The sequence below is a fragment of the Chryseobacterium sp. MYb328 genome (genome assembly GCF_037572595.1).
GTDB lineage: Bacteria > Bacteroidota > Bacteroidia > Flavobacteriales > Weeksellaceae > Chryseobacterium > Chryseobacterium pennae.
The window spans coordinates 1-57,671 of the sequence record NZ_JBBGZQ010000007.1 but is presented as its reverse complement, the minus strand read 5'-3'; the positions used below and the strand labels follow the sequence as shown (position 1 = coordinate 57,671).

Sequence of the window (57,671 nt, the reverse complement as noted above, 5' to 3'; positions counted from 1 at the left end):
AATCTTAAGTCAAAAAATAACAATCAATTTATACTAAGAAAAATAATACAGATGAAAATATATCGATATCCAACAAAAGAAACATGGGCAGATCTGGTACAGCGCCCCGTTTTTGAACGGGAAGAAATTAGCGGATTGATCTCAGAAATTTTTAATGAGGTTGAAAACAACGGAGATAAAGCTCTTATTGCATTTAATAAGAAATTTGATAAAGCAGAAACAAAAAGTATCTCTGTTCCTGAAAATGAGATTGATAATGCAGAAAATCAATTAAGCAACGAGTTGAAACTGGCTATTCAGGAGGCGAAAGAAAACATCTATAAATTTCACGTTTCACAAAATACTGAGGTTCAGAAGATTGAAACTACAAAAGGAGTGGTGTGCTGGAGAGAGAACCGGGCTGTAGAAAAGGTGGGGATTTATATTCCGGGAGGTACAGCACCCTTATTCTCAACCGTTTTGATGCTTGCAGTACCTGCTAATATTGCCGGGTGTAAAGAGGTCATTCTTTGTACGCCACCAGATCAAAACGGAGCTGTTAATCCTGCTATTTTGTATGCTGCCAAAGTGTGCGGAATTTCAAAGATCTTTAAAACAGGAGGTGCTCAGGCAATTGCAGCAATGGCTTTGGGTACAGAAAGTATTCCAAAAGTATATAAAATTTTTGGTCCGGGAAATCAGTTTGTAGTAGCAGCAAAAGAATATGCCCAACGGTTTGGAGTAGCCATCGATATGCCGGCAGGGCCAAGTGAGGTGCTCGTGATAGCTGATGAGCAAGCCATCCCGGAATTCTGTGCAGCAGATTTGCTTTCACAGGCAGAACACGGTAGTGATAGTCAGGTTATCTTCCTTACGACAGACCTTAAAGTTTTTAATGAGACGGTTGGGTCCGTTGAACAGCAAATTAGGGACTTACCTAGAAATGAAATGGCAGGAAATGCACTTGAAAACAGCAGTTTTATAGTATTAAACAGTCTTGAAGACGCCATTGAGTTCAGCAATTTATATGCTCCGGAACACCTTATTCTGGCGATCAGGGAATTTGAAAAATATATTCCTGATATTCAGAATGCGGGATCTGTATTCCTTGGAAATTATTCCTGCGAAAGTGCCGGAGATTATGCCAGCGGAACCAATCACACCCTTCCGACCAATGCCTATGCAAAGAACTATAGTGGAGTATCTCTGGACAGCTTTGTAAAGAAAATTACCTTTCAGTATTTATCCAGGGAAGGTCTTCAGAATTTAGGAAAAACAATAGAAGTAATGGCCGAGGCAGAAGGCCTTTTTGCCCACAAAAATGCAGTATCAATAAGATTAAAATAATAAAATGAGCACAATAAGTATCAATACACTGGTAAGAGAAAATATTTTAAAACTAAAACCGTATATAAGTTTCAGAGATCATAATGAATTTAATGCCCCAACATTTTTAGATGCTAATGAAAGCCCTTTCGGGGAATGGAACCGTTATCCGGATTCTACCCAGAGAAAGCTTAAAAACAGCTTAGCAGAACTTAAAACTCTTTCTCCTACGCAGATCGCTATAGGAAACGGAAGTGATGAACTGATCGATCTGATTATTAAAATTTTTTGTGAGCCTAAAAAAGATGCTATTCTGATGATGAATCCATCGTTTGCAATGTATGGTTTTTATGCCACTATTAATGAAAACAGGGTTTTACAACTGAATCTGGATGAGAACTTTGAGATTGTAAAAGATGACTTTTTAAAAATAGTACAACAAGAAGCTATCAAAGTTTTCTTTTTATGCTCGCCCAATAACCCAACCGGTAACAGTACTGAAGATATTGAATTTTACCTTCAGAATTTTAATGGTATTGTCGTTGTAGATGAAGCTTATATTGAGTTTTCCGGTAAAAAGTCAAGTTTGGAACTGTTGGGTCAGTATCCTAATCTTATTGTTCTTCAGACCTTTTCTAAAGCCTGGGGTATTGCAGGAGCAAGAGTAGGGGTTGCCTATGCTTCGGAAGAGATCATTCAGTTGATCAATACAGTAAAAGCGCCTTACAATGTTAATGCATTGAGCCAGGAACTGATCCTGAAAGCACTTGAAAATGAAAATCAGTTAAAAGAAAATATCCGTGATATTATCACAGAACGTGAATGGTTGCAGGATCAGTTTAACAATATTGAATGTATTACCAGAGCATTTCCAACAGATGCTAATTTCTTTCTGATCAAATTAAAAGATATAGAAAATGTTTATACACAAATGCTGGAGCAGGAAATATTGACCAGTAGGAGAGATCCTGCAATTCCCGGCTGTATCAGGATTAATATAGGCAACCGTCTGGAAAATGAAAAATTGATTAACCTTTTAAAAAACATATAAGGATGAAAAAAGTATTGTTTATCGATCGGGATGGTACCCTGATTATAGAACCCCCCATTGATTTTCAGGTTGATTCATTGGAAAAACTGGAATTCTATCCTGGTGTTTTCCAGAACCTTGCAAAAATTGCCAATGAACTGGATTATGAATTGGTGATGGTGACCAATCAGGACGGGCTGGGTACAGAAAGTTTTCCTCTGGATACCTTTACTCAGCCTCATGAAAAAATGATGAAGGCTTTTAAGAATGAAGGAATTATTTTCAGTGATATTCTTATTGATAAAAGTTTTGAACACGAAAATCTGCCCACCCGCAAACCAGGAACAGGAATGCTTGGAAAATACATCTATGGTGATTACGATCTGAAAAATTCCTATGTAATTGGTGATCGGATAACGGACATTCAACTTGCTAATAATTTGGGTTCTAAATCTATTTTATTAAACCAAAACTTTAATAATGAAGCAGATTTGGTGACAACAGAATGGAATGAGATTTACCAGTTCTTAAAGTCTGGAATGAGAAGAGCCAAAGTCTATAGAAAGACCAATGAAACGGAAATAGAAATTGAAGTGAATATCGACGGAAATGGAAAATCTGAAATTTCAACAGGGCTTCATTTCTTTGATCACATGCTGGACCAGATCGCAAGGCATGGTAATATGGATCTTCGCATCCAAGTAAACGGAGATCTTCAGGTGGATGAGCATCACACGGTTGAAGATACGGGAATAGTGCTGGGAGAAGCCATTTTAAAAGCCTTAGGAAAGAAAAAAGGAATCGAAAGATATGGTTTTCTGCTCCCTATGGATGATTGTCTTTCGCAGGTAGCTATTGATTTTGGGGGTAGGCCATGGCTGGTATGGGATGCTGAATTTAAAAGAGAAAAAATAGGGGATGTTCCCACAGAAATGTTCTTTCACTTTTTTAAATCTTTTACAGATTCTTCAAGAACCAATTTAAATATTAAAGCAGAAGGAGAGAATGAGCACCACAAGATAGAATCAATTTTCAAAGCTTTTGCTAAAGCTGTGAAAATGGCAGTCAACCAATCTGATAGTAACTATAATTTACCTTCAACCAAAGGAAGTTTATAAACACATAAAAGATTGAATTTAATTTAAAATCTACTGTCAATGTTAGTAAACTATTGTAAAAACTTATGATCGCAATAATAAAATATAACGGAGGCAATGTAAGCTCCGTACAGAATGCTTTAAACAGGCTAAATATCAGCTCAGTCATTACAGATGATCATGAGCAGATCATGAAGGCAGATAAGGTGATTTTTCCTGGTGTAGGCGAGGCTTCATCTACCATGAAACTTTTGAAAGAAAAAGGACTTGATAAGCTTATTCCTACATTGAAACAGCCTGTTTTGGGAATATGCCTGGGAATGCAGCTGATGTGTAAAGGAAATGAAGAAGGAAATACCGAAGGAATGGGGATTTTCGATATCAAAGTAAAAAGGTTTCCTCCTTTGGAACTTGTTCCTCATATGGGCTGGAATACTGTTTCGGGAGGTAATTCCTCATTATTTTCAGGAATTACCCCGGAAAATGATGTTTATTTTGTTCACAGCTACTACTGCGAGTTATCAGAATTCACCACTTCTGTGTGTGATTATATCCTTCCATTCAGTGCTTCTTTACAGAAAGATAATTTTTATGCAACACAGTTTCACCCTGAAAAATCAGGAAGCGTAGGCAGCCGGATACTCAACAACTTTATAAATTTATTATGATGAAAATTATTCCGGCTATTGATATTATTGATGGAAAATGCGTGCGTCTGTCCAAAGGAGATTACAGCACAAAGAAAATATACAATGAGAACCCTGTAGAAGTGGCCAGGGAATTTGAAGACTTTGGGATTCAGTTTCTTCATCTGGTGGATCTTGATGGGGCGAAGTCTAAACATATTGTAAATCAGAAAGTACTGGAAGAGATCGCAAAATGTACTTCGTTGCAGATTGATTTTGGAGGTGGATTAAAAAGCTTACAGGACATTGAAACAGCCTTTGATTCCGGTGCCAAACAAATCACATTAGGAAGCATTGCCGTACAGGATCCTGAGTTTTGTCTTACGATCATTGAAAAATATGGTCCTGAAAAAATTATTCTGGGCGCCGATTGTGATAACAGGAAAATCAAGACCTCCGGTTGGCAGGAAGAAAGCGATGAAGATATTATAGATTTTATTCTCGATTATCAGAAAAAGGGAATGCAAAGCACAATATGCACCGATATTTCAAAGGATGGAATGCTGGAAGGGCCTTCAACAGGTCTCTATATTGAGATTTTATATAAAACCTCATTACAGCTGATTGCCAGTGGTGGTATTTCGGGGATTAAAGATGTCTATAAAATGAAAGATATCGGATGTGCAGGAACCATTATCGGTAAGGCTATTTATGAAGGAAAAATAAGTCTCCAACAACTTCAAAATTTTATTGAAAATGCTTAAAAAAAGAATTATTCCATGTCTGGATATTAAAGACGGAAGTACAGTGAAGGGAATCAATTTTGAGGATCTTAAAAATGCTGGTGATCCGGTGGAACTTGCCAAAAAATATGAACTGGAAGGGGCTGATGAGCTTGTTTTTCTTGATATTACGGCGACCATTGAAAACAGAAAAACATTTGTGGAACTGGTAGGGAAGATCGCCAAAGAGTTGAGTATTCCCTTTACCGTTGGGGGTGGAATTGCCTCTGTGGAAGATGTAAGAAAGCTTTTGGAGGCCGGAGCAGATAAGATCAGTATCAATTCCTCTGCGGTAAAAGATCCCAAACTGATTGCTGAGCTGGCTAATGAATTTGGAAGCCAGTGTGTAGTAGTTGCAATCGATACTAAAAGAGTCAACCAAACCGATCTTGTTCACATTAAAGGCGGAAGAGAAGCTACAGAACTGGGCACTGTAGAATGGGCCAAGAGAGCAGAAGCATTAGGGGCCGGTGAAATTCTTTTAACCTCTATGGATGGTGACGGAACTAAAAATGGTTTTGATCTTCGCATCACAAAGCAGGTTTCAGAACAGGTAACAATCCCTGTAATAGCTTCCGGTGGTGCGGGAACAGTCAATGACTTTATTAAAGTTTTTAATGAAACTAAGGCTACAGGAGCATTGGCAGCCAGTATATTCCACTTTAATGAAATAGGGATTCAGGAGTTAAAACAACAGTTAAAAATTCAAAAAATAAAAGTACGATGAATATTAATTTTAAAAAAGATAATAGCCTTGTTCCGGTAGTAGTCCAGGATGACCGGACACTGCAGGTGCTGATGTTGGGATATATGAATGAGGAGGCTTTTGAGAAAACAAAAAAAGAAAAAGTGGTCACATTCTTCAGCCGTTCCAAAAACAGACTGTGGACAAAAGGAGAGGAATCCGGTAATTTTTTAACAGTGAAGAGTATAGCTATAGATTGTGATCAGGATACGATACTGATTAAAGCCGTTCCCACTAATGTGGTATGCCACACAGGAAGTTTCAGTTGTTTTGGTGATAAGGATGCAAAAGGTTTTTTATACGAGTTGGAAGAGACGATATCTCAAAGGATTGACGGTAAAGTTGATGGATCTTATACCTATTCACTTTATCAGAGAGGAATGAATAAAATGGCTCAAAAAGTGGGTGAAGAAGCAGTAGAGCTAGTTATTGAAGCTAAGGATGATAATGAATTGCTCTTTAAAAATGAAGCAGCTGATCTTTTATATCATTTACTGATTTTATTAAAAGCAAAAGGATTTTCCCTGGAAGACATTGAAGAGATTCTTAAGAAAAGAGATCAATAAAACCTTTGAATTATTTCAAAGGTTTTTTCGGTAAGACAGTAAAAATTTATTAAAGCCAAGATATCGTTGGGTAGCTTTATACATGATGATTATCAGCTACCATTGATAAAATTAACTGCATAGATAAATTGGATTGATTATTTAATTTAAATATTTTAAATTAATTTATATATAACTAGATCATAAAGTTAGCTGTTAAAATATCCAAATTTTGAAATAGGCTCAAAATTGTAATTTTGTTTTTAATTATTCTAAATAACACTTAAGTATGAAAAAAACTATTTTATTAATCGGAAGTCTTGTGGTATTTTCCCAAGCGGCTGCTCAGAAAAAAGATTCATTAGAACAGAACAGACTTGATGAAGTGATTGTTACCGCTTCAAGATCTCCTGAAATTGTAAAGAAAACAGCTTCTACAGTTAACATTATCAACAAAAAAGAAATTACAGAGCAAGCATTAATTTCTGCCGATCTGAGTAATATTCTGGCTTATAAAGTGCCCGGATTAGCATTTGGAAATAATCTGGTAAGCAACAGAGGGCAGACTTTAAGAGGAAGAAACGTACTGATTATGATAGACGGAATTCCACAATCAAGCCCTTTACGAAATAATGACAGAGAAATACGAAGTATTGATCCTTCTGTTTTAGAACGAATTGAAGTGGTAAAAGGAGCAACATCTATTTATGGGAATGGCGCAGAAGGAGGAATCATCAATTATATTACCCAAAAAAGTAACTCTGGTAAAACTTTTTCAGGAAGAACCGTATTGGGATTTACCAGCCATGATCTGTTTAATAACAAAATGTTTAAATCTGATGGTGGTGCGGGGTACAGAATTTCACAAAGTTTCTTTGGAAAAGCAGGAAAGTTCGACTATCTTGTGAATGGAACGCTTACCCAAAACGGAGTAAAAATAGATGGTGAAGGATTAGTCCAGAACCCAAGATATGGATTGGGAGAGACTGCCGTCAACAATATTTTTGCAAAAATAGGGTATGATCTTAATGATAACAACAGGCTGGAAGTGATGTATAATTACTATTCGAGTCTGCAGGATTCCAAATATATACTGGATCTAGGAAAATACGGTGAACAGCCTTCTACCGGGAAATTAGGTAATAGAGAAGGTGTGAAAGAAGGAACAAGATATAATCACAACGGATATCTTAAATATATCAATAAAAATATTTTTCGTAACACAAGTCTTAGCACCACTTTGTATTTCCAGGATTTTTATACCATTTATGATTACAGAAATGCACCCAGATGGAAAACAGGAGGACAATCTGCCATTTTAGAAAAAAAATATGGATTCAGAGCAGATTTTAATACTGAATTTGGAAAAGAAAAAGGATTAAAAGGTTCACTGACTTATGGTCTGGATCTCCTGAATGAAAAAACAAGTCAGCCTCTGGTAGATGGAAGAATATGGGTTCCGGAAATGAATATGCTGGCTGTAGCCCCTTTTCTACAGGGGAAATTATTCCTTACTGATGATTTAACGGTAAAGGCAGGTGTTCGATGGGATAAAATGTCCGTAAAAGTTCCGGATTATACTACTTTGCCTTCCAACAAAGATGTTCCGTTCAATGTAGAAGGAGGAAGATTGAATTATTCAAACCTATCTTACAATGTAGGAGTGAGTTATGTGGCATTTGATTTCTTCCAGCCTTTCACCTCTTATTCCAGAGGGTTTAACATTTACGATCTTGGCCGCGTACTTAGAGACGCCAAAAGCAATGTCTTAAATGAAATCAATACGGATCCTGTAGTTATTGACAACTATGAAATTGGTTTCAACAGTAAAATAGGACAGTACATAGATTTTTCAGCCAGTTATTTTTATAATTATTCCAAGATGGGAGCTGATCTGGTTTCTATGAATGGCTTCTGGACTCCGCTTCGTGCACCTCAATATATTAACGGAGTAGAGCTGGCATTGAATATTTATCCGACACAGGGATTAACTGTCGGAACCAATTATACATATCAGGAAGGAAAAGTAGATGTGAAAAATGACAACAGCTACGAAAAATATTTAAGCGGTTTAAGAATTGCACCCGCGAGGTTGAATTCTTTCGTTAAATGGAATGATAAGGCTCAAAAACTACAGCTGGGAGTCTATCATATGTACTCATTTAAAAGAGATCAGTTTGAACCTGCTGCTTCAGGAAAGTATGCTGAAGGAGAAGGTCCTGTAAAAAGTTTTAACCTTTTCAATGTTCAGGGAAGTTATAAAATTAATAAGCTCCTGACAGTAGGACTTGGAATAGAGAATGTTTTTAATACTTCTTACTTCACACCTACCTCAATGTATACTGCACGTGATGCAGAATATGTACGTGGAAACGGAAGATATTATACGCTTTCTCTTAATTTTAATTATTAATCTAAATCCCTTCTTATAAAAAAAACCTTTTCTTAATGGAAAAGTTTTTTTAGGGAGGACAGCAGATTATACAGAAAATGCAGCTGCTTATTATGTTTATAATAAGTATGGCCAGTTTGCATTTGTGATTTCACCTTTAGCTATAGATACAACTCTATCAGATATCCTTTGTTATCAATATAAATATGACGAAAAAGCAGCTTGTGGAAAAGAAATTTTCGATTGGGAAATAGCTGGATTATAAGCATAAGCGAAAGGATTTGCACTAAAAAATATGGAAGAAACTCTTCTGAACAGAAACAAGTAAACCTTTGAATTTTTTCAAAGGTTTTTTTGTGGAATATAAGTAATATACGACAGGTTCTGTCGTTGTGCTGTGGTAGATTTGTATAATTAGAATAGAGTATGATAATGAATCTGATATTGTAAATACTTTGTATTAAATCATGTCAACGTAATATTGTTGTATTAAAAAAAGTTAAATTTGCAAAAATTTGATAAACTAATAACTAAAACTCAAAAAACACAGGAATGAAAAAGATTTATCTCAGTGCATGTACTGTATGCACAATTCTTGGCGTATCTGCCCAGAATATTCTCTGGCAAAAAGATGTCAAGTCCTCTACTCAGGATTTCCTTAGCCAGGTCACTACCACTATCGATCAGCAGTATCTTATCACAGGAAGCTCTATACAAAGCGACAAACAGCAAACTTCAGGAAGTAAACAGAACAATGGCTACGATTTCCATCTGGTTAAACTGAACCAACAGGGAGAAGAAGCCTGGGAAAAGTATTTCTCAGGAAACAATCACGATTATTTATCTGCAACAGTCAGCACTCAGGAGGGAGGATTTCTTTTAGCAGGAACCTCATACTCCGGAAAAGGACTGGATAAGAAAGAAGATTCCAAAGGCGGTTCAGATATCTGGCTGATCCGGATCAATGAATTTGGCGATGAAATCTGGCAGAAAACATTAGGAACCTCTTCCGATGAAGAAGCTAAAGCAGTCATTCAAAGTACAGATTTAGGCTTTTTTGTAGCCGGGAATGTACAAAACTCTTTCCAAGGGTATGGCTCCAAAGATGTCTGGATCACCAGACTCGACAAAGACGGAAAAGAACTTTCCCAATTGATAGTAGGCGGAAAAGGTTTGGATGAAGTAGAGAAAATGATTCCCACAAAAGATGGTGGAGCCCTATTGGGGATTTATTCAAGGAGCTCCGAGGTGAAGAATTTTGGGGTAAGAAATCCTGAGAGTAAATCTGTCAGTTCAACAGCCATTAGCCAGACGCCAAAAGCCAGCAGCAACTTTGGTGAAGGAGATTACTGGATTATCAAACTGGATAAAAACGGAAAAGTAGAATGGGAAAAGAACTATGGTGGAAAAGGAGATGACCATATCAGAACCCTGTCTTTAACCTCAAATGGTTATATCATCGGTGGTGAATCCCGATCCGAAAGATCAGGAAACAAAACGGTAGGGATTGAAGAAGGAACCGATCTGTGGCTGATTTCTTTAAATGAAAGAGGTGATGAACAGTGGCAGAAATCCTACAATTTCAAAAACCGTGATATTCTGATGGGAGCAAGCGTAATCCGTTCAGGAGACGACAAATCCTCGAAAGGAATTCTGTTAGGCGGTTACACCCAGGCAGAAGGAAGAATAGAAAAAGATGATGAGACGTTCTGGATGCTGTATCTGGATGGAAACGGAAATGAACAGTGGCGAAAACATGTAAGCGGAGAATCCAGACAGAAAGAAGAAAGACTTTCAGATTTGAAACTCAACAGAGACGGTTCTATTATTTTAGCAGGAACCAGTGCCAAAGAATTAGGGAAAGAAAACTGGAAGATTGTAAAACTTGGCGATAAACAGGTAAATGATCTGATTGAAAAATATGATATCAAGATCTATCCCAATCCTGTATCTGATTATGCTTATATAGAAATCGGCTTTGATTTTAAAGAGGCTGATATTATGCTGTATGATATGAGCGGAAGACAGCTTCAAAATTTGAAGACTAAGAATAAAGTAACGAAGATAAATAGCCAGAATCTAATTCAGGGAGCTTATCTGGTTACCATAAAAACTGATACTAATAAAACAGCGAATGCAAAGTTGATTAAGAAATAAAAAACTAAAAATCATGAAGAAAATATATGTGTCAATAAGCATGCTTCTGGTATTTCAATTATACAGTGGGCAGGCATCACCCGAGCCCAATAACAATTACGGACTCCCTAAAATAGTGGCTCCATCACAGGAGACATTTGCCAGCAGCAGGATCAGCTTTGAACAGTCTTCCAATGGTGATTTTACCCATCAGGTTCCTGTTTATACCCAGCTCCGTACTCCCATATCCTTAAACTACTCCAGTGGAGTGAGGGCAGATGATATTGGAACCAGTACAGGAATGTCGTGGATGCTGACAGCTCCAGGCGTTATATCAAGGGTTGTAAAAGATGAAACAGACGAAAACAACACAAACTGGAAACCTGAAACGGTAAATGAAACTGCCAATCTCGCCCAAATAAGAGAAGCTGCAAGAACAGGCAATGAAATGGATACCGAATACGATTGGTTTAACTTTTCAATTGCCAATGGGCTGTCAGGAAGTTTCTATATTAACAATACCTTACAGGTTTTTACCGAATCCAAGGATAAAATCAAAATTGAGATTACTGATCTGAATCTACCTGTTTTTGGTTACGGAAAACTGTTCCGTTTTAAACTGACGGACAAAACCGGAACGGAGTATTATTTTGGGGGAGGAGTAGAAAATATTGAAAGGTCTACCACCCAGAGCGCAGGACCTGACCGTAAGGCCATCACGGGCTGGTATTTATATAAAATCATCAGCCCTGACAAACGGGAAACCAATTTTACCTACATTACAGAACCCCTTACTTATTATTCCTCTTTGAATGCGGGTTTTAGTTTACTTGGCAAATGCCCGAGTGCCTCATCCGGCTCTCAGTATACATATAATGATATCGTTAAAAGCAAAGTCATCCAGCAGTCCTACAAGCCAAGACTTACCCTTATCTCAGAAGATGACAAGAATGTTTCTTTCATGTATGGAAAAGCGAGAAATGATTTGTTTAACAGCAATGCTGAAAACAATCTTCTGACTTCCATTGAGGTAAAAAACGGGAATTTGCTTATTGAAAAATTTAACCTGGAATATCAGGATGTCACGTCGTCCGCAGCAGCTACTTATTATGGGATTCCTTCCAACGAAACATCTACACGAAACAGACATTTTTTAAAATCATTAAAAAACGTGACCAGGAATACCAGTACGGATTTCAGCTATTACAGCCCTGAAAAACTTCCTGCAAGGTTTAGCCTGGATACGGATTATTTTGGATATCCCAATAATAAGAGTAATTCTTCTCCTTTTCCTGCTCCTCGTCCTACCAACAATTTTGGTATTTTTCAAAGTTTTGGTGCTTATATGCCTTTAACGATCCTTTCTGCTAATAAAGAGGTAGAGCCATTATGGGCTTCCATTGGTAACTTAAAACAGATTACCCATCCTACCAAAGGGATTTCTGAGATTTTTTATGATCCCAATTCAAGCGCTGGTGCCACCACGAAAGAAGTCATGGAGTTAGGAGGTGTAGAAGCCCTGTATACTCCCTGTGATCCATCACATAATTTTCCTACCGGGACATTTACTTTTGTTTCTAACGGAACGGATATTCATTACTTTGCAGCGGCAGGTCCTTATCCGGCACAAGGATGTTACGAGCCGGAGCCTAAGCTAGTCAAACATACTTTGACTATTACGGATGAAACAACAGGAACGAATGTACGTACTGCTGCCGGCAATGGTACTAAAGAATTAGATTCCAAAGCACCGGGTTCTTCTGCTATAGCTACTGTAGCCGGACATACTTATAAAGCGACATATACGGTTAAAGGAGTCGCCGCCTCATCTGGCGTTGCTTCAATTTACTATAATGCCCATAACGTTACCACCTATGAACCGGTATATTTTGGAGGAAGCAGGGTTTCGTCTATTAAAGAATCTGATATAGAGGGAGATAGCTATACCCGGAAGTTTTATTATAATTCCCTGGCTAATATTAGCAGTCCCAAAACTTCAGTGGCAGACTTTAACCTGAACTATATAGGTGCAAAGGCGGGCGAAACTTCAATACCTTGTACATCAGGGTCCAATAATTTTCCATCCGTGGAAATAGTGAATATTTATACAGGCAGTCAGAATAATTTACTCCCTAATTTCAACCATAGAAAAAATAAGGTTACCTATACAGATATTACAGAAGTTATAGAAAACAAAAGTGCCATAGAGAGAAAGTTTAGCTATATTCCCAATGCAGAGTACAATATTGGAAGATGGCCAGCTATTTATAATATCCCAGGTACTAATTCCGGAGAAGAAAAATCTTATTTACTGCTGGAGGAGAACAGGTATCAATATGAAAATGTGGCTTTTAAGAAGCAGCTTGTTAAGACGTACAAATATGAATACAGCCAGCTGAAAAGCCTTAAAAGCTATGTCTTTAAAGAAAATTTCACCTATAATCCGAATCCTAATGAAGACCAACTACTCAATATATCGTACGGTTCTTATGAAAATTATTACGGGTTTTATAATCTCACGGAAGTAAAAACTACGGAATCTCTGCCTGATGGTTCTGCCATGACCAGCACCAGCTTCAGTAGTTACGGGAATCCTAATCATCACCAGGTAACCTCTTCAAAAACGGTCTATGCTGATGGTTCTGCTCGTGAAACCACGTACCAGTATGCCCATGAAAAAGGAAACCAGAAGTTGATCAATGCTAATATGATCGGTGTTCCGCTGGAAACTGCTGTAACTAAAATACAAAATGGGAATAGTCCTTCCGGAAAAATCATCTCCAAAATGGAAACCCGTTATGATGATCCTGCAACTTTATTTCCTACATCTGTCATTTCTACCGGACTTCAGGGTAATACAACTACCGAAGTTATGTATGATCAATATGATTCCAAAGGGAATATCCAGCAGTATACTACAAAAGATGGTATTCCTACTGTTATTATCTGGGGATATAATAAAACTCAGCCCATTGCGGAGATAAAAGGTGCAAAATTAACAGATATACTACAGTCACTGATTAATTTGATTGTCAATGCTTCCAATACAGATGAGCTGGCCGAAATCAATAATGATGAAGCAGTACTCTTAAAAGCATTGAGAAGTTTTAGAGAGAGGCTTCCAGAATATCAGATCTCTACATATACTTATGACCCGCTTGTAGGAATTAGAAGCATTACTCCACCGTCGGGGATTACAGAATTCTATTATTATGATTCTGCTAACCGCCTTGACAAGGTAATAGATGCTAACGGAAAGATCCTGAAGGAAATGAAATACAATTATAAAAACTAAAACCGATGAAAAAAATAATAATCCCCATAAGCATGCTGCTGATTACCCATTCAGTGCATGCCCAGCTTACCCCACTCCCTAATACAGAGAATTATATACAGACCAAAACCTATCTGGATTATAATGGATCTGTTCCTACAAAATCTTCTGAAACAGTAGGATATTTCGATGGCTTGGGAAGGCCTAAACAAGTTGTGAATGTAAAAGCTTCCCCATTAGGAAGAGATGTAGTCACTCACATCGAATATGATCAGTTTGGAAGACAGACAAAAGACTATCTTCCTGTCCCACAATCAGGAACTCAGAATGGTGCCATTATTACCAATCCTTTATCCAATGCAACCCAACCAGGGATTTATGGGTCAGAAAAGATCTATTCAGAAAAGATGCTGGAAAAATCACCTTTGGACAGAATCATGCAGCAGATTCAGCCCGGTAACGACTGGGCCAATAAACCTGTAGGATTTTCATACGAAGCCAATATGGCTAATGAAGTATATCAATATACCACGAAAACAACATGGGAGAACGGAGCTACCAAAAGCGAGCTTATTCTGGCTTCAGCTACTTCCTTCTATGCTCCCGGAACCTTGTATAAAAATGTAGTAGCTGATGAAGACGGGAACCTGACGGTGGAGTTCAAAAATGGAAGGGGTCAGACCCTGATGGTAAGAAAGATCATTACCAATGCATATATAGACACTTATTATGTGTATAATGAATATGACCAGTTGGCTTTTGTTATTTCCCCAAACGCGGCAAACCAACCAATTACAGAAACATTACTGAATGATCTCTGCTACCAATACCGCTATGACAGCAGAAACCGTCTGGTTGAAAAGAAATTACCCGGTAAAGGCTGGGAATTGATGGTGTATGATAAAGCAGACAGGTTGATTTTGACACAGGATGCTGTAATGGGCCCCAAAGGTAAATGGCTTCTCACCAAGTATGATATTTTGGGAAGAGTGATCTATACAGGAGTACTGGTATCAACAGCCAAAAGAGCAGTATTACAGGATCTTATTAAAGACCTGGTCATTACCGAACCTCGCAGTGCCCAGGGATTTATCAGAAATGGAATGACGATTTATTATGTTAATAATTATTTCATGGTGGATACAGAAAGTATTCTAAGTGTCAATTACTATGATACTTATCCAGTATATGACTTTAATCCGCCATTTCCTTCCACCATTCAGGGAGTCACTACTTTAACGGAAGAACCTTCATCGGAAGGAAGAAGTACCAAAGGGCTTCCTGTGATGAGTCTGGTAAAGAATATAGAAGATGACAGTTGGACCAAAAACCACACCTATTATGACACCAAAGCAAGGGCTATTGGAGCGTATTCTATCAATCATTTAGGGGGTTATACCCAAACAGAATCCAGGCTGGATTTTGCCGGAGTAGCTCAGGAAACATACACCTCTCATCTAAGAAAACCGGGTGAAGCAGGAATTTTTGTGAAAGAACGTTTTATCTATGACGATGGAAACAGACTCAAAGAACATTATCATCAGGTAGATAGTAACCCTGAACAATTGTTATCCAAAAATAGCTATAATGAATTATCTCAGCTAGTCAATAAAGAAGTTGGAAATAACCTTCAAAGCATCGATTATGCTTACAATATCCGTGGCTGGATGACCGGTATCAATCCCAATCAAATGGCATTGTCTGATCTGGGTGGAAAATTATTTTCATATAAAATAAAGTATACCCAAAGAGAAGGAATCGAAAATCCGGATCCGGCATTGTTTCCAGGAAAGAATGTAAAGCCAAAATATAATGGCAATATTGCAGAAGTTGATTGGAGAGCTGTGGAATCTCTTGGAGCTAATCCGTCAACGACTCCCAAAAGATATGGTTATGTCTATGATAGCCTGAACAGGTTAACGGCAGGATATTACCAGAACCCTATGAATGCTGGCAGTAAAGAAAATACAGAATCTTTGAGCTATGATTTAAATGGGAATATTACCAATCTGTATAGAACTTCCGTTATCGAGAATCTTAATACAGCTACAGTGATTGATAACCTGGAATACACTTATCTTGGAAATCAGGCCATCAGGATTAAAGATCATAGTAATAATAAATCGGGGTATGAAGGAACCAAAGGCTCTCCGATTGATTATGACCTGAATGGAAATATGACAAAAATGTTTGACAAGAATATAACAGACATTGGTTATAATTATCTTAATCTTCCTAATGGAATAATGATTGGTTCAGATCAGGTAAACACTACCATTGATACAAAATACAATGCTGAGGGAACGAAGCTGAGAAAAGAATACAAAAATACTTCTATAGGGATTAGTAACACAACATGGACCAAAGAAATTACTGATTATCTGGATGGTTTCCAGTATGTAAACAGAACAAGCTCTGATGGGGGAGGAGATATGGAGTTTTTCTCTATTCCTTTGGAAACCAACTTTGCTTATGAGCAACAGGCGTTTAGTAATGAATTGGTGGATATTACTCGGGGAGCTTTAAATCTTCAACATCCTGAATTGCAGTTTTTCCCAACCGCAGAAGGATATTATGATTATCAGAGAAAACAGTATATTTACCAGTACAAAGATCATTTAGGAAATACGAGGATAAGTTTCGGAAGAAACAGCATAGGTGCTCTTGAGATTACAGATGCCAATGACTATTATCCATTTGGAATGAACCATCTGAAGACCGGGAATGCATTCTTTGGGAAGGGGAGTTATAAAAACTATAAGTACCAAGAACAAGAATTACAGGAAACTGGCTTTTACTCCTTCAAATGGAGGAATTATATGCCGGACTTAGGGAGATTCATTACTATAGACCCGCTTGCAGAAAAATATGTTTATAATAGTCCTTATGCATTTGCAGAAAACAGAGTTATTGATGGTAGGGAATTAGAGGGATTGGAATGGGTAGCGAGTAGAAACTTGGAAAATAAAACTGTCAACTTACATCTTACATACAAACCTGTAAATAATACGGTAGGAGCTCTTTCGAATGTACAAATGTCTACACTGCTTCGAGAACGTGAGGCTCAAATTGTATCTTCTTTCGGAGGAAAAGACTCTGCTGGAAATCAGGTTAATATTACTTTTAGCCAAAGTGATAAATCAACTATGGTATGGGATTATAATATAGGTTATGACACTAATAATGTTGATGACTTTAAAGGTAAAAGTCAAGAATTTATTGATAATGCTGTAGTTCGTACTGATGGAATGACTGATACTAATAACAATACACAGACAAATAGAACTCAAATTAATGTTTATACCACAACCGGACTTGGTTCTGATGAGGCTGGATATGTAAAATTTGATAATAAAGGTAGGTCTGATGTGGCTAAAACAGGTGCTCACGAAACTGGTCACACGTTAGGAATTAAACATGATGATAAAGCAACTTTAAAATCATCTCCAGATAATTTAATGCGAAGCGGAAGTCCGGGTACAAAAATAACTCCAGAACAGAGAACTAATGCTATAAACCTAGTAGAACAACAACAACAACAACCAAAAACTAGATAATGAAAACTTTTAATAGAATAGTAATTTGTTTTTCATTTGTTTTTATAAGCTGCTCTGCTTTAAAGACAACTGAAATATATGGTACAGAGATGGAGATTGTTGATAATGTACGATCAAGAGTTATGATTAAAAAATTTAATGCTCAGGATAAAAATAAATCGTTTTTAGATTTTACATCGCAGTTTGATAATCTTATTACAGTCAAAAATGGGGATAGTATAGTTCTCAATGAAAAAAGCAAAACATTGCCAATGTTAGGATATGCAAACTCTTGTTTAATTTTTAATAATAAAGAAGTTACAATCATTATTGATAATGAGCAGACAATAAAATTAAATAAAGAACAATTGCCTAAATACAAGTTTATATATGTTGAAAGAGATAAAAATCATTATAAAATTGAATATACAAACAATGCAAAATCTTTTCAATAAATAATGTTAATAACAAATCCCCCCTCGAAATTGCGAGGGGGATTATCAGTACAAGTACAATGGCAAGGAATTGCAGGAGACTGGGATGTATGATTATGGAGCAAGATTTTATATGCCGGATATTGGTAGATGGGGTGTAATTGATGCATTTACAGAAAAGTATCCTGACTTATCTGGATACAGTCACGTTGCTAACGATCCTGTAAATGCAGTAGAAATAGATGGAAATGATTTTGTTTATGTAAATGAAGATGGAACGATTCGTAAAGTTGTTAGAAATGACTCACCTTATATAACAGTTGTTTACAGAGGCAAAGGTATTTTGTTAAGTGATTTAGATACATCAACAAATTGGTTTGGATATGGAAATGAAATAAACCAACAAATCATTGCTAATGTTGTAGGATATTACGGTAGAAATGATGCAGGGATAAAAGGAGGAACTTTAGGTTGGAAAGGATATGATGATGAAGCTTTGGCTGATACAGACGTAGATAACAATATTAAGGTTAATTCGCTAAACAGTGGTAAGATTGCCCCTCTTTTAACCAATAAACATAATTTAATTAGCACTTTAGAACATGAAAAGTTTCACAAACAAGAATCAAAACAGCTTAGAACTAAATACAATTATTCTGCACATAGTCGTGTTTATTTACAACAAATGAGATCTAAAAACTTCAAAAAAACTTCAAAAAGTTTTTCAGTGGGAATGATTAGAAATTTTATGAATTACTTACAGATGGCGAAAAACGAGAAAGAAGAGGGTTACGCAGATCTTATAAACGAATTTAATTCTTTAGGATTAGGCTACACACTAACTGATAGAGATTCTGGAGGAATTATGCTTGTAAATGATGCAACGGGAGATGAAGATTGTGCTCTAAGAAAAACCCTTGAAAGCCCACATTAAAAAATGAAAAAGATAACAATTTTACTTAGTTTGATGATTTTATCATCTTGTTTAAAAAATGAGTTAGAAAATTTTGAAAATATATTAACCAATGAAAAAAATGTTTGGGGGTTTTATACAGGAAATTATTCGGGTTATAAGAACAGTGAATTTACATCAACGTATAAATTTTCAAAAGATAATAAATATCATGACTTATATATTTCTTCCCAGCTTGGTGGAAGCGGCACCTGGGAAATTATGTATGATAAAAAAATATTGAGATTAAATAAAAAAGATGATTATAAAATTATTTCTTATAACAATGACAGTATAGTTTTAGAATCAATTACTTATAATAGTGAAGCTAGATTTTATAATATAAAAGTATTAAATAAGTTGAAAGCAAATTTTATAAAGTGAATGTTGTAATCTCTTGCTGGTTCCTTTGAAGATGAAAAAACCTCACATTTCGCGAGGTTACTTATCAATATAAGTACAATGGGAAAGAACTGCAGGAGACGGGAATGTATGATTATGGAGCAAGAATGTATATACCAGATATTGGTAGATGGGCGGTAGTTGATCCGCTGGCGGAGAAATATAGGAGATGGTCACCTTATAATTATGTAATGAATAATCCATTAAGGTTTATCGATCCAGATGGAAGAGATATTAAAATTGGCGAACATGTGTATTCCTATCAAAAAAACAGAGATTATAGTAAAATAGGAAATGATTTTGAAAGAAACGCTTATAAGGCTATTGATAAATTATATTCAAGCGGAGCAATGAAAGTTGATATAAATGGAAAAAAAGGTGATATGTTGCAAACGTTAATTTCTGATAAGAAAAATACAATTAATATCGCACAACAAAAGCCAGATACCTCTGATTATCAAAAAAAATGGAAATAATTATGACCCTAGTACAAAAACTGTAAATTGGCGTGATAAAGATGGTATTACATTTAGAAAAGATGTTACCCAGCCAAATTCAGGTACTAATCAAGGGAAAAATTCTCCGACTTTTTTATTATCTCATGAATTAATCCATGGTTATAATGACACTCAAGATAATACTAATTATAATAGTCTAAAAGCTGATAAAACAACAGCTAATGAAGGGTTAATAACACCTAATGGTGCAAACTTATCCTTTTCAAATTCAGAAGAAAAGCATACTACAGGATTAGCAAATCAGGTTAATGATAATTTAGGAGAAGACAAGAGAACTAACTATGGGAAAAATTATTATGAAACTAAAAGTCCAGAAACAACTGACCCTAAATAAATCAATATAATGAAAAAGCACTTATTATTTTTAATATTAGTAGCATGTACATCTTGTCATCCCACTAAAAATTTATTGAATGTTTATATTCATAATTCTTCAGTAGATGGTGGTGAAATATTTGGAAATCCTAAAGAAAGTTTTTTTGGTAAAAAAGCGACAGATATAAAGAAGTTAAATGTTCAAAATGCTAACAAATATATTAATGAATTAACTTTAATAAAAGAAAAGTTAATTAGTTCACCATATTCTTTTAATTCACATACTTTAATTTCTGTAAATGGGGATGATATGCTTGATAGCTATTATACTCATGCTTTTGTATGGGGAAACAATACTTTATATAGTGATGATACAATGAAATCTTGGTTATACATTGATGAGTCCAAGAATGTAATTAAAACAGTATATTATGAAAGTAAATCTTTAGCTCCACATTGGAAGTAATCCTACTTCCGCACAATTTTATCATGTGGAATAATAATAAAAAGCCTCGCAATTTGCGAGGCTTTTTATTCCATAATGATTGCAATTTAGTTTGCTTAGGGAAATGTACCAGGGAGAATGAAATTGTGTTGTCTATCATTCTTCCGCATGTGTGTAAGTGTCATCCTCATGCTTTCATCAATAAAAATAATAAAGAAAACTTTGCCTGTCTTGTAATGGTTTTTCATATTAGATTAGAAAATAATTATATTTACCAGTACAAGGATCATCTTGGAAATGCAAGGATAAGTTTCGGAAGAAACAGCATGGGTGCTCTTGAGATTACAGATGCCAATGATTATTATCCTTTTGGGATGAACCATCTGAAGACCGGGAATGCATTCTTTGGGAAGGGGAGTTATAAAAACTATAAGTATCAAGGACAAGAACTTCAAGAAACAGGTTTTTACTCATTTAAGTGGAGAAATTATATGCCGGATGTGGGACGATTTTTTAACATTGATCCTTTATCTGAAAAATATGCTTACCAATCTCATTATAATTTCTCTGAAAACAGAGTAATTGATGCAAGAGAGTTAGAAGGACTTGAAGCTGTATTGATAAATGAAAATACAATTGAATGGAGGGTAAAAGTTGATAACAAATTAGGATACGAACCTAGTAAAACTTTATTGCAAGATGCAGCCAGCGTTTTGAGTCAAAATGGTTTGACTGTAAATATTGTTGAAGATCCTGAAGCAAAATTTACTATTGAACTAGCTAAGCCTGTAGCCCAAAATACACCTGATGGCTTAGTATTAGTAAATGGTCATACTATAATGGATGGTAATATATATGATGGAACTGCAATATCAAAAGATAATCCAAGAACTTTAGCCCACGAATTAGCTCACAAGGCTAGTCTAGCTCATATATTTGAAAAAGAAAGTAAAGTTGCTAATACAGAAGAAAATAAAAAGAATTTAATGAATTCAGGAGCAAACACTACTGAAACATTGCAAGAAACTACTGGAACTGATTTAGTACCCTCTCAAACAATAGATATTAAAAATCATGTTAAAATTTATAATGATAATAGAGAACGTAAAGAAAAAGAACAGAAGGTTAATTCAAATTAGTCTAGATAAGGTAATGCTTTTAATATCAATTCTGTCACTAAGCTTTGTTTCGTGTCAGACTAAAAAAGTAATTAATTATACTCGATATGAAGAATTAACATTTGAAAAGAAACAAGAGGCTGATGACTATCTTCTTGATGCTAGAAAACTAATGAGTAATAAAGAGAGTGAGATTGCTCTAATGTTTCAATACAATTGTTTTTTAGACAAAAGTATTACTGTTAACAATATTTATTCAAAAAAATTCCCCAAGACAGATAATGTTCATTATGGGCAAAGTGTTGTTAATTTTTCAAAAAAATTAGGAAAGATAAAGGTTAAAATATCAGATGGCAATTCCTTTTCAATTTCGCAAAAAAAAGGATTTGATTATATAACAATTTGTTATAATAAATCATCTGAAACTATTTATATCCATTATTATAATTTTCCTAAATTATTAGTTGAAGAGTAAATTTAATAATTTATATATAAAAACTGCCACTACGAATCCACCGCTGACACGAGCATAATGCTCGTGTCCTCAATAATAAAAAAGCCATTGCTGATCTGCAATGGCTTTTTTACTTAGCTTAGAAAATTGTTATATTTACAAGTATTAAAAATAGGAGTATTGAAAAATAAATATTTGTACGAGCAGGATGCTCGCACCAGCTAGGGGACAATAATATTTAAAGAAATAGTTTATAGTCAAGCAACTATTTGGATGGATGGGTTTAATTCTAAAAATTTAGGAGGTGTAATGCTTTAATAAATATGAAAATTTTTCTAGACATTGATGGTGTAATGGTTCACAGTAATCCATATAAAAAAGTGGACATGGAAGAAGATGGGTTTTATAAATTTAATGCAAATGCTATTGATGTTATAAACTCAATTGATGATTTAGAAATAATTTTATCAACTTCACATAGATTTAGATTTGATATTCAAGAATGGAAAAATATTTTTCAGAGGAGGAATATTAAATTTAAAGAAATATCTATTATGAATTTAAAATTGGATTCCAAATTTTCAAGAAGAGAGGAGATAGAAAAATGGATAAATGATAATAAAATTGATCCTGATGATTTGATTATAATAGATGATGATAAGTCATTAAATGGGTTACCAGATAATTTAAAAAGAAGATTAATTTTAACAGATCCTTATATAGGTTTGAACAACGCTGCTCTCCAAAATTTGCAACTTCGGAACAGATAACAAAAAAACTTCTCTGATCTGGGTGGAAAATTATTTTCATATAAAATAAAGTATACCCAAAGAGAAGGAATCGAAAATCCGGATCCGGCATTGTTTCCAGGAAAGAATGTAAAGCCAAAATATAATGGCAATATTGCAGAAGTTGATTGGAGAGCTGTGGAATCTCTTGGAGCTAATCCGTCAACGACTCCCAAAAGATATGGTTATGTCTATGATAGCCTGAACAGGTTAACGGCAGGATATTACCAGAACCCTATGAATGCTGGCAGTAAAGAAAATACAGAATCTTTGAGCTATGATTTAAATGGGAATATTACCAATCTGTATAGAACTTCCGTTATCGAGAATCTTAATACAGCTACAGTGATTGATAACCTGGAATACACTTATCTTGGAAATCAGGCCATCAGGATTAAAGATCATAGTAATAATAAATCGGGGTATGAAGGAACCAAAGGCTCTCCGATTGATTATGACCTGAATGGAAATATGACAAAAATGTTTGACAAGAATATAACAGACATTGGTTATAATTATCTTAATCTTCCTAATGGAATAATGATTGGTTCAGATCAGGTAAACACTACCATTGATACAAAATACAATGCTGAGGGAACGAAGCTGAGAAAAGAATACAAAAATACTTCTATAGGGATTAGTAACACAACATGGACCAAAGAAATTACTGATTATCTGGATGGTTTCCAGTATGTAAACAGAACAAGCTCTGATGGGGGAGGAGATATGGAGTTTTTCTCTATTCCTTTGGAAACCAACTTTGCTTATGAGCAACAGGCGTTTAGTAATGAATTGGTGGATATTACTCGGGGAGCTTTAAATCTTCAACATCCTGAATTGCAGTTTTTCCCAACCGCAGAAGGATATTATGATTATCAGAGAAAACAGTATATTTACCAGTACAAAGATCATTTAGGAAATACGAGGATAAGTTTCGGAAGAAACAGCATAGGTGCTCTTGAGATTACAGATGCCAATGATTATTATCCTTTTGGGATGAACCATCTGAAGACCGGGAATGCATTCTTTGGGAAGGGGAGTTATAAAAACTACAAGTACAACGGCAAAGAGTTGCAAGAGACAGGTATGTATGACTACGGTGCGAGAATGTATATGCCGGATTTAGGAAGATGGGGTGTTGTGGATCCGTTGGCGGAAACGAGCAGAAGATTTTCTACTTATACGTATGCTTTTAATAATCCAATTAGATTTATAGATCCGGATGGGATGCAAAATCAAGATATTATTAAGATTTTCAATAATGGTAATATAGAAAGAACAAAGGATGACAATGCCTATGATACGATTACTAATGAAGATGGGTCTAAGTCTATCCAGATTGCCCGTACAAATGTGACAGAAGCAAATCCAACAGGAGATTCACAAGTAGGAGAAGCTAAAGATATTAATTTTAAAACACCAGGACACGAAGGCTCAAAAGGAAGTAACATTTATACGTATCTACAAATACAAAACGATGATGCAGCTAAACAATTTTTTGACTTTGCAGCAGAAAATACTAGTGTTGAATTCACAAGAGATACGTTCAGTTTTGGAGATGGGTTTTCCTCAAATGTTATAACTACGAGTCATGTTACTAATGTAAGTGTTAGTGCTTATTTTGCTATTCCCTATGTCAATCTAACAGGAGGAAATGGTAATCACTTCATTAATCAAACCAAAAGTGTTGATTTTGATCATTCTCATCCACTAGGAGAAAGTATAGCTCCTGGAGGATTTAATTTTAGATTTGATAAAAATAATAGTCCTATTTTTTACAAAATCATTACAGGAGGTTATGTAGATGCTGATGTATCAAGCAAAAATCCAATATTTAAAACTACTAATGTTTATAGTACTTGGAAATGGCCAACACCAGGAAAAGGATATGTCAACTTTAATGGTTCAACTGCAACATATACAGGTAGTAATAGAAAAATAAATTAATTATGAAAACAAAATTGATATTTATTTTAGGAAGTATATTAATTCTATTTTCTTGTAAAGCACAAGATAACAAGATTGATCCTAAAATAGTAATACCATTTATCGAAAGTTATATTGACTTCAAAAACAAAGAACACTATGTAAATGTAAGTGACAATATATTAATTGTTGGTGCAAGTAAAATACAAAATGAAAACAAATATTGGTTAAACGTATATTTTCTGAATCCAGAGCTAATGTCCGGCTTTAAGTATACAAAAGTCTATAAACTTTATAATTACAGAATAATAATTGATGAAGCACTGGATGAAACAATCATGTTGAAAAATGCATTTAAGAATATACAGGAAGTTCCCTATGAAAACTTTAATTTAGCTTCTTATCCGTTTTCTTATAACACTAGTATGTGGTTGCTTACTTTCAATTATAAAAATGAAGTTATACAAGTATCACCTCAAGAAAAAGCTGGGACTATAAAAAATATTTTAGAAAAGAAGGGTATTAAGTTTTCAAAAGACTACGAAGAATAAAATCACGTATGCAATAAATATCAATAGGCTGTCTCAAATTTAGATGGCCTATTACATATCAGTATAAGTACCAAGGACAAGAGTTACAGGAGACGGGTTTCTACAGTTTTAAGTGGAGAAATTATATGCCTGATGTGGGAAGGTTCTTTAATATAGATCCACTTTCTGAAAAATATGCTTATCAATCTCATTATAATTTTGCTGAAAATAGAGTTATAGATGGTCGAGAATTAGAGGGACTGGAATGGGTTAAGAGTACCACACTAAATGATAATGGAACAAAAACATACACATTAAGTGCTACTATCAACCTTGTGAATAGATCGCAAAATTTAACTCCAGAAGGTGTAGAAGCATTTAAAACGAATTTCGTTTCTCAAATGAAAGAATCATTTGGTGGGACTATGAATAATGGAGATAAAATAGAGGTGGGAAATATTAATTTTACAGATAAAGGTTCTTATACTATTGCGCTTACAGATCAAATTTCCACAGAACAATCAAGTAAAGAGCTTGATAATGGTTCAGAAATTAAAGGCTATACTTTTGGAGAGAATGGAAATAGTCAGGTTAATTATATGGAAGCTGTTGTATCTGGCAAGATGACTCCAGCGTATGCGACACATGAAGTTGGTCATTCTTTAGGACTTAAACATCAAAGTGATGACAGTAACAAGGCGAAAGATCAAGTAAAGACGGATAATCTAATGTTTGCTCCTCAATTTGAAATCTCTAAAAAGACAATACCAGAACAGAAACAAACTATAATAAAAAATATTCCCGATGAAAAAACTAAGTAAAATGTTTTTTTTATTATTTATTGTAATATTTACCTTTAGTTGCAGTAGCAATAAAGTGAGATATACTTTTATTCCAGAAGAGAAGGATAATAAATCTATAAATGTTAATGATTTAAAACTACTTTTACATCTGTATAATGAAAAAGATATTCTTAAGAATATTCTTATTAAAACAGATCGTGGAAATATTTTATATTCTAATGAAGGAGTATTTAAGAAGAAGACAGAATTTAAAGAATTAGAGTTACCCAAAGACACTAAATCTCTTATTATCATTTATAATAATAAAAAGAACAGAATAGAAGTTAAGAAAAATTATAAATATCTCTATATTGAATTTAGAGGGAGTGATTTATTGGAAATAGTATACACAACTGAAAAGCCAGCTTTCACTTAAAAACATAGAACCACCGCAATTGCGGTGGTTTTCTTGTTCTGTTTTGTATATGAAAACAGAACAATATAAATAAATCTTTGGGATAATGTTTAGGTATAGAATAAAAGGGTTGAATTTTTTATATTTGTAGTAATGAATAAAAAATCATGATGGAAAAGCTAAAGAGTTTACGAAAACAGCGGGGCTATACCCAGGAATATATGTCTAAGATTATATCCACGGATGTATCCAATTACAGCCGCAAAGAAAGTGGTGATGTAAGGATTTATGATGATGAATGGGAGAAGCTGGCCAAAGCTTTAGACGTTCCGGTGGAAGATATCAAAGAAGAAAAACCCCAGCTGCGCAAAGTCTCCTGACTTTGAGCAATCAAAATAAAAGAACCTTTGCAAGAGCAAAGTTTTTTTACTTATACACTGCTCATCCGGATAAAAAAATCTCATCCATCAAATATAATTACTTGAATTTGCCTCAACAGGTTATCCAAGATTCAAAAACAACTTATTATATCTACAGAGCGGATGGAACAAAGGTTAAAAAATCAGGAACGGCTGGCTTAGCTACAGATTATCTGGATGGTTTCCAATATACAGAAGCAAGCTTGAAATTTGTTCCTACTTCAGAAGGTTATTTTAATTTTGAAAATAATAAGTACATTTACAATTACGCAGACCATTTGGGAAATGTACGATTGAGTTATTTCAAAAATGGAACGGGAATAGAAGTTCTTGAGGAGAATAATTATTATCCTTTTGGGTTGAAACATGAAGGGTATAATATATTAGGAAGTAATCCAAGCTATAATTATAAGTACAATGGTAAGGAGCTCCAAGAGACGGGGATGTATGATTATGGAGCAAGGATGTATATGCCGGATCTGGGAAGATGGGGTGTGGTTGATCCTCTGGCGGAGAAAATGACAAGACATAGTCCTTATAATTATGTATTTAATAATCCATTAAGGTTTATTGATCCCGATGGAAGACAAGGAAGTGATATTTACAAATGGGACAATGCTGGAAAGCTAACTAATGTTGCTCCTTCTGATAGAGATGTTATCTATACTGAAAATCAATTTGAAAAAGATGGAAAAACTCTTAAAGAGGGTGCTCAAGGTGTAGATGTTGGAGAAAAAGGAACAATTGCTGCTAATAAGGAGGAAATTAAGTTAGAAAGTACATTAAAAGATTCGAAAGGAGGAAAATCTGATTTAATGACGACATTAAAACTTAATGATCCCAATAAAGCGACAGAATTAGCTGAATATTTATATAATAATGCTAAACCAGAATTTACAAATGGGACCTATACTTCTAAAGGAGGAAATTTAACAAAATCCGTTATCTCAACTTTTGGTTTAATTGGAAAGTCACCGGTTGATCCAAGAGCATTAGGAATGACAAACTTTTCATCTTTCGAAGGAGTTTTCACGTTAACAAAACATGATCATAACCATCCTGGAAATAGTCTTCCAAGTGGATATTTTCCTTGGGGAAATGTAGGCAAACACAAGGGATGCTTATGAAGGAACTTATGATTATGACAACACACTTAATCCAATATATAAAAATACTATTTTTAGAGTTTATAGAAATGGTTCTTACACAACATACGATAACAATGGAGCATATAAAAAATAAATTGATATTACTCTTAATTCTGGTATTCCAATTAAGTTGGTCACAAATTCCTTGTGTATCTAAAAATTATAAAATTAATAATTTTATTGATGCTTTTATTTATGTGAATGATGATGAAAATTTTGTACCGAGTTTATCATCAATTTATATATCAAGTCTATATTATGAAGATCAAGGATACATGATAACTATAACTAGGGAAAATAATAGTGATATAATGATAGACCCTAAGGCTAAAAATTTAAATTTCTTTAAGTATAAAAAATTTAATCTACTATTAAAGGGTAATAAACTCAAAGATATTGAGTTTTTAAAGAAAATTATTGACCATAAATCTATTTCAAATAATTCTGAATTAAAATTTGCCATGCCTAATAAAAATATCTCTAGTAATCCTTATCAATGGTTTTTTCTCTTTGATAAAAAAATGAATCTAATAAATTATTCTTTACCAGAAAAGGAAGAGAAGATTAAGGATGTTTTTGAAAAATTTGATATTTTAACAAATAAATTTGAGAAAAAACATTGAGTAGCTTAAGAATTTCCTGCAACCCTTCGCTGCCGCACGAATCCTTTCGTGTGGTATTTTTATTAACAATTAGTTATATTTCATTATAGGGATAACCTCGGATACCAGGATAAGTTTTGTTAAAAATAACACAGGCATTCTTGAAGTTATAGATAAGAACAATTATTATCCTTTTGGGCTAAACCGTATTGGTGAATCTAAGGTGGGTATAAGAATTACAAGTACAACGGCAAAGAGTTGCAAGAGACCGGTATGTATGATTATGGAGCGAGGATGTATATGCCGGATTTAGGAAGATGGGGTGTGGTAGATCCACTAGCGGAGAAGATGACAAGACATAGCCCTTATAATTATGTTTTTAATAATCCATTAAGGTTTATTGATCCAGATGGAAGGGCTCCATTAACTGATTATAAGCTTCTACAAGGTGGGAAAATTGAAAGAGTAGACAAAGAAGATGGAAGCGAAAAAAATAGTACAGATACTATATATGCTACTGACGAAAAAGGTAACATAAATAAAAGTAAATCAATTACAATCAATAAGGATGTTATAGGCAACAGATTAGATGGAAGGTCAACAATTCGCGAAGGAGATAAATCAAGGATTACGGATTCTTCTATATATATATCTACAGATAAGGAGTCAATGAAAAGTTTTTTTTAATTTCATTAAAGATAACGTAAGAAATGAGTTTAGTTTGGCAGGATATAAAAATGTAAAAGACGGAGTGAAAGAAGTTTTTGCAATTTCCACAGAATATAAAAAATCTCAAGAGGGTGTTGGAGGTTATTTAGCCTGGCAAATTTTAAATAATAAAAATATGAAGATGACAGAGTTTACTCATTTGCATCCTGGAGGCACACTTGTTCCATCAGGGTTCAATGGTTATGGTTTACCAAAAGAAGGAGACAGAGGAAATAAAATACTTTTTGAAAACGATTTTTACGAAAATAGAACACCTGATAATTTTAAAATAGTTGTACCAAATTCAAACGAAACAATAGTTTATGATTCCTACAAATTCGATATTAAAAAATAAGATCATCATAATTTTTTTACTAATAGTATCCTCCTGTAAATCGACAGATAATAATATTAGTAACATTGTAACCGACGAGGCTGAAAAAATGATAGAAAATTCTTCGAAAATTAAAAGTGAAGATGATGTATTATGCCTTTATAGTACAGTCAGAAATAATGATTCTATAGTAGGAATCGCTTATGGTATGCCTACTTTTGAAAAAAATAAATATTATTTAAAAAAAGTTAGTAACACACCTTTACTTATTGAAAAAAATATTTATTTAAAATATTTCAAAAGTGAAAACTTGAATATTTGTAATGAGACTAAATATTTTAGAGGGGAAAATTATTTTCCTAATATTGGAGAACCATATTTTGTCAATATATTTATAAAAAATGGCAAAGTACAAAAAGTAGAAAGGCAAAATATTCCTGAAAAATAACAATGAGTTTAATTATTAAAGCCACTAATCTTGGTGGCTTTAATAAATACAAGTATAACGGGAAGGAACTGCAAGAGACAGGGATGTATGATTATGGAGCAAGATTCTATATGCCGGATTTAGGAAGATGGGGTGTTGTGGATCCGCTTGCTGAAAAGATGACAAGACACAGTCCATACAATTATGCATTTAACAATCCGTTGAGATTTATTGATCCTGATGGAAGAGAACCCGTTAATGATTATATATTTAAGAATGGTAAATTGATTGGAGTTAATTTAAACAACAATGAGGATAGGTATTTTAATGTTGTTTCCAAAGATTCTTATTCCCACACAACCACAATAGATGGTAAAACAGAATATTTACGAGAAGATAAAAAACCTAACTATTCAGTTGTATCAGTTTATACGGAAATAGAGGGAGCTGTTGGTCACTCTGGATTAGGGTATGATGGAAAAGTATTTGGTTTTTATCCTACTGACGGAAATAATACAGGCAGTTATGAAATGAATGAATGGTGGGGAACACCTTTGGTTATGGATACCAAATCTACTACAGAATTTAGTAAGAAATATTCTAATTCTAATGCATTCTTCTTTAAAACAACTAATGAGCAAAAAGAGAGTTTAGTAGAGGCTGTTAACGATAGAGTATCCGAACTTAAAAAGAATCCTGAAAATTATAGTCTTCAATCAAATAACTGTACAACAAATGTTTGTTCTTTACTACAAAAAAGTGGAATCAGTTCTGTAGATGTTGTCAGACCAGGAAGATTAGATTCAAAAATGAAAGAATCGAATGCTGTAGGTAGTATTATTAGACAAAGGCCTTTAATTAACATTAATCGTTCTGCTCCTCTAGGTAAAAAACTTTATGGAAATGAATAGTCAGATTTGCATGTTTTATAATTATTATAGTTTTAAAAAATGAAAATAAATAAAATACTTACTTGTATCTCTTTAATATTGATATTATTCTTAATTATAGATTTAGCTATATTTAGAATTAATACTATGCCTAAACTAACTGAAATTAATCATGAAGATTTTATAAAAGAAGCTAACAATATAAAAGATTTAGATCTTGCTAAAACAGAATTAAAAAGATGGATTAATAATAAGTATGATATAGTTGAAAGACAAAATAATCTATATATGAAGTACTTATATATTGGCATTATTTTGTTATTAATAGAAGTTATTAAATTAATTTTTGGAAAAAAAAAAGTGTGAAAAATTTTCCATTGCTGGAGCAAGCGTTCCACTGAGACTCGGATAAAAGTAAAACCACTGTATTTGGCGGTGGTTTTCTTGTTCTGTTTTCTAATACAAAACAGAACAAGAAAAATAAATCTTCAGGATAATACTTAGGAATAGAACGATCTGTCTGATCTGTCGTACCGAATCTGCTTTTGAAGAACAGGCTTACGGAAATCTCGGAACAACCTTTCCTAATATAGGAGATCCCCCAGCATGGAAACTGGATTTTGTACCCACTTCAGAAGGCTTTTACAGTTTCACAGAAAGCTGTTATTTTCACCAGTATAAAGATAAAGATATGATAATATATTGCGCTACGGATATTAATGTAGTAATACCATTTGAACATTTAAATGGTATCTCATTAGAAAATTTAAATCTTCATAGAGCAAATCTAGAAGATGCCGATTTGACAGGTTCAAGTTTTAAAAACTCTAATCTTAGAGGGGCAATTTTATTCAATGCAAAAATGAACGGGTGTAATTTAGAATCAGCTAACTTAATTGTTGCTGATTTAAGAAATACGGATTTATCAAATGCAGTATTAAAGAATAGTACATCAATTTCCACTTTATTTGAAAATGCAAATCTTCAAAATGCAAATTTTGAGGGAGCAAATATTGAAGGAGCAAATTTTCGAAATGCAAATTTAAAAGGAGCAAATTTTGAATATGTTTTAGGAATTGAAAATGCAATATTTGAAAAAGCTGTATTTGATACTAAAACGAAATGGCCTGAATATTTTAATGTTAAAAATTCTAGCGACGAACAAAAGTAGTTATAGCCCCACAGATATCGTGGACTTGAAGTCCGCGATTGATAGTAAAAATAAACCTATCACAATTGCAGTGGATTTTATGTTATAAAGTACCGGCATTTTTAGCGAAAATTGGTAAGCATTTTTTATCCGAGCCTGAAAATGGTTTGCTTATCTTTCTTTTCGGGGTGCTCTATGAAACGAATCTGTTCAGGTTCAGTTTTATTTGCCAAAATTATTTCTTTAGGAATAGAACCGTAGCAATTAATAATCTGATTAATCGATATGTCAAAAGTTGTATCATTTTCTATAGCACTATGCAGATAATAAACTGAAGTTTGGGCATTATTCTGAGTCCTGGGCAACAGCTATAACAAGCACTTAAATGGCTTGTCAGATCATTTAAAAAGAAAATTTACTCACAAGAGTAAAAGTATCATATTTTCAATAATAACAAAAAAAACATTACGGGCTTTTCTATATTAACTAGGAGAAATCACCATATTACAAAAAACTGCTATATTTACCCCCAATTAATAATACTTTTAACCAAATGAATGAATTTTCCGGATATGAGAAAATGCCTGATACCTTAAAGAAGATTGGGCTTAATGAGAATGAACTATCAAAATTAGATAAATTAAAATGGGTAGTGACCGAAAAAGTTCATGGTGCTAATTTTAGTTTTTCCTATCAAGATCATAAGCTTCAATATGCCAAAAGAAGGGAATATCTTAATTGGGGAGATGATTTTTTTGGATTTCAGCTTGTTGTTAATCAGTTAGAAAGTACGATAATCAGCTTATTTGAGCATTTGAGTGCTGTAATTCCGGGGAGCAGGTATATTATCTACGGAGAATTGTTTGGAGGGAAATATCCTCACCCTGATGTTCAGGATGTTGAACATGTACAGGCGATCCAAACAGGAGTCTATTACGCTCCGGATATCCATTTTTGTGCTTTTGATATAGGAATCGTCAATGAACAGGGGACAAAGTATTATCTTGATTATGAAACTGCAGTCTCTTATTTTGAGCAATTTGGAGTTCCTTACGTAAAACCTTTGTTGATAGGGAAGTTTAATGAAGTTCTGAACTTTAATACTAGGATAAATTCTCCTATTCCCACCCAACAGTTTAGCCTTCCGGAATTGGAACAAAACCTGATAGAAGGAGTTGTGATCAAACCTTATAATTTGAAAAATATCGAATTATTATCCAATCGGCCGATTATCAAACTGAAAAATCCTGAATTTGATGAAGAAGAGAAATTCCATAAAGCTGAGAAATGGTCATTTATTCCTGATATTTCTTCGAAAGCTGAAAATCTTTCCTTTATTATTGATGAATTAAGAACGTATGTGTCACAAAATCGGCTGGAGAGTGTGCTGTCTAAAGTAGGGGCCTTGGATATCAATAATATGCTTCGTATCTCTGAAATCAAATCTGAATTTTTACAGGATATTATTACTGATTTTAATGAAAATAATGGTGATCTGCTCAAAGAACTGGATCTCGAAGATCAGAGATGGATTACTGAAAGACTTCATTCTGAAATTCAGAAAATAATTTCAATCGCGGCAGAATAAAAATAATGTAATACAGATAAATAAAAAACAGAGCAATTTGCTCTGTTTTTTTATTAATAGGTTATCTCTCAATCATAATATTTTTAACGAACGTCTGTTCCCCAACTTTTAAAATCCCTACATAAACACCTCTTTCCAAGGTAGAAACATTAATTTTAGTTTCATTATTCACTTTCAATAAAGTTCTTCCTGATATATTTGTTATTTCAAAGCTGAAATTTGCTGTTTTATCAGGCAATTCAATATTAAGAATATTGCTGGCAGGGTTAGGGTAGAGCTTTATATTTTCCAATGAGTTTTGTGGAGCTGTTTTATTTGCGCCTAAGGTTGTGGAAGCTGTTGCAAAATGCTGTAAAGCACCCACAGTAGCCTTTCCAATATTATAAACATAAACAGGATCTACATTCGCAAAAGTATCCTTGGTAGTATGAGGATAGCTGCTTCTTATTCTTTCAAAAAAACCGGTGATCACTTCACCCTTTCGTTCAAAAGGAATATAATCGGTGTCTTCAGCAGGATCTACAGCAGTCTGAAGCGGAGAATAGAGTGCTGTACAGTTTCTGAGCTGTTGGGTTACTGCAGCAGATGCAGCATTATTACTTGAAACACCGCCTTGGTCTTCATCACAGTATACGGTATTGTTGTTATTTCCTTTTACACCACCTACCTGATCCAGGTTGAAAACAAGTTTTATATCCAGTTTACGGACGCCGCCCTGGTAAGCAACATTATTAACATAATGACTGCTGCCTATCAATCCTTGTTCTTCTCCGGAAAAATGAATAAACTTAATAGAATACTCTGTAGGAACATTTTTCAATATTCTGGCAGCTTCCAGAATGATAGACGTTCCACTGCCATTATCATTTACTCCAGGTCCATAAATTGTATCGAAATGCCCACAGATAATCACATACTTGTTTGGATAAAGCGTTCCTGTTTTAGTAATGATTAAATTCTTCGAATTCGTTGAACCATAGGTAAAAGGACTTTCCTCAATCTGACTGGCAGTATATCCGTAAGACAGATATTTGTTTTTGATCCAGGTTAAAGTATTTGCATTGGCTACTGATCCTGTCTTTTTTATACCCAGATTGCCGAACTCCTGAAGATTTGTAGTAATATTAGTTTGAGTAACCATATCAGCCCGGTCTTTATAAGCCTGAATAAAAGTTTGAGCACTCATAGCTTGCATAATCAGTGAAGTGCATAAAAATGTGGTAATTCTTTTCATATAAATTTATTTATTTGGTACCACGAATGTAGTAAATAAATCACAATAAAGTGTGTAATATTTTATGAATGCCATAGTATTTTATTTGGAATATATAAAATAGAGTAGTGATTCTGTAGAATGCTTATAAATATGGTTAATTGAAAACTAAACCCTTTGAAGGGTTTCAAAGGGTTTAATGTATTTAAAATGAAAATTGTTAAGGTTGAAAAATTACTTGGCAATAATAACTTTTCTTACCACAGTCTGATCTCCAGCTTTTATAACACCAACATAAGCACCATTTTCAAGACTGGAGACATCAATTCTTTTTTTATTGGAAGTTTTAAGGAGTGAGTGTCCCTGAAAATCTGTAACTTCAAAACTGAAATTTTTAATATTAGAATCAGGAAATTCAATACTGATAAAATTTTTAGTAGGATTTGGGTAAAGCTTTATGTTTTCCAATGTGTTTTTTGGACGAACTTCATCCGTTCCTAATGTTCCTGAAGCAACAGCAAAATGTTGTAAAGCACCAACAGCCGCTTTTCCTATATTATAAATATATACGGGATCTGTATTGGCAAAAGTGTCGTTGCCTGTATGCGGAAAGTTACTTCTGTTCCATTCAAAGAAACCTGTAATGGTTTCTCCTTTGTTTTCAAAAGGGATGTAATCTGTATTTTCAGCAGGGTCTACATCTGTCTGAAGTGTAGAATAGAGTGTGGTACAGTTTCTGAGCTGTTGAGTTACTGCAGCAGAAGCTGCATTATTACTGGAAACACCACCTTTATCTTCATCACAGAATACGGTATTATTATTATTTCCTTTTACACCACCTACCTGATCCAGGTTAAAAACAAGTTTAATGTCAAGAACACGGTTATTACCCTGGTAAACAACATTATTCACATAATGGAAACTTCCCAGAAGTCCCTGTTCTTCTCCAGAGAAATGAATGAATTTAATAGAATATTCAGTAGGTATCGTTCTTAAAATTCTTGCTGCTTCTAAAATAATGGAAGTACCGCTGCCATTGTCATTCACTCCGGGGCCATTGATGGTATCAAAATGTCCACAAATGATAACGAATTTATCGGGATACACCGTTCCTGTTTTCGTAATGATTAAATTTTTGGAACTGCCACCCCCAAAAGTAAAGGGATCTTCTTCCATTTGGCTGGCAGTATATCCATAAGAAAGATATTTGTTTTTAAGCCAGTTTAATGCATTGGCATTGGCTTGAGAACCTGTTGTTTTAATTCCCCAACCCGCAAACTCCTGAAGATTGGTAATAATATCCGTTTGGGAAACAGCATCAGCCCTGTTTTTATAGGCCTGGATAAAACTTTGGGCTTCTATAGTATAGGTTGCTATGGCAGTTAATAAAAAAGCAGTAATTTTTTTCATCATACAATCTTTATTAGAATTATTATTACACTTCAAGGGAACAACTGATTCATTATTGAAGGCTGGTTATTTATCAATGATTACCTTCTTAATGATATGATTTTGACCTGTTTTTACAGATACCATATAAACTCCTTTATTTAATGAGGTAGTGTCTATGTTCCGCTGGTTTTCTGTACGGAGTAATACATTCCCTGTCATGTCAGAAAGTTCAATATTGAAAGGTAGATTACTTTGAGGGAGCTCAACCGTTAGCAGATTCTTTGCAGGATTAGGATAAATGTTGACTGTCCCCGAATCCTTTTGTGCAGCAGTTTCGTGAGTTCCCAGAATGTCATTAGATGTAGAGGCAACGGCAAAATGTTGTAATGCACCTACAGCCGCTTTTCCTACATTAAACACATATACAGGATCGATATTGGCCAAAGTATCATCCGCAGAATGCTCATTATTACTTTTGATACGCTCATAAAACCCGGTAATTGTATATCCTTTTTCCTCAAAAGGGATATAGTCTGAGCTATAGGCATTGGAAATATAAGTCTGAAGAGGAGAGTAGAGGCCGGTACATACTGCCAGTTCCTGCGTTGCAGCAGCAGATGCCGCATTGTTAGCAGATTGCCCGCTAATATCTTTTTCACAGGTAATGGTATTGTTGTTATTTCCCAATTGACCACCTACCTGATCAATATTAAAGACAAGTTTAATATCCTGTTTCCGTACATTTCCCTGATAAGCAATATTATCAGCATAATGATAGCTGCCTATCAGACCTTGTTCTTCTCCGGAAAAATGAATAAATTTAATAGAGTATTCTGTAGGAATATTTCTTAATATTCTAGCTGCCTCCAAAAGAATGGAAGTGCCACTTCCATTGTCACTTACTCCTGGTCCTACTATAGTATCATAATGTCCGCAGATAATGATATACTTATCAGGATACACCGTACCTGTTTTAGTAATCACTAAATTTTTGGAATCGCCTCCCCAGAAGGTAAACGGATCTTCCTGTATCTGGTTTGTTGTATATCCATAAGAAAGATATTTATTTTTAAGCCAGTTAAATGCATTGGTATTTTCTGATGATCCGGTCGTTTTTACCCCAAGATTAGAAAACTCAAGAAGGTTGTTATTAATATTTGCCTGAGAAACCATATCCGCTCTGGTCTTATAAGACGGTATTAGATTTTGTGCTCCAATATGGTGTAATGCTAAGGATGTAAATAAAAAAACAGCTATTTTTTTCATTTATTCAATTGAATTATTTTTCAATTGCTAATATATGAATTAATCATTATTTATTTCGCTTAATTAGCTTTATTAATCGCTATTTAATTGATTTTTCAATAATGATTTATCTTGTTGTATTATTGATCTTAAAACTAATTTAATTTTCATCAGATTACCTAATTATCATATTATTTTTTATACCATGGAGTCATTAAGCTATATAAACAAAAAATCCCGGAAAAATCCGGGACTTATATTGATAACAAAAATAGTATTCTACATTATTTTACTTGATCTACAACAGCTTTGAAAGCTTCAGGGTGATTCATTGCTAAATCTGCTAAAACTTTTCTGTTAAGCTCAATGTTGTTCTTTTTAAGAGCTCCCATAAATTGAGAGTAAGACATTCCGTGCTCTCTAGTTCCCGCGTTGATACGAGTGATCCAAAGTGCTCTGAAGTTTCTTTTCTTCTCTTTTCTACCACGGTAAGCATATTGCATTGCTTTTTCTACCGCGTTTTTAGCTACAGTCCAAACGTTCTTTCTTCTACCGAAAAAACCTTTAGCTTGCTTAAAAATTTTCTTTCTGCGAGCTCTTGAAGCTACTGCATTTACTGATCTTGGCATAATTTAAATTGTTTTTTTTGAAAAGGGCGGTAACAAATGTTACTCTTAATTGGCACCGTTTCAGGGTTAAAATTTTGAATTTGTTTTTGAATTCTTATAAACCGAATATAGATTTATAAAAACTACTTAATTGCTAATTGACGTTGAACGCTTTTCTCATCCACTTTAGCTACGTAAGAAGTAGTAGTAAGATTTCTCTTCTGCTTAGTTTCTTTCTTAGTTAAGATGTGGCTTTTGTAAGCGTTTTTTCTTTTGATCTTACCTGTTCCAGTAAGAGCAAAACGTTTCTTAGCACCTGATTTCGTTTTTAATTTTGGCATTGTTTTGCTTTTTTATTGTTTTTGTTATCAATATCTGTTTTGGCTACTCCTAAAGACGTTAGGAATAATAGTGTGCAAAAGTACGAAAAAAAAGTGATACCTGAAAGGAATTTTTAAGTTTCAGAGGAAGTCTCTTATATTGATACCCTGAATGCATGAATAAAAGAAATTTATGCATTCAGGGTACTATAAATTTTTCTGTCTGAAATTTGTCGTTACAGGTGAGTTGTGAATGAATTAAATAATGATCATTAATAAATCCATCACATTCATAACGCGGATAAGTTCCAGTTGCTTGATCTATTTCTTTGAAGAAATCAGTTAGGCTTCAGAAAAACTATAATCACATCAGGATAGCACACAGTGTATTTTTAAGATTTGATAAACTCCAAAAGATCTCTGTTGATCGTTTCTGCTTCTGTAGTGGGCATTCCATGAGGGAAACCTGGATAAGAAATCAGCTTTCCGTTTTTAAGTAAGGTAGCAGCCACTTTTCCCGTGGTTTCAAAAGGGACGATCTGATCATCTTCGCCATGCATTACCAGTACAGGTATTTCCACACTTTTAAGGTTTTCTGTAAAATCTGTTTCAGAAAAAGCTTTTACACAATCGTAATGCGCCTTAATAGAACCGCTCATTCCCTGTCTCCACCAGTTTCTCTGTATTCCTTCAGACACTTTTGCCCCTTCTCTGTTATACCCGTAAAAAGGGAAAGTTAGATCAATAAAGAATTGCTGTCTGTGGTTGGCTGTATTGTTTCGGATATCATCAAAAACAGCAATGGGAACTCCATTAGGATTATTCTCATTCTGAACCATAATGGGCGTTACCGCACTTACCAAAACTGCTTTGGAAGCCCTTCCTTTTCCATATTTGGCAACATATCGGATCACTTCACCACCACCAGTGGAATGGCCAATGTGGATAACGTCTTTCAGATCCAATGCCTCTACAATTTCTGCCACATCTGAAGCATAGGTGTCCATATCATGACCATAAGGAGTTTGTTCAGATCTTCCATGTCCTCTTCTGTCATGGGCAATAACCCTGTAACCCTGCTCCAGAAAGAAAAACATCTGTGCATCCCAATCATCACTGGATAATGGCCAGCCATGATGAAAAAATAAGGTTTCGCCTTTTCCCCAGTCTTTGTAATAGATTTCTGTTCCGTCTTTTAGTTTTAGTGTGCTCATTGTTTTTATTTTTAGATTAGTTTATTCCACTTTTTATATTCACAAATGTAGATAGGAAATCTTCAGAATACATTGATGTAAGATAATAATTGATCGGAATAAAAAAAACGGGCAAACCTATCATTAACGTTAATTTAACACCCTGAGATCAGGAAGACTATTAAAAAACGAAGTATGAAACAGAAACCGTTTTACCTGTTATAAAATATAGCTGATAATCGGGATTGTATTATGTTTTACACCTCTTTAATATTGATGAATATTTCGGAGTATGAAAACAATAGTATGTAGTATCTTTTTTATGTTGACCTCGGTTATGGCGTGTACACAGGAAAAAACAAACAAATCTTTACCAGGTCCTTCAAAAATGAAGAACATAAATAGAGTCCCATTTTTAACCAGTCAGAAACTTTTTATGTACGTAGATAAAACAAGTCTGAAACCTGTCATCAATCAAAAATTCAAAAGCGCATCCGTATTTACTTCTACAGGTTTTGCAGTTGTTGTAAATGAAAAAAATGAATATGCTGCCATCGATGAAAATGGAAAGATCGTATTAGGCTTTTCAGCTGAGGAGATCAATTTGAATGTGATCAACGGGCTTACATTCTATAAAAAAGATATTGAATATGAGAAGAAAATGCCGGTCTGGAAATGGGATTGGAATATTATGGGAAGTGGCATTAAAAAAGAACAGACCTATCACAAAATAGAAATTGGAGTAGTAGAAAGTCAGCAAGTGCTACTCAGTGAAGATGTTCCATATTTAGAAGATAATTATTATCTCAACTTCATTTCTGTGGACGAGACCCATGTATTTTGGAACGGAACTCTTTATGAAGTTAAAAAGAACCGCTTACATAAAATTGAAAACAATATTGCAGAGCTGTTAGAAAATAAACGGTGGCTCAAAGGCTCAGATGCAGAATTTTCAATGTATGGATTAAGTCAGAAAAAAGCAATTCACAGCGGATTAAAAGGCTCTGAAACCCTTTCAGTACAGTTTGAAAAAGAAATCATAACACTGAATGAAGTCAATAAAGAACGGTATGCACCGGAAGTACCTAAGCTTTTAGCAGATAACAAAACCAATGATGTTTATATTTTCCCACAATATGAAAAGGTATTTCCCAGGAAAATTACAAAAGCAACATCTTCGCAGATTGAGTTTATTAGAAAAACTTCTCTAGTGTATTCGATCACCAATTCCCCATATTTTTTATTGGGTGTTTTTAATTATGATCATGACATTTGGGCTTATAGCTGGCTTTATATCGATACCGAAGGGAATATTACGGATTCCATTGGTAGCTATGATTTTAAAGTCTTGGACCGGGTCGGAAATTTGGTGTGGCCAGATAGAAAAATGATTTTGCCCGATGAGTTCATTAACAAAGACTGGAAATTCGGAAAAATAAAATACTATAGTGGAATGGATGACTGCTACCTTATCGCAATTGAAGATGAAAAGCAACTGAGAACCATTGGATTGTGGAACAGCCGTGAAAAGATCTGGGAAATAAAACCTCAATACTATGATATTTCAGTTTTGGATACCGAGAAACAAATCTATGCACTTCAAAAAGAACAAGACGGATTGTATACACTTTTGGACAATAAGACTAAGAAGAGTATCGGATCAAAAGCTTATAAGTCTATTAATTCAGAAGGGATGGTGAGTATTAAAAATACTTTAGGAGAAACTGTGTATTATTATATTGATGTGTATTCCGGAAAAGAATATAAAGAATGATAAATATTGCCAGAAGCTGGAAGAAGGAGGCTGGAAGTTACCTTCTGTCATAATTGGCAATGATCATTTCGTAATTAAATTACTTTAAAAGATCAACAATTATTCTTTATGTTCATCATGACTTCCTTCTTCCGGCTCCCGGCTTCCAACTATTGCATTCTAACCCATTAAAAACCACCGTTATCAGGGATATTTTGAGCCAACATCTTTGATTACCTTTAATTCGAAGATTTATTAAAGAGAAGAGGGTGAAACATTTCGTGATTTTAACTTCATTTTTTGCATTGCTAGGGTGTAAAAGCAATGCTCAGAAATTGCAGGTGACTCCCATCTACACAGAACCGCAACGGGTTACCAAAGAGATTCCTGAAACAGGGAGAATCCAAACATATACAACTCGTAAGGCGGTTGTAGAGCGCCTTAACCCAATGATTTTCATGCTTTCAAAAAATGCTGAAACGCTACAGTTGCGAATACAGGGAAATATCAGTTCCGGTGGACATTCTGTTCATCAGGTGAGAAAAATTGGTTTTGAAAAAGGAGAACGAAATGGCAATACCATTACACTACGATATTACGTAGAGATCAAAAAGATTCCTGGTAAAGAAAGTGCTGATGTGAGTGGATATAATTATACAAAAGATGAAATCTACAAAATACCGGATGATGTTAAGATCATAAGAATTGAATTGTACGAAGATAAGATCAATACTCCATCAGATAGAAATCCACAGCTTGTTGCTCATCAAACCTTTAATTTCTTTGCAAAAATCTAATGACACTATATAATAGGTTCAGTCTATCTCCGGATTTTATGACAAATACGCCGAATATAAATCTCAAAAAAAAGGTTATGCTTGAAGAATTTATTAAACTGATTAAAAAAGCAGAAATACTGGATGAAGATCCTAAATTTTATGGATCCAATTCCGAAGAAAATATCAGCAGAGTAGAGAATGCTTTAAAAATAAAATTTGATGATTTTCTGAAAGCTTACCTGCTTGAATACGGCGGCGGCGGAATTCCTGACCTGTTGCATACCAATGGAATTTTACCTGAAAATCCATTGAGTGATAATCAGTACACATTTTATGGAGCCACTGTTTATGCACGGCAGGAGTTTCAGTTACCAGATCATTTTTTAGTTATAAATTCCAATTTTCCGTCCGATGTTTTGGTTTTAGATAGCCATTCCGGAACAATTTACAATTATGAGATGTACTCCCAAAACAGAAGCTCAACATTGTATCCTAATTTTGAAAATTATCTTTTAACAGAATGGGAAGCCCTTATTGAAGAATATTGAATCAAACATTAGATTATTATGATGAAAAAAAAGTTGGCAAATCCACCATCAGATAAGCGTGATCGTGAACTGTGGATGCAGCATGGAGTAGGTTATATTGTTTTTGAAAATATCCGGAAATATGCAATTGGTAACATACCGTCAGAGATAGATGAAACCCTTCGTGAAGCTCATTTGAAAGCTATTGATAATACTATTTATGGAATGATGATGCAAATGGACGGAATTTTTAATCCTTTAGAAAATGAAAACTACCACTTAGCACTACAAACCAATATTGTTTTATATAAAGATGGAAAAGTGATTGAAGAACTCAACACTCTTGATGGTGATGGAATGTGCATGGGATTTCATGGGTGGATTGATGATGATTTTGGAAATAACGAAATTGTAATTCCAATCCCTGAAAAATGAATTCTGATTAAAAGAATAGCTACAGTAGCCAATCACTAAAAAAAAGATGTAATGATAAATCTTACCTCAGAACAACAAAATTTTATCAACGATAACTTCTACGAAGGCATTCTACAAAATGAGTTGAAAGAGTCAAAATTTAAACAATTAACAATGTCTGAAGAATTGCATTATCTTGCTACTCAACATAACTGGGATGACGGGGTGAAAGTTTTACAATGGATTGCAGAAAGCCCTGTTTGCTCTGAAGCAACTGCCTTGGAGTTATTTTGGTTGGCACAGCCGAAGGATTTTCAACAGTATACATTAGATCACACACTCAAGAATGAATCTCAAAATGAGGTATTTACCCTTTTGAAAATACTTCTGAAAAATTATCCCAATCATTTTTATCAAAAAACAGCGATTGAGTTTGATCCTACATCATTTTGTGACAGTGAATTTATGATTCCTGACTGGATTTTTCAAAAAACAAATGGTGAAGAAAGTTATATATATTACGAAGAAGATGATGTAGAAGTATGGTTTGACAGGGAGTGGGAAAATAATATCAGATGGGCTAAGTCTACAATTGAACTATTCAACATTGCTTATTTTATAGAGGAACCTGAGTATGCAGCATTGGTATTACAGAATCGGTTCTGTGATAAAGGAACTGCAGTGCTTGTATTCTGGCGATTGTATACTGAGTGTTCTCTTTATACCTATACAAACACAATGCTGCAGGGAATTATTAATAAGATTGAAAACAACGATTATCCCGAAATATTGAGCTATAACCCTCAAACTGATGAGAAAGTTGATTACAAAAAGAAAAAAATAGCTTGGGAACTCCCTGAGATTTTTAGAAAACCTGTTTAAAACATATCTATGAACACTTTACAAGACTTAGAAAAAGAATATAATTTTACCTATCCCGAACTCTACAAGCAATTGTATACTGATAAAATGCTCGATTGGGGGGCAGAAGGAAACGGCTGGTATACCAATGTTTTTCCAATGCTCAAAGAAAATCCACCTTTGCTTTTATTTGGAAATGATATTGAGATCTGGGATCCTATTGCTTATCGTCACGGAATCAGAGAAATTATCAAGCATGAAGTGTATGATATTAACCCTAAATACAGGATGGTTCCCTTCGCTAAAAATGGGGCAGGGGATTTGTATGTTTTTCAGTTTGATATGGAGGTCAGTGGTGAAGTTCCCATTACGTTTTTTGGTCATGATTCAGATGCTGAAATTTTAGCTAAAAACCTTCAGGATTTTATTTTCAGACAACTTTTAGAATCTTTGACAGAAATGGATGAATATTCTATGTTTGAAGGAGATTCTGAAGAAGAAATCAAGATTAATCTGCAAAACCAATTAAACACACACCGGAAATATTTAACTCCAAAACAAGTTGAAATTTTAGAAGATATTTATAAACGTGATATGTTTGAATACACCTATAAGACTTCTAATGGTGGTGAATTTGAAGCTAAAGGCATGTTGACTTTTGATGAACTGGAAAAAATTGTTAATAAAGAAATTGCTTTTGAAAAACTGAACCAAAGATTCGATTACTTTGAATAAGTAACTATAAAGAATGATGACAATGAAAAATATTTTTGTTTTCCCATTTCTGTTTGCGGTGTTGATTACAGTATTCAGCTGCAAAGAACCTGAACGGAAAAAAACAAACTTCCCGAATTATCTGAAAAATACCGAATGGATTGTAAATGAAGGCGGACTTATCACTCCGGATGGAGTGAAAACCTATTATATGTCTCCAAGAGATACGGCATTGATTTTCAATTTTCATGCAGTACACTTTTTAGATGCAGAAAAATTCCAAAGTTATGATGCCTGGCAGTGTGGAAATGATTGCTTTACAGAAATACATGGAAGGTATTATTTCACAGAAAAGAATCAGATACAAATGGAAATCGACAGTATGAGTAAGTCTGAGTTCTGCGATGCACCAACACAGATTTTCAAACCATCAAAAAATATGACTTTTGACCTTACAAAAGAAGGGAAACAGTTAAAGCTAACAAGAAAATAAAATGACAGATTTAATAAAAATTTTTCCGGAATATGAAGATGTATTTCATGATGATATTGAAAATCATAAAAAATATTTTCTTCCGATTTGTTCAATTAACTTGAAAATTATCAATCCATCGGAAGATCAGTGGCTGCATATTATTTCTGTAAAAGAAATTTACGATGGCTGCGTTGGAGAAAATAAACCGGAATATCATACAGAATATACCAAAGCAGATATGTTTGGCTTTGATGTGATTGATGGTAAATATAAATTTGATGCAGACTGGAATTATTTTTCAGCACATACCGAGATTTCTCCCGAAGATTATGGGAAAAGTTATTCTGATCTAGAGATTGAATACAACATGAATGAGGCCATGTATCAATTAAAAAAGGAATATTATCAAAAACATAATAAGCTTTATGATAAAGATTTCAATCGGCCGGGCTTAGAGGTTTACGACATTCGCCGCTTAGAGCGTTTACGTAATCTTACAGTTGAAGATCTGGAAAAAGATAATTATTCAGAATATTTGGAGGAACGTCTTCAGAAGAAGATTTTTGGAATTTTTGAAGAACTTAATACCAATGCACTCCCCTTAGAAGAATGCAATTTCGGAGGTGAAAACCTTATTGAAAAACCCTTTAAACCTGATGGAATCCTGATGGATTATATTGCATGTTTGGAAGGCTATGATTTTCAACAAAATTCGGCAGATCAAGTATTTTTATTTTATGACAAAGAACTTAAAAAGGCCATAATTTGCTTAGAATACACTTAGGTTTGAAAGAATTATTATTGAAAATATAGATAAAGGCACTTTGGCCAGTTTAATAAAACGAAACAATGGAACAATGGCATAAGAGAAACCTTGTTCAACTAATAAGTAGAGTAGTTGAGCAATTTACATACTTGTATAAAAAATGCACAGAAAATAATGATAAAATATATGGAATGACTATTAATTCCAATTCATTTGGTACAACTTCATATATGGCAGTTGCGGCATATAATCAATTAAAAAAAGAAGATATTAAGTTAAAGTGGCAACTTGATGAATGGGTAATTACAGTTGATGATGGTGTTTATGCGGATGATTTTTTAGATCAATTTAATAAAGATATTAGAGACTATTTTGGAGAAATAATGCTGCCAAAAATTCAAAATGGAGCTGATGAAAAAGAAGAAATTGAAAAAAACATACAGTTTTATATATTAGGAATGAAGGAAGCTAAAGAGTCATTATTTAATATTTTAGGTTTAGAGATTGAGAATATTGTATTCATTTTATCGGTAAATGAGCATCCTGATGTAGCACTACGTTCGGCATTAGAGATAAATTCATACTCTGATTCCTTACAAGAATTTGTTGAATATAAAAATCAGAACAGCTAAACTATTAGGTTTTTTACATAAGTAATTTTCTTTTGCAGGTTTGAATCCTTAGATAGATTAGGCATAAAAGAAAGCTGAAAAAGGCCATTAATTACTCTTAATAGCTTCGCAAGTATTTTACTTATATTTACGTCCTTTACCACAATAAAAATTAATAGAGATAAGGTTTTGATGTACAGGTTATTATTGATATTCACTTTATGCATTTGTCCGTTTTTTGCTTATGCACAAGATGTTTTAAGCAAATTAGAGAAGGAATATAATAATGCTTCAGACAAAACAACAGAGCAGTTGAGCCTGGCTCCTAAATATGCTACGGCCTTATTTTTCCATAAATTTAAACCGGAATCCTATCAGATTTTAGCCCATAACATTTCCATTGCGACAAAACAGAGTGATGGGAAATATGCTACCATTTTGTATGCTGTGCAGGCAATGAATTACAGACTTGACAATAAACAAGCAGAATCTTCAAAAAGTCTGGACATGGCCAGGATCTATAGCCTAAAAACCAATAGTAATGAAGCTAAAGGCTATATGGAATATGCTAAAGGCTGGATTCTCACCCGTAATAATAAAACGACAGAAGCTGTTACTGCTTACCTGAAAGCAATTAATTATTATGAAAATTCACCAACGACTTCTACATTGTACGGAAGATTCGGGAATGTAGCCAAAGAATTATCCACTATTTATTCTAACCTGAATGAATATCAGCTGGAAGAAAAATACAGCAAACAGTTTCTATTGCTAGCTTCCAAACAAAACGATCCCAATCTTATTTTCGATGCCTATATGCGAATGGGCTATATGTACGAACAGAAATATGCTCAAAGTCCCTCAGATATACAGTTGAGAAACAAAACAGAACAGTATTATCTGCAGGCTATTGCTACTTTCAACAAAAATAAAGGATCTATGCTCAATAAGACCAATCTTTCTTATGCAGCCATTAATTTAGCCAATTTATATATCGAATTTAACCCGGATAAGGCAATGCAATACGCTCAATTAGCCAACAAGGTGAGTCTGGAGACCGGTGATCCTATTCATATTGCTTCTTCATTTGGGATTTTGGCAGAGCTGGCCATTCAGGATAAAAATTATGATTTGGCAAAATCTTATTTCCTGAAAGCCTCTATGGAAATTGGAAAGAGCCCTGTCAGAGATCATAATATAGAATTATCTATTCTTGAATCTTTATCGCGAATCAGCGAAGAACAGGGCGATTATAAAGATGCATTGACTTATTATAAAAGATATGTAGATCAATACAAAAGTGTTTATGATCAGGAAAAACTGGATATTACCAAAAGATTAGAGTCACAGTTTGAAAAAGAACGACAGGAACAAAAATATATAAAGCTGCAGCTTGAAAGTGATAAAAAAGCACAACGAATTAAACTGATCAACATTCTGCGTGCACAGCGCGAACAGGTATACAATAACTTAAAACTGGTAGAGGAAAATCAACGGGAACGCCTAAAGTTTTCAGAACTTGAATCAGAGAAAAAAGAACAGCAGCTTCGTTTGGCAAAACTGGAAACCCAGCAAAAGAATAACGATATCAACAGCTATAAAAAGCTGTTGGCCTTCAAAGAAAAAATTAACACCTACTATATTGTTTTTATTTTCATCTTCATCATCCTGATTTTCCTATTGCTTTACGCCTATAAACAACGGGTGAAATCAATTAAGCAAAGAGATGAATTACATGCCTTAGCCATGGAAAAAGAAAAACAAAACTCCAAAATCTCTACACTTACTGCATTGTTAGAGGGGCAGGAGCAGGAGCGTGGCCGCCTCGCACGGGATCTTCACGACGGATTAGGAGGTTTACTTTCAGGAACAAAACTTCAGTTGTCTATTTTGAATCCTGATCAATCTGAAAATATAGAAGAAGGGATTTCAAAATCAATTAATCAGATTGATGGTGCGGTAGAAGAACTGAGAAGGGTAGCCCATAATTTAATGCCTGATTTACTAATGAAATACGGTCTGGTAGCTGCTATTCAGGAATTTGCTTCCCGAATGTCTAACAGCGCATTAAATATTCATACCGAATTTATCAATTACCAAAATTCTTTATCAGAAGAAAAACAGCTGCTTATTTACAGGGTCATTCAGGAATTGGTTAACAACGCCATAAAACATGCTAAAGCCACTGAAATTATTATTCAGATCAGTGAAGAAGAAAATATATTGCATCTTACTGTAGAAGATGACGGTAAAGGATTTAACCTCTCCGACTTAGACTTTAGAAAAACAGCAGGTTTTCATAATATAGAATCAAGAATACAATTTTTAAAAGGAACAATGAATATCAATTCCCAATTAAATATTGGGACCAGTATAGAACTTCAAATTCCTACCCATTAAACATGATAAAAGTAGCCATAACAGACGATCATCCGCTTCTATTGGAAGGGTTGAAAAATATTTTAGGAAATAACGAAAATATAGACGTTGTAGATTGCTTCAAAAATGCTTCAGAGATGAATGCCGGTTTGAAAAAACAGACAGTCGATATTTTACTCTTAGACATCAATTTAGCAGATATCAACAGCATAGAACTCATAAAACCATTAAAGAAAAAATATGAGAACCTTCAGGTTATTATGCTTAGCGTTCACAATGAATTGCCTGTCATCAACAGTACTTTAGCAGAAGGAGCATTAGGATACATTCAGAAAAATGCTTCAGTTTCCGAAATCCTGGAAGGGATTAATACCGTATATGCCGGTAACCGGTTTTTATGTTCGCAAACCCGTTCTGTTTTGGAGAAAAAATCATCAGACGGCTTAAGTCAGGTACCTAAACTGACGCGAAGAGAAAAGGAAATTCTGGCTGAAGCAGCAAAAGGATTGACCACCAATCAAATGGCCGAAAAGCTTTTTATAAGCCCGCATACCGTAGAAAGTCACCGAAAAAATCTTATTGAAAAATTCCAGACCTCTAATCTGAGCTCAGCCATTAAACTGGCTATAGAATATGGTTTGATTATCGAATAATCTATTGATAAGGAAGCGCAATTTGTGGGAGCTTAAACATAGGTTCTCACAGATTGTACAAATTTCACAGATGATATAACATTCTGAATAATTACTTCAAAATCTATGTCTTTATATTGTTAAATACCTTTAACGCATCAAAAACTACCGCTTCATCAGAATCGATAAAATAGATTCAATTCTTAGCTTCCTTAAGATAAAGCGTAACCCAAAATAAAACTTTGCGTCACCAAAAAGCAAGATAAAATTTAAACTATTAAGAAAGGTGAAGACTGTAAGAAAATTTAAGATACAGCTTAATAAATAGCTTTAGCCATTGCCTTACCTTTTCCTCTTAAAGATCTTAATGGGTTAATATATTTCAAAACTTTAGCCATATTCAAACAACAAAAAGGCCTGCTTACATCGTAAAAGCAGACCTTTTCTATATATAATCAAATAATTAGGTGTGTAATCTTTAGTCTTTGAATCTCAACGCAGCCTGGAATAGGTTTTTCTTTCCCGTCAAATCATATTCTTTATTATATTCAGGCTGATACATCAATAGATAAACTCTTCCGTCAAAATCTTTTAAATTGATAGTTTGATCCACCATCACATCATAAAACCTTGTAATGGTTCGCGTAGCTGTCCATTGTTTTAAGTTGCCTTTAGGGTTTTTATCAAACCTGTGATCTTTTACATCTGTATAATACCAGTATGATGGTGCAGAATCCATTAATAATAGTTCTTTATCCTTGTTATAAAGTTCCTCTGCCATTCCTGTACTCTGAAACCATGGAACCTCCGTATTGAAAATACCTAAAGCCCCTGCATAGATATCCTTATCCGTTGTAGCTCCTACTAAAAAGCCTTCAAGATTAGTAGCCGTAAACTCAAATACAAAAGGTGATTTTTTCAGATCATAAACATCATTTACAGGTTCAATTACTTTTCCATCCTGCTTAATAACTACTTTTAAAGCTTGTGCGAAAGTCATAAAACTTAATAGGCATAAAAGGAATGTCAAACTTATTTTTCTCATGGTATATCTTTAAATAACTGCTGCAAAGATATTGGACTTTACACCCACAAACACTGGCTGATTTCAGGGGTTTTTATTTGATTCCAGGCTCAAATACAGTTTCTCTTAAAACAGATTATCCTTCAGCTGAATTTTTATAAAAGCAGTTTTTTGCTTTTTACCAGGTGCCGCTGCTGAATTAATAGGATACACTTCAGCATAAAAAGTTTTATCATCCTTCCAAAAGGCCTTCGTTTCGTTAGCAATTTTAAAATTGGTAAAGTTTACATACAAAAGGTTTTCTTGATTATGGGCTTGTTCCAGATATTTATTGATCTCAAAATTGCTTCCTACATCACTATTTGAAGAGATTGAAGAAATCCAGTTTTTTCCTGGAAGAATCTGAGGATATCCTCCTGTAAACAAAGCAAAATCAGCTGTTGATTTTACATTATAAAAAGAATAGTATGTATCTACGGTCTCTACTGAATTTTCTTTGAAAACCTCCAGGTGCAGGTAAGGAGACTGTCCAATATATTCATTGGATAAAGTTCCGTCTTCTGTAGATACATTTTCATGTTGTGTAATCACGGTTTCTTTTGAGGTATCTGTATAGATCCAATTTTCGCCTTTTAATTTAATCTGAGGATTCTTTACTAAAACTTCATCAATTCTATTTTTAGAAGCTGTTATAAATTCCTGTTCCGAAATTTCGTTTATTGTACCATATTTACTGAATGACTTATTTTTTAAGTCCTGAGACTTCTTCAAGATACTGCTTCTGATCTGATAAAGATCTACACCTTTTAAAGTAAGGTCAAATGCTGCCGTGAATTCTGATTTCAAAACAAAAGCTTCAATACTGTTTGAAATATTGTTGTTAATGCTGTAATGAATAGAGTAGAAGTCATCAAACTCTTCAAATCCATAATAATTATCGAACTTATTATAAGCTATTTTCAGATGGGCAGCGTTTTTATTCGGAGATACAAAAAACTGTACAGAATCCAGCTTGGTAGAGAGTTCAAAAGGGACCTCCTGCACATTATCTACTCCTTTTATCTTTTTAAAATCAGCAAATGTTATTATCTTCTGGCTAACTTCAGTTTTTGCATTATGTGTTTCTGATGTTTTATTTTGTGGGTTACATCCCATCAGAACCACTGTAGATGATATGAAGAATTGGTATAAGGGTTTCATTTTTTATTTTTTGACAAATGTATCGGTATTCAGATGAGTGGGCAACAAAACCCCTGAATATGGACAATAAATGGCTGAAAACAGGGATATATTGAATGATAAATTTTAGGCATTTTTGCAAATGATAAAACTAAGTATTGATTGCAGATGAAAAACGTAATAACCAGCTTTTCAGTTGTGGTCGCTTTATTGGCTTCCTGTTCACCTTCTACAGAGAAAAAAGGTAACAGAGCAGATGCTGCGGTTGCAAAAATAGATACCGTTTCCAAACCTATCCCTAAAAAGGATACTGTTTCAGCAATAGAAGAGATACCGGAAGATTTCTCGGCATTGGTTCCTATTGATGTATTGAATACAAAAAGTACAGATGTATATGATAAATATGGTATAGAGTTCTCTGGAAACTGTTATTCGTGTGATTTGGCAAGTCTGTCCATAACAAAGAATAAAATTGAATGGACCAATGTCTGTGATGAAAAGGATACTTTTGAAATTAATGATTTTTCATTTTCCGGCGAAGGAAATAAGATGATTGTAAAAACACCAGAGAGAATCTATATTTTAACTCAGATCGATAAGGCACCCGTTTATGAGCTGGCCGTAGAAGGACAGAAACTCGAATTAAAAAATAAAAGAGTAGCAAAATATTTTACGACCCGAAAAGCTTTACCGCTTTTTAAAGAGCATAACTGTGGTGATTTTGAAGGATAAAAACTATGACTAACCTGTAGAAATGGGGGGCAATACAAATGATGACTACATAGCCCCTCTTTCTATTTCTGATGAAACGATACCATGAAAATTTAAAATAAAAAAACCTCAAAATAATTTGAGGTTTTTTTATATGTAAAATAATGACTTAATTATTTTGCTGGTTTTTTAGGACTCATCATCATAATCATTCTCTTTCCTTCAAGCTTAGGAAGCTGATCTACTTTACCCACATGCTCCAGTTCCTGAGCAAGTTTTAAAAGCAAGATTTCTCCCTGATCTTTAAAGATAATCGAACGTCCTTTAAAAAATACGTAGGTCTTCAATTTAGAACCTTCTTCAAGGAATTTTTCAGCATGCTTCTTCTTGAATTCGTAATCATGGTCATCTGTCTGAGGTCCGAAACGGATCTCTTTCACCACCACTTTTACTTGCTTAGCTTTAAGTTCCTTCTGTTTTTTCTTTTGCTCATATAAGAATTTTTTATATTCTAATATTCTTGCAATAAAAGGTTCTGCTTTATCAGAAATTACTACTAGATCCAATTCCTGTTCCGCAGCAATCTGTCTTGCTTTGTCAATTGGATAAATTCCTGGCTCTACGTTATCGCCCACCAAACGAAGCTCTCTCACACGAATTTTATCGTTGATCAAGTGTAAGTCCTCCTGTACAGGACGTCTTTGTGGGCCCCTGTTGTTAAATCTTTGTGCTATTGTATTATAATTTTATTGGTTAACTACTTATTGATATTAAAAGATTGAGAGATTTTGAAATTAATAATCTCTCAATACCTTATTTTAATTTATTAAATGGCAGCTTCCTTTTTGAAGTAAGCTACGAAATCTTCCATATTCATTACTCCAAGGTCTCCTTCGCCACGTCTTCTTACGGAAATTGTACCATCCTTTTCTTCATTTTCTCCTACTACAAGCATGAAAGGAATCTTCTTCAATTCAGCATCACGGATTTTTTTACCTGTTTTCTCGTTTCTGTCATCAATCTGACCGCTAATATCGTGATTTTCCAAAAATTGTGAAACTTTTTTTGCATAATCTACATACTTTTCACTGATTGGTAGAATAATAAACTGATCCGGGCTCAGCCATAATGGGAAATCTCCGGCAGTATTCTCCAATAAGATTGCGATAAAACGCTCCATAGAACCGAAAGGAGCTCTGTGGATCATTACCGGTCTGTGCTTCTCATTATCATTTCCGATATAGTGAAGATCAAATCTTTCCGGTAAGTTATAATCTACCTGGATTGTTCCAAGCTGCCATTTTCTTCCCAATGCATCTTTCACCATGAAGTCAAGCTTAGGACCGTAGAATGCAGCTTCACCGTATTCAACAACTGTTTTTAAGCCTTTCTTCTGAGCAGCATTGATGATCGCGCTCTCTGCCTTTTCCCAGTTCTCATCAGAACCGATATATTTTTCTCTGTTTTCAGGATCCCTTAAAGAAACCTGAGTCACAAAATCTTCAAAACCTAAAGATTTGAAAACATAAAGTGTGAGATCAATTACTTTTTCAAATTCTTCAGAAAGCTGATCCGGAGTACAGAAAAGGTGAGCATCATCCTGAGTAAATCCACGAACTCTTGTTAATCCGTGAAGCTCTCCACTTTGCTCATATCTGTATACAGTACCGAATTCCGCATATCTTTTCGGAAGATCTCTGTAGCTCCATTGTGAAGTCTTGTAGATCTCACAGTGGTGCGGACAGTTCATAGGCTTCAGCAGGAATTCTTCTCCTTCATTCGGAGTTTTAATTGGCTGGAAGCTGTCTGCTCCATATTTATCCCAGTGTCCGGAAGTTACATACAATTCTTTGGCTCCAATGTGTGGAGACATTACGAATTCATATCCTCCTTTTTTCTGGGCATCAGAAAGAAAATTTTCTAATTTTCTTCTTAAAGCTGTTCCTTTTGGTAACCAAAGAGGTAGACCGGCACCTACTTTTTCAGAAAATGCGAAAATACCAAGTTCTTTACCCAGTTTTCGGTGGTCTCTTCTTTTAGCTTCCTCTAATCTTTCAAGGTATTCCGTAAGTTCTTTCTGTTTAGGGAAAGAAATACCATACACTCTTGTTAATTGAGGGTTCTTTTCATTTCCTCTCCAATAAGCTCCTGCAGCATTTAAGATCTTTACAGCCTTTACAATTCCTGTATTCGGAATGTGGCCTCCACGACATAAATCTGTGAAGTTATCGTGTGTTACAAAAGTGATTTCTCCATCGTTCAGATTAGAGATCAGTTCCACTTTGTAAGGGTTGTCAGCATATGTTTTTAAAGCATCTTCCTTTGAAACAGGATATAATGAGAATGTAGATCCTTTTTTTGCATTTTCAAGGACCTTTTTTTCAATCTTTTCAAAATCTTTTTCAGATAAACTTTCATCCCCGAAATCTACATCATAATAAAATCCGTTTTCAATTGCCGGACCAATAGTCAGTTTAGCGTTAGGATAAAATTCCAGGATAGCCTGCGCCAAAAGGTGAGCAGAAGAATGCCAGAAAGCTTTCTTTCCAAGATCATCATTCCAGGTCAAAAGTTGTATCGTAGAATCCGTGGTTATAGGTGTGGTTACTTCTACTTGTTTATCATTAACAATTGCGGAAATGGTATTTCTAGCCAATCCCTCGCTTATAGATTTTGCCACATCTAGAGGAGTAACTGCTCCCTCGAATTCTTTGACACTATTGTCTGGAAGTGTAATTTTTATCATTGTTTACTAAAAAATTTTAAGATGCAAAAATACGCATTTTTTACATAAAATACTATATTAGCCCTATTAATATTTAATAATGAAAAAGATCTTCTTCGTTTTTGTCTCACTGACTTCTACATTAAGTTTTTCCCAGAAAAAAAGCCCTAAATTTTCTGTTGCCTACAACAAGAATATTGAAACATACTTCCTCGCAGAAATACTTTCAGCAGACCACCGTAAACATAATAAGGATTTTGAACTCTATAAAATAAAAGAATGTTATGATTATCAGCCTGTTGTAAAAAATGCATTAAAGAAATATGAACAATTGAAGAACTCTGATATTGCGGTTGCAACGGCAAGGATCAATGATCTTTTGCTGGAAAAATACGGTTCAGGGAATGATATTCTGATGAAACCTTTACTGTACCATAAAGAATTTCCTTCCACGGAATGGATCAATGAATACCGGTATGACAGCAATAATCTGACAAAGGAACAGAATGAAGAAGTTACCCGATTAATTAAAAATTATTTTTCTGAGCTGTCAAAATTCTACAATAAGGAAAATATTGAACAGTTTTTTGCCGAAAACAAGTCTTTTTATGATGGGGGAATAAAAGAATACAGCCAGCAGATACCGTCCGGCTTTACCAATGCAATGGAAGGCTTGTATGGTGAAGCATTTAACTCTTATACTGTTCTTATTTCACCCATGATGATGTGGCCTATTGAAGATAATGAAGGCAGAGGTATTGGGACAGATGTTATTTTAAAATCAGGAGCTCAAAATATCTATGAAATAGCAAGTCCTTTTGTGAAGGTACAGAAAGAGGGACAATTTGGGTATGACAATCAGTTTCAGGCAAGATTTCTCAGTGTTCATGAGTTTGGGCATTCTTTTGTAAATAAGGAAGTGTATCAATATAAAGATAAGCTTGAAAAGTTTAAAGATTTGTTTGAAAAATCAAACTTAAAGGAAACAATGATCAAAACAGGAGGTTATGGTGACTATCAAACCTGTGTTGCTGAGCATTTGGTGAGATTGGGAGAAATTGAGACGGCAAAAATCCAGAAAGATTTTGAAAGAGCCGAAAAACTGAAAGAATATCATTTAAAGAATAACTTCATTTTTATTCCTTTATTAGAAGAAAAATTGAAAGATTATAATTCCAACAGAAAAAAATACAAGAAATTCGGGGATTTTGTCCCGCAATTGCTGGAGATTTTTGAAAATACAAACATTGAATTTATCAATAATGCTTTAACTCAAAACAAGAAATAAAAGCTATAAATTGCATCCTACTATGAATACAATAAACATTGATCTGCACTGTGACCTGTTATATTATTTACTGAGGTCAAATTCAACTATTGACGACAAAGAACTGGGATGTTCACTGCCTTATCTACAGGAAGGAAATGTAAAACTTCAGGTAATGGCCATGTATGCCGGAACCGGTGAAGGAAGTACAGCTTACGGATTGCAGCAAAGCCAATTGTTTTCTGAACTGATCAAAAATGAAAACTTTTTCCTGTTTGAAAATGAAAACTATAAAAACCCGGAGAATGAAAACCGGGTAGGAGTGATTGCATCCATTGAAAATGCATCTGCTTTCTGTGACGAAAATGAAAGCCTGGAATCAGGATTTAAGAATCTGGAAGCCATTATCGAAAATACTCAGAAAGTACTTTATATCGGAATTACCCATCATTCAGAAAACCGTTTTGGAGGCGGAAATAATGCTACTGTCGGACTAAAGGAAGACGGAAAAGTTTTGATTGATTATATTGCTGACCGGAAAATTGCCATAGATCTTGCGCATACAAGCGATCAGCTGGCTTATGATATTTTCAGTTATATCAATCAGAGAAATTATTCAATTCCTATTCTGGCAAGCCATTCCAATTACAGAACCATTTATAAGAACAACCGGAATCTTCCTGATGAACTGGCAAAAGAAGTGATCAACAGAAATGGACTGATTGGTCTGAACTTCATTAAGGATTATGTAGACCTGGAGAATCCTGAAAGACTTTATGAACACATCCAATACGGACTTGACCTGGGAGGAGAAGACAACATCGCCTATGGAGCAGATTATTTCTATTGGAAAGATCATCCGGATACCTCACGTCATCCGTTTTTCTTTGAAGAACATTCTAATGCATCGGTTTATCTATCTATTAATAAAGAAATTGAACAGAGATTCTCTGCTGAGCTTGTAAAAAAGATCAGTCATCAAAATACCTTAAATTTTATAAAAAACATTTATAAATAGTAGAATTAGGTTTAAAAATGAATAAAAAATGTTTCGGCGGGCTCTTTGAGCC

At 34.3% G+C, this 57,671-nt stretch carries 57 protein-coding genes and 4 pseudogenes; 51 read left to right on the top strand and 10 right to left on the bottom strand.

Going from position 1 to position 57,671, the window contains the following annotated elements:
• Positions 1 to 51 precede the first annotated feature (51 nt).
• The 36 genes and pseudogenes from hisD (at position 52) to WH267_RS08995 (ending at position 33,813) form a co-directional block, all read left to right on the top strand.
• A complete protein-coding gene (gene hisD, locus WH267_RS09155) occupies positions 52 to 1,326 on the top strand; it encodes a histidinol dehydrogenase (protein ID WP_340007573.1) in 1,275 nt (424 codons plus the stop codon).
• 4 nt (positions 1,327 to 1,330) lie between these two features.
• Positions 1,331 to 2,356: a histidinol-phosphate transaminase gene (hisC, locus tag WH267_RS09150; RefSeq protein ID WP_340007571.1), complete on the top strand. Its 1,026-nt coding sequence runs from the start codon at positions 1,331 to 1,333 to the stop codon at positions 2,354 to 2,356.
• Between the two features lie 2 nt (positions 2,357 to 2,358).
• On the top strand, positions 2,359 to 3,453 hold the full coding sequence (gene hisB, locus WH267_RS09145; RefSeq protein ID WP_340007569.1) for a bifunctional histidinol-phosphatase/imidazoleglycerol-phosphate dehydratase HisB: 1,095 nt from the start codon (positions 2,359 to 2,361) through the stop codon (positions 3,451 to 3,453).
• A gap of 65 nt (positions 3,454 to 3,518) precedes the next feature.
• The gene (hisH, locus tag WH267_RS09140) at positions 3,519 to 4,100 is read left to right on the top strand and encodes an imidazole glycerol phosphate synthase subunit HisH (protein WP_123319221.1); all 582 of its coding nucleotides are present in this window, start codon (positions 3,519 to 3,521) and stop codon (positions 4,098 to 4,100) included.
• Positions 4,100 to 4,822, top strand: a complete 723-nt coding sequence (hisA, locus tag WH267_RS09135) for a 1-(5-phosphoribosyl)-5-[(5-phosphoribosylamino)methylideneamino]imidazole-4-carboxamide isomerase (RefSeq protein ID WP_115968732.1) — start codon at positions 4,100 to 4,102, stop codon at positions 4,820 to 4,822. The genes hisH and hisA overlap by 1 nt, the downstream gene beginning before the upstream one ends.
• Positions 4,815 to 5,567, top strand: coding sequence for an imidazole glycerol phosphate synthase subunit HisF (gene hisF, locus WH267_RS09130; protein ID WP_340007567.1), 753 nt, complete (start codon positions 4,815 to 4,817; stop codon positions 5,565 to 5,567). The genes hisA and hisF overlap by 8 nt, the downstream gene beginning before the upstream one ends.
• Positions 5,564 to 6,151: a bifunctional phosphoribosyl-AMP cyclohydrolase/phosphoribosyl-ATP diphosphatase HisIE gene (gene hisIE / locus WH267_RS09125; protein ID WP_340007566.1), complete on the top strand. Its 588-nt coding sequence runs from the start codon at positions 5,564 to 5,566 to the stop codon at positions 6,149 to 6,151. The genes hisF and hisIE overlap by 4 nt, the downstream gene beginning before the upstream one ends.
• A gap of 268 nt (positions 6,152 to 6,419) precedes the next feature.
• Positions 6,420 to 8,543, top strand: a complete 2,124-nt coding sequence (locus tag WH267_RS09120; protein WP_340007564.1) for a TonB-dependent receptor — start codon at positions 6,420 to 6,422, stop codon at positions 8,541 to 8,543.
• A gap of 531 nt (positions 8,544 to 9,074) precedes the next feature.
• Complete coding sequence (locus WH267_RS09115) at positions 9,075 to 10,679, top strand: T9SS type A sorting domain-containing protein (protein ID WP_340007562.1); 1,605 nt, start codon at positions 9,075 to 9,077, stop codon at positions 10,677 to 10,679.
• Between the two features lie 13 nt (positions 10,680 to 10,692).
• Positions 10,693 to 13,953 carry a hypothetical protein gene (locus tag WH267_RS09110; protein WP_340007560.1) on the top strand — a complete coding sequence of 1,087 codons (3,261 nt, stop codon included), beginning with the start codon at positions 10,693 to 10,695 and terminating at the stop codon, positions 13,951 to 13,953.
• 5 nt (positions 13,954 to 13,958) lie between these two features.
• Positions 13,959 to 17,489, top strand: coding sequence for a DUF6443 domain-containing protein (locus WH267_RS09105; RefSeq protein WP_340007559.1), 3,531 nt, complete (start codon positions 13,959 to 13,961; stop codon positions 17,487 to 17,489).
• Positions 17,489 to 17,923: a hypothetical protein gene (locus WH267_RS09100; RefSeq protein ID WP_123947400.1), complete on the top strand. Its 435-nt coding sequence runs from the start codon at positions 17,489 to 17,491 to the stop codon at positions 17,921 to 17,923. The genes WH267_RS09105 and WH267_RS09100 overlap by 1 nt, the downstream gene beginning before the upstream one ends.
• Before the next feature lie 43 nt (positions 17,924 to 17,966).
• A pseudogene (locus WH267_RS25125) lies at positions 17,967 to 18,128 on the top strand (RHS repeat-associated core domain-containing protein); the annotation flags it as partial.
• Positions 18,129 to 18,140: 12 nt separating this feature from the next.
• Positions 18,141 to 18,836, top strand: a complete 696-nt coding sequence (locus WH267_RS09095) for a hypothetical protein (RefSeq protein WP_445223268.1) — start codon at positions 18,141 to 18,143, stop codon at positions 18,834 to 18,836.
• A 3-nt stretch (positions 18,837 to 18,839) separates the two neighbouring features.
• The gene (locus tag WH267_RS09090) at positions 18,840 to 19,238 is read left to right on the top strand and encodes a hypothetical protein (RefSeq protein ID WP_340007557.1); all 399 of its coding nucleotides are present in this window, start codon (positions 18,840 to 18,842) and stop codon (positions 19,236 to 19,238) included.
• 62 nt (positions 19,239 to 19,300) lie between these two features.
• A pseudogene (locus WH267_RS25120) lies at positions 19,301 to 19,489 on the top strand (RHS repeat-associated core domain-containing protein); the annotation flags it as partial.
• 169 nt (positions 19,490 to 19,658) lie between these two features.
• On the top strand, positions 19,659 to 20,108 hold the full coding sequence (locus WH267_RS25115) for a M91 family zinc metallopeptidase (RefSeq protein WP_445223267.1): 450 nt from the start codon (positions 19,659 to 19,661) through the stop codon (positions 20,106 to 20,108).
• Between the two features lie 9 nt (positions 20,109 to 20,117).
• Positions 20,118 to 20,555 carry a hypothetical protein gene (locus WH267_RS09080; protein WP_340007555.1) on the top strand — a complete coding sequence of 146 codons (438 nt, stop codon included), beginning with the start codon at positions 20,118 to 20,120 and terminating at the stop codon, positions 20,553 to 20,555.
• Between the two features lie 23 nt (positions 20,556 to 20,578).
• Entirely contained in the window at positions 20,579 to 21,673 is a 1,095-nt protein-coding gene (locus WH267_RS09075; protein ID WP_340007553.1) for an RHS repeat domain-containing protein, read from the top strand.
• Positions 21,624 to 22,127 carry a hypothetical protein gene (locus WH267_RS09070; RefSeq protein WP_340007550.1) on the top strand — a complete coding sequence of 168 codons (504 nt, stop codon included), beginning with the start codon at positions 21,624 to 21,626 and terminating at the stop codon, positions 22,125 to 22,127. The genes WH267_RS09075 and WH267_RS09070 overlap by 50 nt, the downstream gene beginning before the upstream one ends.
• A gap of 302 nt (positions 22,128 to 22,429) precedes the next feature.
• Positions 22,430 to 22,876, top strand: coding sequence for an HAD domain-containing protein (locus WH267_RS09065; RefSeq protein ID WP_340007548.1), 447 nt, complete (start codon positions 22,430 to 22,432; stop codon positions 22,874 to 22,876).
• A 90-nt stretch (positions 22,877 to 22,966) separates the two neighbouring features.
• Positions 22,967 to 24,841: an RHS repeat-associated core domain-containing protein gene (locus WH267_RS09060; RefSeq protein WP_340007546.1), complete on the top strand. Its 1,875-nt coding sequence runs from the start codon at positions 22,967 to 22,969 to the stop codon at positions 24,839 to 24,841.
• Positions 24,842 to 24,843: 2 nt separating this feature from the next.
• Positions 24,844 to 25,371, top strand: a complete 528-nt coding sequence (locus WH267_RS09055; RefSeq protein ID WP_340007544.1) for a hypothetical protein — start codon at positions 24,844 to 24,846, stop codon at positions 25,369 to 25,371.
• 17 nt (positions 25,372 to 25,388) lie between these two features.
• Positions 25,389 to 26,171 carry an RHS repeat-associated core domain-containing protein gene (locus WH267_RS09050; RefSeq protein ID WP_340007805.1) on the top strand — a complete coding sequence of 261 codons (783 nt, stop codon included), beginning with the start codon at positions 25,389 to 25,391 and terminating at the stop codon, positions 26,169 to 26,171.
• Positions 26,155 to 26,568: a hypothetical protein gene (locus tag WH267_RS09045; RefSeq protein ID WP_340007543.1), complete on the top strand. Its 414-nt coding sequence runs from the start codon at positions 26,155 to 26,157 to the stop codon at positions 26,566 to 26,568. The genes WH267_RS09050 and WH267_RS09045 overlap by 17 nt, the downstream gene beginning before the upstream one ends.
• A 149-nt stretch (positions 26,569 to 26,717) precedes the next feature.
• Positions 26,718 to 26,927, top strand: coding sequence for a helix-turn-helix transcriptional regulator (locus WH267_RS09040; RefSeq protein WP_340007541.1), 210 nt, complete (start codon positions 26,718 to 26,720; stop codon positions 26,925 to 26,927).
• 101 nt (positions 26,928 to 27,028) lie between these two features.
• Positions 27,029 to 28,093: an RHS repeat domain-containing protein gene (locus WH267_RS25110; protein WP_445223264.1), complete on the top strand. Its 1,065-nt coding sequence runs from the start codon at positions 27,029 to 27,031 to the stop codon at positions 28,091 to 28,093.
• Positions 28,090 to 28,737 carry a hypothetical protein gene (locus tag WH267_RS09030; protein ID WP_340007539.1) on the top strand — a complete coding sequence of 216 codons (648 nt, stop codon included), beginning with the start codon at positions 28,090 to 28,092 and terminating at the stop codon, positions 28,735 to 28,737. Before WH267_RS25110 ends, WH267_RS09030 begins: the two co-directional genes overlap by 4 nt.
• A gap of 219 nt (positions 28,738 to 28,956) precedes the next feature.
• A pseudogene (locus WH267_RS09025) lies at positions 28,957 to 29,403 on the top strand (RHS repeat-associated core domain-containing protein); the annotation flags it as partial.
• A 34-nt stretch (positions 29,404 to 29,437) separates the two neighbouring features.
• Positions 29,438 to 29,779 carry a hypothetical protein gene (locus WH267_RS09020; protein ID WP_340007537.1) on the top strand — a complete coding sequence of 114 codons (342 nt, stop codon included), beginning with the start codon at positions 29,438 to 29,440 and terminating at the stop codon, positions 29,777 to 29,779.
• Positions 29,748 to 30,206, top strand: a complete 459-nt coding sequence (locus WH267_RS09015) for a hypothetical protein (protein ID WP_340007536.1) — start codon at positions 29,748 to 29,750, stop codon at positions 30,204 to 30,206. The genes WH267_RS09020 and WH267_RS09015 overlap by 32 nt, the downstream gene beginning before the upstream one ends.
• A gap of 44 nt (positions 30,207 to 30,250) precedes the next feature.
• Positions 30,251 to 30,433: pseudogene (locus WH267_RS25105) on the top strand (RHS repeat-associated core domain-containing protein); the annotation flags it as partial.
• Positions 30,434 to 30,715: 282 nt separating this feature from the next.
• Positions 30,716 to 31,096 carry a lipoprotein N-acyltransferase Lnb domain-containing protein gene (locus WH267_RS25100; protein ID WP_445223266.1) on the top strand — a complete coding sequence of 127 codons (381 nt, stop codon included), beginning with the start codon at positions 30,716 to 30,718 and terminating at the stop codon, positions 31,094 to 31,096.
• A 39-nt stretch (positions 31,097 to 31,135) separates the two neighbouring features.
• Entirely contained in the window at positions 31,136 to 31,441 is a 306-nt protein-coding gene (locus WH267_RS09005; RefSeq protein ID WP_340007533.1) for a hypothetical protein, read from the top strand.
• 325 nt (positions 31,442 to 31,766) lie between these two features.
• Entirely contained in the window at positions 31,767 to 32,246 is a 480-nt protein-coding gene (locus WH267_RS09000) for a pentapeptide repeat-containing protein (RefSeq protein WP_115972584.1), read from the top strand.
• Positions 32,247 to 32,778: 532 nt separating this feature from the next.
• Positions 32,779 to 33,813: an RNA ligase family protein gene (locus tag WH267_RS08995; RefSeq protein ID WP_340007531.1), complete on the top strand. Its 1,035-nt coding sequence runs from the start codon at positions 32,779 to 32,781 to the stop codon at positions 33,811 to 33,813.
• Positions 33,814 to 33,874: 61 nt separating this feature from the next.
• Here the strand turns inward: WH267_RS08995 and WH267_RS08990 are convergent, their stop codons facing one another.
• The 6 genes from WH267_RS08990 to WH267_RS08965 all read right to left on the bottom strand — a co-directional run bounded on the left by WH267_RS08990 (position 33,875) and on the right by WH267_RS08965 (position 39,805).
• Positions 33,875 to 35,047, bottom strand: coding sequence for a M28 family peptidase (locus tag WH267_RS08990; protein ID WP_115972581.1), 1,173 nt, complete (start codon positions 35,045 to 35,047; stop codon positions 33,875 to 33,877).
• Positions 35,048 to 35,260: 213 nt separating this feature from the next.
• On the bottom strand, positions 35,261 to 36,439 hold the full coding sequence (locus WH267_RS08985; protein ID WP_317126207.1) for a M28 family peptidase: 1,179 nt from the start codon (positions 36,437 to 36,439) through the stop codon (positions 35,261 to 35,263).
• A gap of 63 nt (positions 36,440 to 36,502) precedes the next feature.
• Positions 36,503 to 37,684 carry a M28 family peptidase gene (locus WH267_RS08980; protein WP_340007525.1) on the bottom strand — a complete coding sequence of 394 codons (1,182 nt, stop codon included), beginning with the start codon at positions 37,682 to 37,684 and terminating at the stop codon, positions 36,503 to 36,505.
• A gap of 263 nt (positions 37,685 to 37,947) precedes the next feature.
• Positions 37,948 to 38,292: a 50S ribosomal protein L20 gene (gene rplT / locus WH267_RS08975; protein ID WP_034694451.1), complete on the bottom strand. Its 345-nt coding sequence runs from the start codon at positions 38,290 to 38,292 to the stop codon at positions 37,948 to 37,950.
• A gap of 122 nt (positions 38,293 to 38,414) precedes the next feature.
• Complete coding sequence (gene rpmI, locus WH267_RS08970; RefSeq protein ID WP_034676300.1) at positions 38,415 to 38,612, bottom strand: 50S ribosomal protein L35; 198 nt, start codon at positions 38,610 to 38,612, stop codon at positions 38,415 to 38,417.
• Between the two features lie 371 nt (positions 38,613 to 38,983).
• Entirely contained in the window at positions 38,984 to 39,805 is an 822-nt protein-coding gene (locus WH267_RS08965; RefSeq protein WP_340007510.1) for an alpha/beta fold hydrolase, read from the bottom strand.
• A 321-nt stretch (positions 39,806 to 40,126) separates the two neighbouring features.
• Between WH267_RS08965 and WH267_RS25095 the strand changes: the two genes are divergently transcribed.
• The 12 genes from WH267_RS25095 (at position 40,127) to WH267_RS08910 (ending at position 49,716) form a co-directional block, all read left to right on the top strand.
• A complete protein-coding gene (locus tag WH267_RS25095) occupies positions 40,127 to 40,189 on the top strand; it encodes a hypothetical protein (RefSeq protein WP_394337824.1) in 63 nt (20 codons plus the stop codon).
• The gene (locus WH267_RS08960; protein WP_340007508.1) at positions 40,173 to 41,558 is read left to right on the top strand and encodes a hypothetical protein; all 1,386 of its coding nucleotides are present in this window, start codon (positions 40,173 to 40,175) and stop codon (positions 41,556 to 41,558) included. Before WH267_RS25095 ends, WH267_RS08960 begins: the two co-directional genes overlap by 17 nt.
• 248 nt (positions 41,559 to 41,806) lie before the next feature.
• Positions 41,807 to 42,334, top strand: a complete 528-nt coding sequence (locus tag WH267_RS08955) for a hypothetical protein (RefSeq protein WP_340007506.1) — start codon at positions 41,807 to 41,809, stop codon at positions 42,332 to 42,334.
• 77 nt (positions 42,335 to 42,411) lie between these two features.
• Positions 42,412 to 42,864, top strand: a complete 453-nt coding sequence (locus WH267_RS08950) for an SMI1/KNR4 family protein (RefSeq protein WP_165852278.1) — start codon at positions 42,412 to 42,414, stop codon at positions 42,862 to 42,864.
• 18 nt (positions 42,865 to 42,882) lie between these two features.
• A complete protein-coding gene (locus tag WH267_RS08945) occupies positions 42,883 to 43,278 on the top strand; it encodes a hypothetical protein (RefSeq protein WP_115972574.1) in 396 nt (131 codons plus the stop codon).
• A gap of 51 nt (positions 43,279 to 43,329) precedes the next feature.
• Positions 43,330 to 44,139: a DUF4274 domain-containing protein gene (locus WH267_RS08940; protein WP_340007501.1), complete on the top strand. Its 810-nt coding sequence runs from the start codon at positions 43,330 to 43,332 to the stop codon at positions 44,137 to 44,139.
• Positions 44,140 to 44,148: 9 nt separating this feature from the next.
• On the top strand, positions 44,149 to 44,853 hold the full coding sequence (locus WH267_RS08935; RefSeq protein ID WP_115972572.1) for an SMI1/KNR4 family protein: 705 nt from the start codon (positions 44,149 to 44,151) through the stop codon (positions 44,851 to 44,853).
• 22 nt (positions 44,854 to 44,875) lie between these two features.
• Positions 44,876 to 45,325, top strand: coding sequence for a hypothetical protein (locus tag WH267_RS08930; RefSeq protein WP_340007498.1), 450 nt, complete (start codon positions 44,876 to 44,878; stop codon positions 45,323 to 45,325).
• 1 nt (position 45,326) lies between these two features.
• Positions 45,327 to 46,091 carry a hypothetical protein gene (locus tag WH267_RS08925; protein WP_340007496.1) on the top strand — a complete coding sequence of 255 codons (765 nt, stop codon included), beginning with the start codon at positions 45,327 to 45,329 and terminating at the stop codon, positions 46,089 to 46,091.
• 65 nt (positions 46,092 to 46,156) lie between these two features.
• Complete coding sequence (locus WH267_RS08920; RefSeq protein WP_340007493.1) at positions 46,157 to 46,705, top strand: hypothetical protein; 549 nt, start codon at positions 46,157 to 46,159, stop codon at positions 46,703 to 46,705.
• Positions 46,706 to 46,876: 171 nt separating this feature from the next.
• Positions 46,877 to 49,084: an ATP-binding protein gene (locus WH267_RS08915; RefSeq protein WP_340007491.1), complete on the top strand. Its 2,208-nt coding sequence runs from the start codon at positions 46,877 to 46,879 to the stop codon at positions 49,082 to 49,084.
• Positions 49,085 to 49,086: 2 nt separating this feature from the next.
• Positions 49,087 to 49,716 carry a response regulator transcription factor gene (locus WH267_RS08910; RefSeq protein ID WP_115972567.1) on the top strand — a complete coding sequence of 210 codons (630 nt, stop codon included), beginning with the start codon at positions 49,087 to 49,089 and terminating at the stop codon, positions 49,714 to 49,716.
• Positions 49,717 to 50,173: 457 nt separating this feature from the next.
• Here WH267_RS08910 and WH267_RS08905 read toward each other — a convergent pair whose 3' ends face one another.
• Together WH267_RS08905 and WH267_RS08900 are read right to left on the bottom strand one after the other, a co-directional pair.
• Positions 50,174 to 50,740, bottom strand: coding sequence for a hypothetical protein (locus tag WH267_RS08905; RefSeq protein WP_340007487.1), 567 nt, complete (start codon positions 50,738 to 50,740; stop codon positions 50,174 to 50,176).
• Between the two features lie 105 nt (positions 50,741 to 50,845).
• Positions 50,846 to 51,919 (bottom strand): resolvase, encoded by a 1,074-nt coding sequence (locus WH267_RS08900; RefSeq protein WP_340007485.1) that lies wholly within the window; start codon positions 51,917 to 51,919, stop codon positions 50,846 to 50,848.
• A 147-nt stretch (positions 51,920 to 52,066) separates the two neighbouring features.
• Here WH267_RS08900 and WH267_RS08895 point away from each other — a divergent pair, with 147 nt between their 5' ends.
• On the top strand, positions 52,067 to 52,630 hold the full coding sequence (locus WH267_RS08895; RefSeq protein ID WP_340007482.1) for a hypothetical protein: 564 nt from the start codon (positions 52,067 to 52,069) through the stop codon (positions 52,628 to 52,630).
• A gap of 152 nt (positions 52,631 to 52,782) precedes the next feature.
• Here WH267_RS08895 and infC read toward each other — a convergent pair whose 3' ends face one another.
• Together infC and thrS are read right to left on the bottom strand one after the other, a co-directional pair.
• The gene (gene infC, locus WH267_RS08890; RefSeq protein WP_172625635.1) at positions 52,783 to 53,283 is read right to left on the bottom strand and encodes a translation initiation factor IF-3; all 501 of its coding nucleotides are present in this window, start codon (positions 53,281 to 53,283) and stop codon (positions 52,783 to 52,785) included.
• Between the two features lie 152 nt (positions 53,284 to 53,435).
• Complete coding sequence (gene thrS / locus WH267_RS08885) at positions 53,436 to 55,355, bottom strand: threonine--tRNA ligase (RefSeq protein ID WP_115972563.1); 1,920 nt, start codon at positions 55,353 to 55,355, stop codon at positions 53,436 to 53,438.
• 79 nt (positions 55,356 to 55,434) lie between these two features.
• Here thrS and WH267_RS08880 point away from each other — a divergent pair, with 79 nt between their 5' ends.
• Both WH267_RS08880 and WH267_RS08875 read left to right on the top strand, forming a co-directional pair.
• Entirely contained in the window at positions 55,435 to 56,622 is a 1,188-nt protein-coding gene (locus WH267_RS08880) for a DUF4932 domain-containing protein (protein WP_115972562.1), read from the top strand.
• Positions 56,623 to 56,644: 22 nt separating this feature from the next.
• Positions 56,645 to 57,619 (top strand): dipeptidase, encoded by a 975-nt coding sequence (locus tag WH267_RS08875; protein ID WP_340007474.1) that lies wholly within the window; start codon positions 56,645 to 56,647, stop codon positions 57,617 to 57,619.
• Positions 57,620 to 57,671 lie beyond the last annotated feature (52 nt).

What these genes read in the sequence shown, in the direction of transcription:
- hisD (WP_340007573.1), top strand. Translation starts at nt 52, where the DNA reads ATGAAAATATATCGATATCCAACAAAAGAAACATGGGCAGATCTGGTA.
- hisC (WP_340007571.1), top strand. Translation starts at nt 1,331, where the DNA reads ATGAGCACAATAAGTATCAATACACTGGTAAGAGAAAATATTTTAAAA.
- hisB (WP_340007569.1), top strand. Translation starts at nt 2,359, where the DNA reads ATGAAAAAAGTATTGTTTATCGATCGGGATGGTACCCTGATTATAGAA.
- hisH (WP_123319221.1), top strand. Translation starts at nt 3,519, where the DNA reads ATGATCGCAATAATAAAATATAACGGAGGCAATGTAAGCTCCGTACAG.
- hisA (WP_115968732.1), top strand. Translation starts at nt 4,100, where the DNA reads ATGAAAATTATTCCGGCTATTGATATTATTGATGGAAAATGCGTGCGT.
- hisF (WP_340007567.1), top strand. Translation starts at nt 4,815, where the DNA reads ATGCTTAAAAAAAGAATTATTCCATGTCTGGATATTAAAGACGGAAGT.
- hisIE (WP_340007566.1), top strand. Translation starts at nt 5,564, where the DNA reads ATGAATATTAATTTTAAAAAAGATAATAGCCTTGTTCCGGTAGTAGTC.
- WH267_RS09120 (WP_340007564.1), top strand. Translation starts at nt 6,420, where the DNA reads ATGAAAAAAACTATTTTATTAATCGGAAGTCTTGTGGTATTTTCCCAA.
- WH267_RS09115 (WP_340007562.1), top strand. Translation starts at nt 9,075, where the DNA reads ATGAAAAAGATTTATCTCAGTGCATGTACTGTATGCACAATTCTTGGC.
- WH267_RS09110 (WP_340007560.1), top strand. Translation starts at nt 10,693, where the DNA reads ATGAAGAAAATATATGTGTCAATAAGCATGCTTCTGGTATTTCAATTA.
- WH267_RS09105 (WP_340007559.1), top strand. Translation starts at nt 13,959, where the DNA reads ATGAAAAAAATAATAATCCCCATAAGCATGCTGCTGATTACCCATTCA.
- WH267_RS09100 (WP_123947400.1), top strand. Translation starts at nt 17,489, where the DNA reads ATGAAAACTTTTAATAGAATAGTAATTTGTTTTTCATTTGTTTTTATA.
- WH267_RS09090 (WP_340007557.1), top strand. Translation starts at nt 18,840, where the DNA reads ATGAAAAAGATAACAATTTTACTTAGTTTGATGATTTTATCATCTTGT.
- WH267_RS09080 (WP_340007555.1), top strand. Translation starts at nt 20,118, where the DNA reads ATGAAAAAGCACTTATTATTTTTAATATTAGTAGCATGTACATCTTGT.
- WH267_RS09075 (WP_340007553.1), top strand. Translation starts at nt 20,579, where the DNA reads ATGTGGAATAATAATAAAAAGCCTCGCAATTTGCGAGGCTTTTTATTC.
- WH267_RS09070 (WP_340007550.1), top strand. Translation starts at nt 21,624, where the DNA reads ATGATAATAGAGAACGTAAAGAAAAAGAACAGAAGGTTAATTCAAATT.
- WH267_RS09065 (WP_340007548.1), top strand. Translation starts at nt 22,430, where the DNA reads ATGAAAATTTTTCTAGACATTGATGGTGTAATGGTTCACAGTAATCCA.
- WH267_RS09055 (WP_340007544.1), top strand. Translation starts at nt 24,844, where the DNA reads ATGAAAACAAAATTGATATTTATTTTAGGAAGTATATTAATTCTATTT.
- WH267_RS09045 (WP_340007543.1), top strand. Translation starts at nt 26,155, where the DNA reads ATGAAAAAACTAAGTAAAATGTTTTTTTTATTATTTATTGTAATATTT.
- WH267_RS09040 (WP_340007541.1), top strand. Translation starts at nt 26,718, where the DNA reads ATGGAAAAGCTAAAGAGTTTACGAAAACAGCGGGGCTATACCCAGGAA.
- WH267_RS09030 (WP_340007539.1), top strand. Translation starts at nt 28,090, where the DNA reads ATGAAGGAACTTATGATTATGACAACACACTTAATCCAATATATAAAA.
- WH267_RS09015 (WP_340007536.1), top strand. Translation starts at nt 29,748, where the DNA reads ATGATTCCTACAAATTCGATATTAAAAAATAAGATCATCATAATTTTT.
- WH267_RS25100 (WP_445223266.1), top strand. Translation starts at nt 30,716, where the DNA reads ATGAATGAATGGTGGGGAACACCTTTGGTTATGGATACCAAATCTACT.
- WH267_RS09005 (WP_340007533.1), top strand. Translation starts at nt 31,136, where the DNA reads ATGAAAATAAATAAAATACTTACTTGTATCTCTTTAATATTGATATTA.
- WH267_RS09000 (WP_115972584.1), top strand. Translation starts at nt 31,767, where the DNA reads ATGATAATATATTGCGCTACGGATATTAATGTAGTAATACCATTTGAA.
- WH267_RS08995 (WP_340007531.1), top strand. Translation starts at nt 32,779, where the DNA reads ATGAATGAATTTTCCGGATATGAGAAAATGCCTGATACCTTAAAGAAG.
- WH267_RS08990 (WP_115972581.1), bottom strand. Translation starts at nt 35,047, where the DNA reads ATGAAAAGAATTACCACATTTTTATGCACTTCACTGATTATGCAAGCT.
- WH267_RS08985 (WP_317126207.1), bottom strand. Translation starts at nt 36,439, where the DNA reads ATGATGAAAAAAATTACTGCTTTTTTATTAACTGCCATAGCAACCTAT.
- WH267_RS08980 (WP_340007525.1), bottom strand. Translation starts at nt 37,684, where the DNA reads ATGAAAAAAATAGCTGTTTTTTTATTTACATCCTTAGCATTACACCAT.
- rplT (WP_034694451.1), bottom strand. Translation starts at nt 38,292, where the DNA reads ATGCCAAGATCAGTAAATGCAGTAGCTTCAAGAGCTCGCAGAAAGAAA.
- rpmI (WP_034676300.1), bottom strand. Translation starts at nt 38,612, where the DNA reads ATGCCAAAATTAAAAACGAAATCAGGTGCTAAGAAACGTTTTGCTCTT.
- WH267_RS08965 (WP_340007510.1), bottom strand. Translation starts at nt 39,805, where the DNA reads ATGAGCACACTAAAACTAAAAGACGGAACAGAAATCTATTACAAAGAC.
- WH267_RS08960 (WP_340007508.1), top strand. Translation starts at nt 40,173, where the DNA reads ATGAAGAACATAAATAGAGTCCCATTTTTAACCAGTCAGAAACTTTTT.
- WH267_RS08950 (WP_165852278.1), top strand. Translation starts at nt 42,412, where the DNA reads ATGCTTGAAGAATTTATTAAACTGATTAAAAAAGCAGAAATACTGGAT.
- WH267_RS08945 (WP_115972574.1), top strand. Translation starts at nt 42,883, where the DNA reads ATGATGAAAAAAAAGTTGGCAAATCCACCATCAGATAAGCGTGATCGT.
- WH267_RS08940 (WP_340007501.1), top strand. Translation starts at nt 43,330, where the DNA reads ATGATAAATCTTACCTCAGAACAACAAAATTTTATCAACGATAACTTC.
- WH267_RS08935 (WP_115972572.1), top strand. Translation starts at nt 44,149, where the DNA reads ATGAACACTTTACAAGACTTAGAAAAAGAATATAATTTTACCTATCCC.
- WH267_RS08930 (WP_340007498.1), top strand. Translation starts at nt 44,876, where the DNA reads ATGAAAAATATTTTTGTTTTCCCATTTCTGTTTGCGGTGTTGATTACA.
- WH267_RS08925 (WP_340007496.1), top strand. Translation starts at nt 45,327, where the DNA reads ATGACAGATTTAATAAAAATTTTTCCGGAATATGAAGATGTATTTCAT.
- WH267_RS08920 (WP_340007493.1), top strand. Translation starts at nt 46,157, where the DNA reads ATGGAACAATGGCATAAGAGAAACCTTGTTCAACTAATAAGTAGAGTA.
- WH267_RS08915 (WP_340007491.1), top strand. Translation starts at nt 46,877, where the DNA reads ATGTACAGGTTATTATTGATATTCACTTTATGCATTTGTCCGTTTTTT.
- WH267_RS08910 (WP_115972567.1), top strand. Translation starts at nt 49,087, where the DNA reads ATGATAAAAGTAGCCATAACAGACGATCATCCGCTTCTATTGGAAGGG.
- WH267_RS08905 (WP_340007487.1), bottom strand. Translation starts at nt 50,740, where the DNA reads ATGAGAAAAATAAGTTTGACATTCCTTTTATGCCTATTAAGTTTTATG.
- WH267_RS08900 (WP_340007485.1), bottom strand. Translation starts at nt 51,919, where the DNA reads ATGAAACCCTTATACCAATTCTTCATATCATCTACAGTGGTTCTGATG.
- WH267_RS08895 (WP_340007482.1), top strand. Translation starts at nt 52,067, where the DNA reads ATGAAAAACGTAATAACCAGCTTTTCAGTTGTGGTCGCTTTATTGGCT.
- thrS (WP_115972563.1), bottom strand. Translation starts at nt 55,355, where the DNA reads ATGATAAAAATTACACTTCCAGACAATAGTGTCAAAGAATTCGAGGGA.
- WH267_RS08880 (WP_115972562.1), top strand. Translation starts at nt 55,435, where the DNA reads ATGAAAAAGATCTTCTTCGTTTTTGTCTCACTGACTTCTACATTAAGT.
- WH267_RS08875 (WP_340007474.1), top strand. Translation starts at nt 56,645, where the DNA reads ATGAATACAATAAACATTGATCTGCACTGTGACCTGTTATATTATTTA.